This window comes from Bizionia psychrotolerans (assembly GCF_001039595.1).
In genome coordinates this window covers 1-41,037 of record NZ_JNGS01000015.1, presented here as the reverse complement: position 1 = coordinate 41,037, position 41,037 = coordinate 1, and the positions used below count along the sequence as shown (strand labels likewise).

The window sequence follows — 41,037 nt, the reverse complement described above, 5'->3', positions numbered from 1 at the left end:
AAGAAGGTGTTAGTCCAGATTTAAAAAATTGATTGGTGAAATTATTCACAAAAACAGCTGCTAAATGTAATGCACGACGTTGTTCACTATTTATTTTGTAGGTTTTACAACCCATATTTTCGCCTAATTGTTTTAGCAGTGGTGCATCTTTTTTCCCAATCGTTTCAATGCAAATAGGAACGCTTTCCATAGCAACCGGAACATTTTTAGAGAATGTTTGTAAGGGATAAAATACGCCACGACGGTTTTTTTTGTCTATATCATATAAACTCACACTTCCCGACGTATGAACCACAAATCTATTTTCAAATGGGAGTTGTTCTGAAAGACTGGAAATGGCATCATCGCTAATGGCTATTATGTAAATATCGGCAGGTTTTAATTGTGTTAAATCATCTATCGTTTCCACATCACTCTGAAACATAGCTAATTTTCTAATATCCCGATTATACCATTGTACAACTGAAATAGATTGAGACTGGCAAAATGCTTTATACAAATGAGTGGCAACATTTCCTGCGCCTAAAATACTGACTGAAATCATAGGGCTAAAATAGCGAAGTCTTGCATGAAATAAAAACAACATTCATATCTTTGTAAACATATGGATAAAAAAAATATAGAAACCCGAGACGATGTTTTACTTTTAGTCACTTCATTTTACGACAAAGTACGTGTTGACGATTTTTTAGGACCATTTTTTAATCGTGTTATAACCGATTGGGATGCTCACATTGAACGTTTGACCACCTTCTGGGAAACTAGCTTATTTATGACCAAAAAATTGGAGAAGAAATATTATGGAAACCCACTGGAAGTCCATGTTCAGGTTGATAAAGAAAACAATCATACCATAACAGAGCATCATTTTGGTGCTTGGTTAAACTTATGGTTTCAAACAATTGATGAAAATTTTGAAGGTGAAGTTGCCGATAATGCCAAACGTCGAGCCCGTAAAATGGGAAGTTTTATGTACTTAAACATCTTTCAGGCTAGACCATTAAAATCTTAAACAATAATTTTAATTTGTTGCATTAACATTTAAAACTTCATCGGTAAAAGTCTTGATTTATTTGGTATTATTTATAAAACAAAACCTTAAATTTGCACAATTCAATTTTTGAGTCTCAAGTTATGCTAAATAAACTCGCAAAAGTCCTATTTTCAACCCGATTAACATCTATATTATTTATTGCATTTGCCGCTGCTATGGCAATTGGTACTTTTATGGATGCCGGACAAGATACATCGCCAACGCCTTACACCCGAAATCTGATTTATAACACCTGGTGGTTTGAAGGCATCATGTTGGTTTTTGTTATTAACTTTTTGGGAAACATCAAGAAATATCGCTTGTGGCGCAAAGAGCAGTGGGCAACACTCACCTTGCATTTATCTTTTATATTAATCATATTAGGTGCTGGAATTACCAGATATATTGGTTTTGAAGGTATGATGGCCATTCGTGAAGGCGAAACTGAAAACTCATTCCTAACACAAAAAACATACATCACAGCTTATATTGATGGCGATTATATGGTGGATGGTATGGCACAACGGAAAATTATTGAAGAAGAGGTTGATTTTTCACCTCGTTTAGATAATGATTTCTCTTACAATACAGATTATAATGGACAAGACGTTTCATTTGAATTAGAAAAATATATTGGAGGTGCTGAACTAGATGTCGTCTCAAATGAAACTGGGGAAGGGTATTTAAAAATAGTTGAAGCTGGAAGTGGCGCACCACATAATCATTTTTTGAAAGTAGGTGAAGTTGAAAGTTTGCATAACGTAATTTTCACTTTAAATAAACCCGAGAAAGGCGCTGTAAATATTACATATAAAGATGGTCATTTATCTATTGAGTCGCCTTTTGAAGGTGAATATATGACCATGGCAACAGGGCAAACTGGAAAATTGGTAAAAGATAGTATTCAGCCACTTATTTTACGATCGCGATATGTTATAGGTAATATGCAATTGGTATTCCCAAAGCCTGTTGTAAAAGGTGATTTTGATATTGTTAAAAAATCGCAGTTACTACGTGGTGACGAAAATGGCGTTGTTCTAAAAGTAACTTCAGGAGATGAAACGAAGCGTGTTAAATTATTAGGTGGTCAAGGTTTTAGTAAACCTTTTGAGCAAGTAAAAATAGGCGGCTTAGATATAGCGGTTAAATATGGTTCTAAAGTTTTAGAACTTCCTTTTAGTGTGAAGTTAAACGATTTTATTGCTGATAAATACCCAGGAACAGATAAAAGCTATTCCGCTTTTGCCAGTGATGTAACGATTATTGATAAAGAGCAAGGTGATTTTGATTATCGCATTTTTATGAATAACATTTTAGATCATCGTGGCTATCGCTTTTTTCAAGCAGGATTTGATCCCGATGAATTGGGAACAAAATTATCAGTTAATCATGACATGCTTGGTACATGGGTGACTTACATTGGTTATATGTTATTATATTTAGGATTAATGGCTATTTTATTTGATAAAAATACGCGTTTTGGCGATTTAGAACGCAAACTAACAGCCATCAAGAATAAGAAGAAAAATAGATTAAAAACTAAAGTTGCCAGTATTTTAGTTTTGGCTTTTACTGTGAGCGGTTTTGCTCAAGGTCATTCACCAAATGATGGTCATGGTCATGACAATGGCAGACCGACAAAAGCGCAAATAGATTCTGTTTTAGCAGCAAATATAACACCTAAAGACCACGCTGATAAATTTGGTCATTTAGTAATTCAAGATATTGGTGGTCGTATGATGCCTGTTAATACGTTTGCTTCAGAAATGCTTCGGAAGTTAAGCAAACACGATACGTATGAAAATTTTGATGCGAACCAAGTGTTCTTATCCATTCAAGAAAGCCCATTACTTTGGTATAATGTGCCCATTATTTTTTTGAAAGCAAGAAAAGGGGATTCTATAAGAAGTTTAATTGGCGTTCCAAAAGATCAGGAATACATCGCGTTAGTTGATTTTTTCACTCCAGATGGGAACTATAAATTAGCACCATATTTAGAAGACGCCTACAAAGCACAAATTCCAAATGGCCATCAAAAGGAATTTAAAGAAACCGATCAACGTGTTAATTTATTATATAATACCATTGATGGTTATGCATTACGCATCTTTCCAATTCCTGATGATGAGAATAATAAATGGATTTCATCGGTTGAATTTAGACGAGATGGATACCGTGAACAAATCCAAGACTCACTTTACGGAAACTTTATAAATAATGGATTTAGTGCCTATTTAATGACGTTAAATATGGCTAAAAAATCAGGTGATTACACGAAAGTTAATGAGATTTTAGAATCGTTTACTAAAACTCAAAAAAAATATGGTAGTGATATAATGTTATCGGATCAAAAAGTAAAAACAGAAATCTTATATAATCATTACGATATTTTTAAGAATCTCTACAGGTTTTATATGTATGCTGCTGCTTTAATGTTTATTGTTTTAATTATTCAAATTTTCAATGAGAATATTAAAGCCATTAATACGTCTGTAAACGTTTTTAAAGTTATTGTATTACTGTTATTTATATTACATACGGCTGGTTTGGCAGTGCGATGGTATATTTCAGGTCACGCACCTTGGAGTGATGCCTATGAATCCATGATATATGTAGCATGGGCAACCATGTTTTTCGGATTGGCTTTTGGAAAACGTAGCGATTTAACCATTGCAGCAACTGCCTTTGTAACGTCCATGATTTTAATGATTGCACATTGGAACTGGATGGATCCAGCTATTGCTAATTTACAACCCGTTTTAGATAGCTATTGGCTAATGATTCACGTGGCTGTAATTGTAGCCAGTTATGGTCCGTTTACACTTGGCGCTATTTTAGGTGTGGTTGTATTATTACTCATGATTTTCACAACGAAAGAAAACAAAGATAAAATGCTAGTCAACATCAAAGAGTTGACTATTATTAATGAAATGGCTTTAACTGTTGGTTTGGTCATGCTAACTATTGGTAACTTTTTAGGTGGTATGTGGGCTAATGAAAGTTGGGGACGTTATTGGGGTTGGGATCCAAAAGAAACTTGGGCATTAATTAGTATTATGGTGTATGCCTTTGTAATTCACATGCGATTAGTGCCAGGTCTGCGTAGCCGCTTCGGATTTAATTTAGCGTCTATAATCGCTTTCTCAAGTATTATGATGACGTATTTTGGTGTGAATTTCTATTTGGCAGGTTTGCACTCTTATGCAAGTGGTGATCAAATTGTGAGTGTGAAATTTATCGCAATTGCCTTTGGTATCGTTGCTGTTTTAGGGTTTTTCGCCTATAGAAAATACGCAAAATTTTATAAGAAATAAAATTCTAAAATAATGAAGTTCTTAAAGGAATTCAAGGAGTTTGCGGTAAAAGGCAACATGATGGACATGGCCATCGGTATCATTATTGGAGCTGCTTTCAATAAGCTAGTAGATGTACTTGTTAAAGAAGTGCTTTTGCCTCCTTTATCATTATTAGTAGAAGGTGTTAATTTAGCTGATAAACGCATTATTCTCCGTCAGGAAGTTTTAGATAGTTCAGGCGGAATAAAAATAGACGAAGTTGCTATTGGCTATGGTGCTTTTGGTGAAGCTTTTTTAGATTTTTTAATTGTTGGAATCACGATATTTATAGTAGTAAAATTCCTAAATAAATTGCGTAACAAATCTCAAGATCCAGAAGACAAAACTGTTTCTACGCCAAAAGATATTGAGCTTCTCACTAAATTGACAGATTTAATGGAAGAACAAAATAAAATAATGAAATCTAAATAGGAGGTAAGACTTAAAGTTTAATAAGATCCTTATCCATATTTAAATCGTCCAACATGTCTTGTGTAAATTTGTAATGGCCACGACGTGTAATAATTCTAAAACGATGATCTTTCATTCGTGTTAAAACATCTAAAAAACGCCATTTTGATTTAAGTAGAATTTGCTCATCAGATTTTAAGCTAATTTCAAAATAGTGCTTTCTACCAGCCTTTTCAGCTACGATATTCGGCGTAATAGTAACATCAGAACCTTTTTTATGATATGATTTTGGCGATTCATAGCCTTCCATATCAGCTTTGATGTTGTCATAACCTAAATTTTCTAAATAGGTTAAAGATTCTTTTAAAAACGTGGTACTTTCTTGTAATTCTGTTGCAGTCATAATCGTAAAGGTAATTAAAATTTTACAATTATTTTTTAAAAATATGTTAAAAACCGGATAATCAATATTATATTTTAATTTATTAATTTTTATTAGTGAATATGTTCAAAGAAAATCCAAAATGTAGGTTTAATTTGCCTTGAATAGATGGAGATTATTTGTAATTTAGTTTTTCAAAAAAATAAGATGTATGAAGCATTCAAAATTCGGAATTAATACCATTTGTACACATGTTGGAGAGATTGAAGATAAACAGTTTAAAGGGGCTGTTTCACCTATTTATGTGTCAACTTCTTACGAATTTGATGCTGTAGATATAAAGCGCTACCCAAGATATTTTAATACACCGAATCAAGAACATTTAGCAAAAAAAATAGCAGCTTTAGAGCATACCGAAGCTGCGCTCATTTTTGGTTCTGGAATGGCAGCTTTAAGTGCTATGTTTCTAACCTTTTTGCGATCTGGTGACCACTTGGTTGTACAAAATACCTTGTATGGAGGAGCAAGCCACTTTATACGTGAGGAGTTTCCTAAATATGGTATTGAATTCACCTTTACAGATGGTTTTAGCGTTTCTGATTTTGAGGCTGCAATTAAACCAAATACTAAATTGATACATATAGAAACACCATCCAATCCATTATTAACCATTACCGATATTAAAGGTATTGCGAAATTAGGAAGGTCAAATGGCATTCTAACAACTATTGACAACACCTTTGCAAGTCCCATTAACCAAAACCCAATAGATTTTGGAATTGATATAATCATGCATTCTGCTACCAAATATTTAGGTGGTCATAGTGATATTTTAGCAGGCGCATTAGCGGCTTCAGAAGAATTGATTGGTCAAATTTGGCATGTTGCTAAAAATTTTGGGGGAAATTTGAGCGATTACACGGTTTGGATGTTGGAACGCAGTATGAAAACGTTGGCTTTACGTGTTAAAGCACAAACTAAGAATGCTTATAAATTGGCAAAATATTTAGAAAAGCACCCAGATGTTAAAGCGGTTTATTATCCTGGATTAAAGTCTCATCCTCAATACGAATTAGCAAAATCACAAATGCATGGTTTTGGAGCTATGATGTCTTTTGAACTGCAGGACGGTCTGGATGCCTTAAAATTTCAAAAACAATTAGAACTTATAAAATCGTCCATGAGTTTAGCAGGAGTGGAGAGTACAGTTTTATCACCCTATTTAACATCTCACGCACTGTTATCGCAAGAAGAACGTGATGCCATAGGAATTAGCGATCAATTGATTCGTTTTTCAGTTGGTATTGAATCTAAAAAAGATTTAATAGCGGATATTGAGCAAGCTATTAAAAAAACAAAATTATAGTAAGATGAAATTAGATATTTTGGCATTTGGCGCACATCCTGATGATGTAGAATTAGGTTGTGGCGGAACCATTGCAAAAGAAATAGCCAAAGGAAAAAAAGTGGGTATTATTGATTTAACACGTGGCGAATTAGGTACACGAGGTACTGCAGAAACTCGTGATGCAGAATCAACTGAAGCGGCAAGGATTTTAGGTGTTTCGGTTCGTGAGAATTTGGGTTTTGCCGATGGGTTTTTTATAAATGATAAAACGCATCAATTAGAGATTATAAAAATGATTCGGAAATACCAACCGGAAATCGTGTTGTGCAATGCTGTAACCGATAGACACATTGATCATGGGAAAGGGAGTGATGTAGTTAGTGATGCTTGTTTTTTAAGTGGATTAGTTAAAATTGAAACGAATTTAAAATATTCTAATGGATTACAAAAACCTTGGCGACCAAAGCACGTTTACCATTATATTCAATGGAAATATTTAGAACCCGATTTTGTTGTAGATATTTCTGATTATATGGAAAAAAAATTAGCAGCTGTTTATGCCTATAAAACCCAGTTTTTTGATGCGAATAGCACAGAACCTGAAACACCTATTTCAAGTAGGAACTTTACTGATAGTGTGGACTATAGGGCTCGAGATTTAGGACGAATAGTCGGTGTGAATTATGCTGAAGGTTTTACAGTGGAGCGCTTTCCAACAGTAGATAGTTTATTTGATTTAAAATAATTTTTCAAAAATACTTTGCAGGAAATAGGAATTAAATTATCTTTGCAGACCTATTAAAATGGTGGTTGTAGCTCAGTTGGTTAGAGCATTGGTTTGTGGTACCAAGGGTCGCGGGTTCGAATCCCGTCTTCCACCCAAAATTTTAAAGCCTTTCAGATTTCTGAAAGGCTTTTTTTGTATAAAAAAAGTTGCTAACGAGGCAGTCGGGATTTGTTCATACAACTCTTAAAATGAAAAAGTTAATAATCAGTAAAAAGCCTTTGAAAATAAATTTCAAAGGCTTTTTACATTTTATATGTGTAGGTTTTTTATTCTTCTACTTTATCAACAACAATTCTGTTTTCACGGTTGGCTAATTCCCAAGCTGTGTAAAACACTAATCGCGTTCTGCTTTCTAATAAATCATAACGGATTTTATCTGGTGTATCACTTGGTTGGTGATAATCATCATGTGTACCATTAAAGTAAAAAATTACAGGAATATTATTCTTTGCAAAGTTATAATGGTCTGAACGATAGTAAAAACGGTTTGGATCATTCACGTCATTAAACGTGTAGTCCAACTCCATATTCATATACGTTTTGTTCGCTTCTTCTGAAATATCATGCAACTCTGTACTTAATTTGTCACTACCAATTAAATAGATGTAGTTGTCCGTTCCTTCTGTGCGTTTTGGATCTGTACGTCCAATCATATCTATATTTAAATTGGCAACCGTATTTGCAAGAGGGAAAATAGGTTCTGTATCTGTATAGTATTTTGATCCTAGAAGACCTTTTTCTTCACCTGTAACGTGTAATAATAAAATAGAACGTTTTGGTCTGTGTCCATTTTTTACAGCAGTTTTAAATGCTTCTGCAATCTCAACAACAGCTACTGTACCAGAACCATCATCATCAGCTCCATTGTAAATTTTACCATCTTTAATACCTTCGTGATCTAAATGCGCAGAAATAACAATTATTTCATCTGGCTTTTCAGAACCTTTAATAAATGCGGCAACATTTTCCGACGTAAATTCATTACTAGCATTTACATACTCCACGTTCATAGGAACTGACAGAGTTTCAGCTTTATTAGCCGTTTCAATAGTTGGCATAATTGCTTTTGCTAAATCGGTATTAATTAAGAAGTAAAACATCGTATCTGCATCACCTTTTAAAGACATTCTACCACTTGAACCACCAAAACGTTGTGCAGCCATAGCGTATATTTCAGGATAGTAAAAAAGAACAGCAGCAGCACCACGATCCTTTGCAGCATCACGCTTAGCAGTATATTCTTGTCTGAAATTAGACCATTTTGAACTTTCATCTGTACCACTAATAACATAATTACCATCAGCCGATTTAGGTTCACCTGATTTAATAAGGACTACTTTTCCTTTTACATTTAAATTAGCATAACTGTCGTATTTTTCATCATCAATACCGTAATCAGCAAAAATAATATCGCTTGTGGAAACAGAACCATTATTTGAAGTCGAAGCTGAAACAAAATCATCAACCATTTTATACGATTTACCATTGACGGTCAAATTAACTTTGGGAGCTTCCATAACTTCTAAAGGAACCTCTTGAAAGTAATTACCATCTTTTTTAGCGGCAGGAACATCCATTGTTATGTACTGTTGTTTTAAATACTCAACAGCCATCTTCTGACCTTTATCACCTGTATTTCTTCCTTCAAACTCATCAGAAGCGTAGGTATATAGCATATCCTTCAATTCGGCAGAGGTAATGGTGTTTGCATATTCAACAGGATTTGCGATTTCAACAGGATTTGCTGGTTCTGGAGCTTTTGATGCTGTTTGCTTTTCTTGAGTAGATCCGCAACTAAATGCTAAAAGTGAAGCACTTAATATAAAGACTGATTTTTTCATAATTATTGATAAGTGATGTTAATAGTTAATTTAAACTTTAGTGTAATACGCTATATTACGAAAAAACGGCAGATGTCATTAATAAGATCATTTTAATTTAACAAACTTTAACAAGTTGTTAAATATCCTTATTATGAATTAAAGCACCATCTTTATTTGCTAAATACCACGCTGTTGAAAAGATTAATTTAGCACGTTTAGCCAATAAATCATATTCAATTTTATCTGGTGTGTCGGTTGCTTTGTGGTAATCATCATGTTCACCATTAAAATAAAAAATAACTGGAATATTTTTTAATGCGAACTTATAATGATCTGATCTAAAATAATAGCGATTATGATCATCTTCATCATTATAGGTATAATCTAAATCTAAATTGAAGTAGGCATTATTTATTTTTTCAGAAATAAAATGAAGTTCCTTGCTTATTCTATCTGCTCCAATAAGGTATAAATAGTTAGGATTTCCTTCATGTTTTTTATCAATGCGACCAATCATGTCAATATTTAAATCGACCATAGTTTTATTTACATCAAAAATAGGATTTTCTATATAATATCTAGATCCGTAAAGTCCTAACTCTTCTCCTGTTAAGTGCAAAAACAAAACACTTCGTTTGGGCAAAAACCCATCATTTGCAGCTAGTTTAAAGGCTTGAGCCATTTCCATTAATGCGGATGTTCCAGAGCCATTATCATCAGCACCATTAAATACCTCATTATTTTCGATACCTAAATGATCTAAATGTGCCGATATGATAACTACTTCTTCCGGATTTTCGGAACCTTTTATATAAGCAAGAACGTTTTCAGTAGATTGAATTTCTTTGGGTAAGAAGTCCTTTGAAATATTTTGAAAGTAAACAGAATCCGCAATGGGTGAAAGGATATCTTGCGATTGATAGTATGATTTTAAGAATTCAGCAGCTTTTTTTTGACCAGGCTCACCCGTTTTTCGTCCCTCAAACTCATCTGAAGCATAGGCGTAAAGCTGCGTTTTTAATTCGGAAGCCGTTATAGTATTGGCATAGTGCATAACCGTTGCACTATCCGTTAATTGAATATTGTTTTTTAAATTTTCAATTTTTGTTGAATAACGCGTTGTGGCACAAGAACCAACTAATGTAAGTGCCGAAACAATAACAAGTCCTTTCATTAATAGCAATTTAGCCTATAAATAAAGCAAAAAAAAAGATAATACCGAAGTATTATCTTTCAAATTTGTAGGAAAATATAAACTTTACATATCAATGTCTATATCATCGACATCTATATCCTCTAAATCTACGTCAATATCTTCAAAATCCAAATCTTCTAATTCTTCAATGGCCTCTTCTTCAGATCTTTGTTCTGTTTGCTCCAATTGCTCTGTATCTCCAACTTCTGAAACAATAAAAATTGCTTTGTAAGTGGATAGTGTCAACGCAATTATAGTTAGTAAAAACGCTAATTTTATTGTGTGTTTAGGCTTTTCTTGCTTGTTGGAAAGGTAAAAGCCAACCAATCCAAATATTAAAGCCAAAATAGCAGGAATAAACGCTAAATTAGAAAGTGGTAAAACGGCTAGTATAACAGCTATAACGGCTGATATTAAACTTAAAATTATAAATAGTTTTCTCATGATATATTTAGTTTTTTAAGCCTGAAGCTGATTTGATTTTTAATTCACCATTACCAACTGCTATTTTAAATTTGGCATAAACAGGTACTTTATTAGCATCGGCAGTTAACCATAATAAATTATCATTGGAACCTTTTAAAACCGAGCTATTGTTAACTGAAATCCCTAACTTATAACAAGATTTTTTACCAATTGCAGTGTTTATAGTTTCAGTTCCTAAATAAACTACAGAAATTTTATATTCGGTATTATCAAAAAGTACGGTTAGTGGAAAGCTTTTACCTTTAGTTGCTTGCTCTAAATTTAGATTTCGCATTTTATAAAGCGTGGTTACAATGTCATTTGTTGATCCACTTATGTTCAGATTTTTTTTCTCTTCCCAAATAGTACCGTCACCACGACGTTTTTTCTTAACGCTTTCAACAGAATTTGTTTTGTTTTTAAACTTATACTGCATAAACTTATAATAACCACCTTCATTAATATCCCGTTTATGCAAGTAGGGAGTAAGCGTAGTCGGACTTACGTAACTTTCGTACAAATCCCGAATTTTAAAAAAATTATCCCATTTACTATAGGTTGTAGCCGTACATTTTAAACGTAATAAAGTAGCTTTGGATGTTTTAACAGGACTTGTTTCCATTGTAACTTCAGCTAAATCGGTCATAATACCAGACATATTATAAGCTGCTGTAAATTTCAAGGTTTCATTCATTGAAACCGCTGTATTTTGCGAAAATCCCCAGGTAGAAACAAAAAGGCTTAAAATGAAAATATATTTAAACATATAATTTTTAGTTTTTAGTATAACGAAGGTAGTAACATTTATTGTGCCGAAAAATATAAAATCAGAAAATATTAGTTCTAAAGATGTATTAATTTTTAAATGGAAAATGTAAAAGCAAAGCTTGAGAGAAACTTGGTATTTTAAAAGTTGAAATATATAGATTAACTCTTGAAAATAATCAATAACTATAGTTTCATAATTAATTTATTTTCTGAATGTTACAGACACTTTTTTATTTTCTTAACAAAATATTAATATAAAAACATGAAATAATCGACAAAACGCTTGTTTTTTTCGTTTAATTACATAAATTTGTCAATATGAATCCCAAAATCTACAATATGAAATCTAAAATTACTCTATTTTGTCTAACATTTTTATTAATGGTAGGCGTTGGTACTGCTCAAAATAAAGATGCACCTAAAAGTATTATCAGTCAAAATGTTGGTATTTCTAAATACCATGACAGAAAAGAACTTGAGCAAATGCAGAAAGGCGTTTTATTAGGACTATATAATGAGCGTATTGAAATTATTATAAAAATTCTACCTTATATTGCTTTTGCAACGAAACCAGGAGTGACGATGTCTACATTTGGAATTCCTGACACCAAGGATAATAGAAGTGCTTTGGATACTCAAATTGATGCTACAAAAGAATACTTTTTAAGCACTATGGATTTTCAGAATAAAATATTACCCTATTCTGATAGAACGAATCTAATTGCTGCTATTTTGTTTTATGAGGAAACATTAAAAGCATTACATATTTATAGCGAAAACAATAGGTTTTAAATAATTCTATTATCTGTTTAAGATAGGTTTTAGCGCTTTAAGTTGGTTTATCTTAACGTAAAATGAAACAGGCATGTTTAAATTTTCATGACATATTCCATTTATGATATCTAATTTCTTTTACAAATTTATCAACAGATAATGTAGTAGTTCACTTTTTTTAAATCTTACTTTTTTTAGGAAAACTCCAACTAATTACTATTTGGAATTATAATTTTAACATGATTTGTAGGAAAAGGAATACGAATATTGATATTTTGCGCACTTTGTCGTTATTATTTGTATTTAGTGGAATTAATCCATATGTTTGATTTATAAAAATAAAAATTATCTATGATTAATAATTAACTATTTTAACTATGAAAAATTTGCCCCAACTCTTATGCATTTTTCTATTAGTGTTTTCCAGTACATACTCTCAACAAGAGAAGGGTATTATTGGCACTGATAATTGGTTAAATTCTTGGACGGAATTTAAACCAGAATTAAATGAATATGCCCAAGCAACCGAAATTTTAACAGGAACTATTTCTACAGACACCAAATTAGATAAGAAAAATACCTATTTGTTATTAGGAAATGTATTTGTAACCAATAATGCTACATTATTAATAGAGCCTGGAACTGTTATTATTGGAGATTTTAAAACTCATGGTTCTTTAATCATTACAAAAGGAGCTACAATAATTGCAGATGGACTAGTTACAGATCCAATTGTTTTTACCTCTAATAGAAGTGTCAAAAAAGCAGGTGATTGGGGAGGATTAATAATTTTAGGAGATGCACCAATAAATAAATTTGGAAATGGTTCTTCAGTAAATCATAATTTTAAAGTGGCTTCTTATGACCACATTAGTTATGGGGGAGAAAATGTTCAAAGCAATTCTGGCATTCTGCGATATGTGCGTATTGAGTATGCCGGCAAGAAATTGCAAGATGGCGAAAACTTCAATGCATTATTATTAGCAGGCGTTGGGAGTGAAACCATTTTAGAAAATATTATGGTTAGTTTTTCAGCCGGAAATTCTATTGATGTTTTTGGAGGCCAAGTTAACTTAAGTAAGGCTGTTTCATTTAAATCCAGCAAAATTGATTTCAACTTCAATTATGGAGCTCAATGTAACTTATATAACACGTTAGCCGTTCGGTCTTCCTATGTGTCAAGTTCAGACGGTTCCAGATGTTTGCATGTGGCTTCTTATAATAATGACAAAGAAGAGATTGACTTTTCAAAAAAACAAACGTCAGTTTTGGCTACCAACTTAACATTCATTAATGCTAGTGATAATTTGGAATCTGAAATTAAGTTAGGTCTGGTTAGGGAAGCTATTTTTGTTGCGGAATATGCAAAATTAGATATGAGTAAGAGTGTTATTTCAGGGTTTAATCCAGCCGTTTTATTTGAAAACCAAATTAAAATTAATAACGAAACTCTGAATAATGTGAAATTTACAGAAATGTATTTCAATAACTGCAATGGTAATATTTTTACAGAATATAACGCTAATAACGAAGATCTAGAGAGTTGGTATGGAAATAGTAGTTTCTTTAATGTGTATTCAAAAGGTATAGATGCTGAAACTTTTATTGATTTGAAAAATTCTCGAAAACCAGATTTTAGATTGCGTATTAATAAAATTATAGCATCAAACGATGACTAAAAATCCTAACCTTTAAACAGCCCAAATGTATGCTCTAAATTTACTTTAGAAATTTCATTTTAATTAATCCCAAATTGTAAATCCCTTTAGTTTGTATTAGCACTAGTTTAGTAATAAGCGCGTGTTTGTATAAAAACGACCAATTTAATAGCGTATGAATAAAACTACTTTTGTAAAAAAATCCTTTTTTGTAATGTGTTTTTTTGTTCTCATGTTAAGTCAGAACGTTAAAGCACAAATAGCTATTGGTGTTCCAAATATTGGTTTTACCCAAGCTTGTGCGAATGACACATTTAATACGTTTAATGCAACTTTCAGTTTTTCGCCAATTGCAAATGTAAGTCCTACAAACCAATTTTCAATAGAATTGTCGGATGCCACTGGTAGTTTTGCTAGTCCATCGGTTGTGGCAACTTCTGCTGCCGGAGCAATTACGACATCTCCAGCAACCTTAAGTTTTGGTTTACCTAACAATACAGCAGGAGAATCATATAGAATACGGATTAAAAGTACAGCTCCAGCAGCTACCAGTTCAGGTTCTTCAAGCTTTGCTGCGTATTATAAAATTCAAGACACACCTTTTTCTATTAATAATTTAATTCCAGTCGCATCTTTTTGTGCTGGTGGAAGTTATATATTAAGTATTGATAATCCGGGAACAGGATTAAACGATTCTCCTTTAAATTACCCATCACTGACGTATAAATGGTACAGAGCAACTGGTCCTTCCACGTCTGTTTTTGTAGCTGATGGTGAGACTTTAACCGTCAATACACCAGGCACATATTTTGTTGAAACTGATTATGGTACCTGTACTTCAGACTCCTATTCTAATCGCGTAACCGTTTCTGAATCTACCTCTGGATCCACTACAGCCATAGTTTCTAGTCTAGGAAATCCATTTTGCCCAAGTGGAGGACCAACAACTTTAACAACCACAGAAGGAAATAGTTACCAATGGTTTTTAAATGGTGAAGAAATTTCTGGAGCAACCAACCAAATGTATGAAACCACATTATCTGGAACGTTTTCGGTAAGTATTGATTTAGGAAGTTGTACAACAACTGCTTCCATAGATTTAGATAGCGAAGGCTTTACGAGTACTATTAATGTAGATGAAATAAACACCATGGAACTTGGTGATACCTTATATGCAGAAGTTACTACGACTGCAAGTAATCCAGAATTTCAATGGTATTTAAATAATGCGATAATATCAGGAGCTACAGGAAATACCTATGATGCTTCTGAATTTGGAAATTATAAAGTAGTTATCAATCAAACTACTGGTTGTATTGTTTCAAGTGAATTACTATTTGAAATAGTAGAACCTATAGATCCATTCCCAGATGTAGCCGATATTCCAAATGTTATCAGTCCGAATGGCGATGGCATTAATGATACATGGATTATACCAAATGCTTATGTAAGTGGTACAAATACAGAAGTTATCATCATGGATTCCTATGGAAAAGTATTGCTTAAGTCAACCGATTATCAAAATAACTGGCCAGAAAACGACATTAATTTTAATAGTGTAAATCCCGTTTATTACTACGTGATTACCACGTCAACCAATAAAACTAAAAAAGGTTCTATAACCATCATCAAATAAAATGAGAGCATTTTTACTCATTATAGCTATCACATTGTGCACTACACAATTGTCATTCTCTCAAGAAGAGGATGGAGTTGTGTCGTTGGCTATTCCAGTAAGAAGTTCTTTAAAATTTAATAGATATGTAACCAATCCAACCTTTAGTTTTGTTAGAGAGCAAAATACGTACATCAACATAACGAACAAAAGACAGTGGATGCAATTTGATGATTCGCCAGTAACCTATTTAGCGAATTACACAGGAAGATATAGTGAAGATATAGGTGTAGGTGTAGGATTGTTTCAACAAAATAATGGGGTTTTAACCACATTTGGTGGTATTTTAAACTTTGCATACAATGCCCAACTTCAACGAGATAGTAATTTAACCTTCGGATTAAATGTTGGTTTTTATACCAGTAGTATAAATGAAGGACGTGTAGTTATAAATGAGCCAGATCCATCTTTAGATAATATTTCTAAAAATTCAATTCTTACAGTTAGTCCAGGTATTAACTACGGATTGGTTTTTTTCGATTTTGGTGTATCCATAAATAATTTAGTACAGTATAATTTAAATACATCTGAAATGCTGAAAGAAGATCCACAACAAAGTATTCAGGCACATATTATGTACACAGGTTACATGCGTAGTCGTGGTTTTTTTGATGAAAGTAAATTTTCAGCTTTAGTTAAATCCGAATTCAAAACAGATCAAACAATTTTCTCTGGAATTGCTATGGTGATGGTTCCAAAAGGTATTTGGGCACAATTAGGTTATAACACCGTTTATGGTGTTACGGGTGGTATTGGAATGAACGTTACGAAACAAATCGCAGTAGAATATAATTACGAAAAAGCAATGGGAGATTTGGCAACATTCGGATCATCTCATGAATTAACGGTTGCTTATAAGTTTAACACCCGAAATCGCTTCCAATATAGTGGAGACGATAGAGAAGAAGCCTTTTTGATTAAAGAACAAAAACGGAAATCAAAACCAGCAACAGCTGGCACACCTCCTCGTGATGCTGAAGCCAGAGCGCAGGCAGCAGAACAAAAAGCTTTAGAGTTAGAAGAAACAAGAATAGCTATTGAAGAAAGAGCAATAGAAAGAGAAGAAGCAAAAGAAGAGGCTAGAATAGAACGTGAAGCCAAGGCAACTGCTTTAGCTGAAGCCAAGGAAGCAACTGTAAATCAAGATGAAATTGCAGAAGAAACGAGATTAGCTGAAAAAGCACAAGCAGATGAAGAAGCCAGGCTAGCACTAGAAGCAGCACAAATTCAAGAAGTTGAAGCCGCCAGAGTTCAAGCAGAAGAGGAAGCTAGATTAGCAGCAGAGGCGGCAACACAAGCAGAAGAAGCCGAAGCAACAAGATTAGCACAAGCGGAAATAGCTGAACAAGAAAGATTAGCAGCCGCCAGAGTTCAAGTAGAAGAGGAAGCTAGATTAGCAGCAGAAGCGGCAACACAAGCAGCAGAAGCCGAAGCGGCAAGATTAGCACAAGCGAAAATGGCTGAACAAGAAAGATTAGCAGCCGCCAGAGTTCAAGCAGAAGAGGAAGCTAGATTAGCAGCAGAGGCGGCAACACAAGCAGAAGAAGCTGAAGCTACAAGATTAGCACAAGCGGAAATAGCTGAACAAGAAAGATTAGCGGCCGAAGCTCAAGAACAAGCGAATGAAGAAGCAAGATTAGAAGCAGAAGCTTTAGCTAGCGTTCAAGCGGATCTTAAAATTACGCATAAAGATGAATTGGCGAAGTCTATGTTTACGCTAACAGAATCCACGAAAGAGGCAGAAAAAGAACAAGAAATATTGTTAGTTAGATTAAACGAAGTAGTTATTACAAAAAATAAAGATTTGAAAGACCTTAAGGAAGAGAATGACTTAAGTGAACAAGGTATTTTCATGGAGCCAAAACCATTCAAGAGTATTTCAGCTGAAAATCGAGCAATTGAAGCCTTAAAATCGGATTTGGATATTGTTATTAGCAAACGTCAAGAAACCATCAAGCAATTAGAAAGTTTATACATTCAAAGAATTCAAAAAGGTTCGAATAAAAATGATGAAACGAGTCAGTATTATTTAGATGCCATAAGAAATTTAAAAAATGAACAAGCAGAATCTGAGCGTATTAGAGCTAGCTTGGTTTCAACGCTAGAGTCCATTAAAATAGCTACTGAAATAGAACGTAAACGCCGAATTAAACGTGCGCTTTATGATAATGAAAAAGACAGGTACAATAAAGATATGACCAGTCTAGAACGCATTAAAACCAACACACCTTTAAGTGAAGTTCCATTAACTTCAGATGATTTCGATTTCGGTGAGCCACAAAGTAGCAATGTGCAAATTTTAAAAGGTGTTCAGAATGTTGAGAACGGTTATTATATGATTATTGCCGTTCATGAAAATGTTAATAAAAGAGATTCATTTTTAGAAAAAGCCGTATCTGCTGGACAATCGAATATTAATTTCTTTTATGATGTTAATACCAGTAAGTACTACATCTATTACCAGAAATTTGACGATGTTGGAGATGCCATGAACGCTTTAGGCTCAAAAGAAAGCAAACCTTATAATAAAAATATGTCTGTAGTGAAAATTGAAGATTAAAATAGAAAACCCCATTTAATCAATTTAATGCCCCTTAAAAAGATTAAATGTTTACATATAAATTGATATATCATGAAAAAACCTACTTTTTTTAAGATTAGCATTGTTGTAACTATACTTCTTGTTAGTATGCAAACAATTGCTCAAAACTTTGTGCCCTTTACACCGAGATTCAATCAAGATTTAAAAGGCGATATTCGCTTAATTGGGAATAATATTCTCGGACCTAGCAACGCCCCATTTAATGATAATACGGTATACAATCATAATGTGGATATGCAGTATATTGATATTGATGGTGATGGCTCAACTTTTAATTCTACAAGTGCAGATTTAGAAATTCCTAATCCTGGTTGTTATCAAATTGTTCATGCAGGTTTATATTGGGGAGCCGTTACAAACGGTGATGAACCCATTACGAACGTGAAATTTAAAGGACCGACAGGTGGCTATAATGATGTAGTAGGTACAATCATTTATGAAGCTAATGGAGTTTCAACAGGTAATAGTTATCCTTATTCTTGTTATGCAGATGTAACTTCTATAGTAACTGGTTTGGCAGCTAATTTAGGAACGTACACTGTAGGAAATGTGTCAACAGCTGTTGGAGAAACGGGTTCTTTTAATCCTTACAATGGAACAGGGTATTCTGCTGGTTGGTCATTATTTATTGTTTTTGAGGATCCAACTTTACCAGGGAAATCTATTACCAGTTTTGATGGTTTTAGTTCCATCAATAGTGCTGTTGATGTTGATATCCCAGTTTCAGGTTTTCGTACAGTGCCAGCGCCAATTCCGGTACGAGCAAACTTTGCTTTTGCAGCTTTGGAAGGCGATAGTCCTATTCAGAATGATAGATTACAATTAAATGGCGTGACTCTTTCAGCAGTAGATCGTCCTGCTAATAACTTTTTTAATTCTTCTGTTACGCAATTAAGTGCTACGCCAGTGAATAATAGAGTGCCAAATAGTACAAACACGCTTGGTTTTGACACAGGTGTCATGGTAGTGCCAAATCCTGGGAATACCGTTATTGGTAATAATGATACCAATGCTACCATTAGAATGGAAAGTAATCAGGATCAATATTTTGCTTATTTCTGTGCGTTCGCCGTAGATATTATTGAACCGCGAATTGTGCTTACAAAAATTGTAGAAGATGATTTTGGAACCAACATTGGTGGTCAAACCGTTGGTTTGGGAACATCTTTAAATTATGTGATTGGATTTAATAATTCTGGAAATGATGACGCTAATAATTTAACTATCAGAGATGTTCTACCTATTAATATTATTTTTAATTATCCAGCCGATTTAGGAATTTTACCTCCAGGTGTCACAGTTCAAAGTTACAATCCTGGTACAAGAGAAATTATTTTCAATGTTGATAATTCTATTGTAGAACAAGGAGATCCTGTCACTGAAATTCGAATTCATGTACAGGTTGTAGAAAGCTGTGATAGTTTAGCTGATTCTTGTTCAAACATTATAAATAATCAAGCTTTCGCTACTTATGGAGGTATAGAAAACCCAAATTTTATTATTACGGACGATCCAAGTTTAAATAGTAATACAGGGTGTTTAATTACACCTCAAACGACAAATTTTTTAGCAGATTTAGATTGTGAATTTATTGAAAATGTCATTCTTTGTGGAGACACCGTTCAATTAACAGCTGGTAACGGTTATGATTCTTATTCATGGTCCACCAGTCCAACAGGAACGCCTGTCATTGGAACCACTCAAACCATAACGGTTGCTGCAACCGGAACTTATTATGTTTATAATACAGCCATAGCGCCTTGTCAATCCATTACTCAAACTTTTGTGGTAACAAATTATGGAGGAACAACTGTTGCGAATCCTGTTATTCCGTTTGCTGATGAGGTGGTAACCTGTCCAAATGATGGAAAATTATTACCAAATATCTTTTTGTGTGGTGGGAACGATTTCACATTAATTGAAACACAAATTACAGATGCCTCATCCATAATATGGGAACAATTGGACGAAAGTAGTTGTACTCCAGTAACCAATTCAGATTGTGCTAATGAAAATGGTGCTTGTACTTGGAACCAAGTAGGTACGGGTTCAAATTTCAATGCAAATACAGCTGGACAATTTAGATTAACCATCAATTACGAAGGTGGTTGTTTTAATCAGTTTTATTTTAATGTATTTCAAAATGTTTTAAACCCAACCGTTACAAGTAATGATATTATTTGTACCACACCAGGACAAATTACGGTTGGAGGCGTTCCAACAGGCTACGAATATAGTATTGATGGCGTAACGTATCAAGCCAGTAATGTATTTGCGGTAACTGTTGCGGGAACCTATACAATTTACATCAGACAAGTAGGAGCATCAACAAATCCATGTGTTTTTACGGTTCCAGATGTCCAAATTAGAGCGCGAGATTTCACAGTTTCACTAGATGTTGAACAACCACTTTGTTATGGGGATAAGGGTAGTATTACGTTGGCTGCAAATGATGTACTTCCTCAATATTTCTTCTCAATATATAATGGAGCAACACTTGTAAATAGTGTTGGGCCTATTACTGAAAATAATTATACGTTTTCAAATTTAAATCCTGGAACTTACACCACTTTAGTTGAAACTGAAGATGGGTGTACCCATACAGAAGATGTTGAAATTATAGAGCCACCTTTATTAACTGCCACATCAGCACTCACAGTTCCTTTAACCTGTGCGGATGGAGAAATTACTGTTTATGCAAATGGTGGAACACCGCCTTATTTTTACTTTGTTAACAGTACAACCGTATTTCAAACTGTTCCCGAAATAGTTGTAACGACTCCAGGTGTCTATAATATTACGGTGATTGATTCTAATAACTGTGAAGCAACAACGTCTATTTCTGTCGATGCTATTTTAGCACCAGATTTTACAGTCGTTCAAACTAATATATTATGTTCAGGTTCTGATTCAGGATCTATTACTGTTAATGTTACTAATACTAATGGAAACAGTTTAATGTATAGTATTGATGGAGGCGTTACTTTCGTAAATTCAAATGTATTTACAGGATTGGCTGCAGGAAATTATGACGTGGTTGTTCAATATACAACTGGAACGAGTGTTTGTATTACAGATCCACAAACCATTACGATTACGGAAAACGATCCATTAACTGGAACAGTAACGTTAACGACTCCATATTCATGTATAAGTAATGGAGAAATTACTGTTTCTGGCGTAACAGGAGGAACGCCACCTTATACCTATAGTATTGATGGAACCACGTTTCAAAATGGAACTGTTTTTACTGGATTAACGAACGGGACGTATACGGTTTCTGTTCAAGACGACAGTGGATGTGTTTTCATTGCTGCTCCAATTACAATCGAAGATTTAAATCCACCAACAGATTTAATGTTTGATAATTCGCCTTTAAGTTGTCCGTTGAATACCACAACAATAACTATTACAGGAACGACTGGTGGTTTTGGAGTTTTAGAGTATCAAATTATTGCACCTGCTTCAGAAGCTACACCTAATCAAACCTCTAATGTATTTGCTGGTTTAGCACCTGGAACCTATACGTTTCAAGTTACGGATGAAAATGACTGTACTTATTCAGAATCGTATACGGTAAATCCACTACCTGCCGTGTCCGTTGTTGGCCAAACCATCAGTAATGTAACATGTTTTGGAGATTCAGACGGATCCATTCAATTTACCGTATCTGGTTCAACAAATTTCACTTATACTATTAATGGCGGATCCGGAATTACAGGAACGTCTCCTATAATTTTAAATGGTTTATCAGCAAATACATATACTATTGTAGTAACTGATACAATCACAAATTGTGAAGCTACGGCAACATTAGCTGTTGATGGCCCAACTTCAGCTTTAAGTATTTCAACAACTCCGAGTCCAATTACCTGTAATGGAAGTGGACAAGTTGTTATTACTGCAGTAGGAGGTTGGGGAGGAAATTCCTATAGTATTACATTACCAGATGGCACGATTATTCCTGCTCAATCTAGTAATACGTTTGTGAATTTGTCACAAACCGGAACCTACACGGCTACTGTAACAGATACCCAAGGATGTTCAGTTTCAACAACTTTCGATTTAGTAGTTCCAACAAATCCAACAGCAACTATTGCTTTAACTTCTGATTATTGTTATGACACTACAAATGCAGCAACACTGGAAGTGACAGCGTCTGGAGGTTTACCACCTTATCAATATAGTATTAATGGTGCTCCTTTTACTTCAAATTACATCTTCAATAATTTAGTTCCTGGTACCTACACTATTATTGTAAGAGATGCGAATGGATGTACATTTACATTACCGGCAGAAACGATTTTACCTCAATTAACAATAAGTACAGTTGTTACAAAAGATTTAGACTGTACTACATCTCCTGATGCAATCATTACAGGAACTATTTCTGGAGGATATGCGCCATATACCTATGAAGTATCTATAAATGGAGCAGCTTTTACAACTTTAGGAGCTACAGGTTCTCCATTTACGTATACAACCGCTGTGGATGGAACGTATCAATTTCAAATAACAGACTCACAAGGTTGTTCTGCACTTTCAGCTGTAAATACCATTGATGTTATTACGTTACCTGAAATACTTTCGGTTACACAAACGCAACCAATTTTATGTTCTGGTGATTCTAACGCAGCTATAGATGTTGTTATCAATACAACTGTTGGTGAACCCGTTTATGTTATTAATGTCTATAATACAACTACTGCTGTTGATTATGGTACTCAAACTTCTGGTTTATCAGCTGGTTCTTATACCATCACATTAACAGATAACAATTCTTGTACAGATACTGAAACCATAATTATTGCAGAGCCAACACCAATTAATGTAACCTACCATGCAGTAGATATTACTTGTGGACCAATGGGAGTATCACAAGGGTCAGTAATTGTTGATGGTGCATCTGGAGGAACACCTCCTTATAACTATTTTGTAACGGGTACCAATGGATATTCAAACTCTGAATTAAATACAACAGGTTCAACATCAATAAGTTTTGATGTCGTTGATTTTGGTTTATATCAAATTAATGTGGTAGATGCTAATGGTTGTTCAATATTAGTTCAAGATGTTTTAGTTGCATCACCACCAGACGATTTAGATATTAATATTACGGCAACTGCCGACTGTCTTTTAGGAGGTGAAGCTATTGTAACTATTGGAACGACTTTAATTAGTCCTGGACCTTTCTTTTTTAGTATTTATCCAGCAACGGGAACAGCTCCTGGAGGATCATGGATCCCTGAAGGACCTCCAGGCAGTGCTACTTTTAGTAATTTAATACCAGGCGTTACGTATACGTTTATTGTTTTCGATTCGTCAACAGGTTGTAGTTATTATGAAGTGGCTACAAGTCCAATACCAACCAATTCAACATTAACCGCTACAGCAGTTACAGCTAATAATATTACCTGTACAGGAAGTGCAGATGGAAGTGTATCCTTTACTATTAATAGTACATACGCCTCCGCAACAAATGTGACTTATGAAATATTTGACTCCTTTACATTAGTAACAACAGGAATAAGTGGAACTGGATCAGTTCCAGCAAATGGTTCTTTACCAATCACTAATTTAGGGCCATTACCTTTTGGGAACTTTTTTGTTTTAATAAGCGAAACCTCTGGAGCTAATACTGGATGTAGTGTGGTTACGGTACCATTTAATATTACTGAATCGGCTATAGAATTAAGCATAACAGCTACTGTAGACCAAAATGCAAATTGTACTCCGAATTCTGGTGTTATTAGCGCAATAGCTTCCAATGGAACACCGCCTTACATGTACCAAATTACGACTACGGCAGGTGCACCACTTGCTACCGATCCTTCTTGGGCTTCCGCAAGTACTTTTAATATGGACGCGAATAGTTATTACGTGCATGTAATGGATGCTTATGGTTGCATTAGAACAACACCAGTTTTAGTATTACCAATGGATCCTACACCAGTTGTGAACGCTGTTGTAAATAACCAATGTGATACAGCTGAAGGTGCTTTTGAAATTGATGTAACTATACCAACAGCAGGTATGCCACCATATACATTTAGTATTGATGGAGGCGCATTTCAAACGCAAACAGTACCATTTACGATTCAGAATTTGAACTCTGGAAGTCATACTATTGAAGTGAGAGATGTAAATGGTTGCGGAAACTTGGTGACTGTAGATATAGAAACGCCTTTAGGAATTACACCAGCCGTTACAGGAATAACAACTTGTTCCGATGATGATGGTGAAATTACAGTAACAGCACAAGGAGGAACCGGAACGTATACGTATAGTATTAGTCCAAATCCTACTTCGATAACTTTATCTGGAAATGTGTTTTCTGGAGTTCCTTCGGGAACTTATACAGTAACTATTACAGATTCTTCAACACTTTGTACTGAAGACGCAACCATCACGTTAGATGCAGCAACTCCTGTAAGTTTTACAACATCAGTAACAGATGTTAGTTGTAACGGAAGTAACGAAGGTGTGATTACCATAAATTTAGATGCTGGAAATGACAACCCAGTTTATACCTACGAAATTACGGCTCCAATAGTTGTGGCACCTCAAAACTCGAATGTATTTACAGGATTGCCTGCTGGAACATATACGGTTCAAGTAAATTCAGGAAGAGGTTGTTCAAATACTATGGATGTAATTGTTGGAGAACCAACTTTATTGAACGTATCTGGAATTGCTACTGATTTTGCCTGTGCGGCAGATGGCTCTGTCACTACGTCAATCTTAACCATTACTGAAGTAGGAGGAACCGCTTCTTATACGTATAGTATAGATGGTACCAATTATTTCACATCTAATATATTCAACATTGTTGATACAGGAGCTAACCAAACCATTACTATTTATGTAAAAGATGCTAATGGATGTATAGCCTCAAATACGGTTAATGTATTACCATTACCAACTATAACTTTAGCAACGGTTATTGAAACAACTCCAATTGATTGTAACAATACTGGTTCTATTGAAATAACTGTTACTGGAGGTTCAGGAAATTTTGAATATCAAATGTTGCCAAGTGGGACACCTCAAGCTTCAAATGTATTTACTATTTCTATGCCAGGCGAATATTATTTCTTGGTAACCGATTTAGATACAGGATGTAGTATTGCAACTGCTGCTTACACAGTTTCACCATTTAATTTGATCACAGCCACAGCTACAGCTACTTCAGCCGTTACCTGTTTTGGCGATACGAATGGTGCCATAGAAATTAATGTGACGGATTACACAGGATCTTACACCTACGAAGTTTTTGATAATTCAGGAACATCCGTTTTAGGACCAATTACAGCTAATACAACTACAAATCCACAAGCTATATCAGGTTTATCAGCTGGAAATTATACGGTAGAAGTTGCTGAAACAGCCAGTCCTTTCTGTACAACGACTACGAATGTTGTTACAGTTACGTCACCTACAGATCCTTTAGCAGTTGTTGCTTTAGAAACGTCCAATGTAACGTGTACTAACGATTTAGGAACTATCACGGCTACTGCAACAGGTGGTTGGGGATCCTATCAATATGAATTAACAGGTGCTGCAACCGTAGCCTATTCTTCTAATAATACGTTCGACAATTTATCAGCTGGAACCTATACGGTAAACGTTATGGATGCTGGTGGTTGTATAGCTTCAGACACAGTTACTTTAGATATTCCTACACCAATTGATGCAACCGTTACGCCTAGTGCTACTTTGCTTTCTTGTTTTAATGATGCGAACGCAACCATAACGGTATCCGCAATTACTGGTGGATCAGGAAGCAATTATTTATATACCTTGAATATGTTATCACCAACAGCAACGTCTTCAGGGCCTCAATCTTCTCCTGTTTTTGGAGGTTTAGGAGTAGGAACGTATCAAGTGGTTGTAACAGATGCTTTCAGTTGTGACTTTACTTCAGCGGATATTGTTATAACGCAACCAACTCCAATTCAAGCGAGTTTGGTGAAAGAAACATCGCAGACATGTTTAACGGAAGCTACATTAACGTTGAGTGCTTCCGGTGGAACAGGAGCTTATTCGTATAGTAATAATATATCAATGTCACCAATTTTAGGTTCGTTTGCAACATCCACAACGTTTGCAGTTCCAGTTGGAACTCATGAATACTATGTGCAGGATGCAAATGGTTGTGTGGCTATTGTTTCTAATGAAATCACAATTGATCCGTTGCCAGATTTAACCCTTAATTTAGCATTGGAAAATGCGGTAATTAATTGTGCTGGAGATGCAACAGGTGTTATTGTCGCAACAGCCCAAGGTGGTCTTGGAAACTACATTTATACATTACTAGACACACTTGGAAATCCTATTCCAGCTACGCAAAATAGTCCAGGTGTATTTACCGAACTTTATGCAGGTATCTATGTAGTTCAAGTTGCAAGTGGCGATTGTTTAACAACAAACGCTCCAATTACTATAACAGAACCTACCGAACAATTAATAGCACCTTATACAGTTACAGATGTAACCTGTTTTGGAGCTAATGATGGTATTATTGTCATCAACGCTTCAGGAGGAACTGGAAACATTCAATATGCTATTTCACCACAATTAAATCAGTTTTTCAATACCAATGTTTTTGAAGACTTGGCACCAGGGAATTATGAAGTTATTGTGCAAGATGAGCTAGGATGTTACCTAACATTGAATATCACTGTGGACGAACCAAATCCAGTATTCATAACTTTTGATTCTTCTACCGTCATGGAAGAAATTTGTGAAGGTGATTTGAATGGCGAGTTCAGTATTGAAATTTCTGGTGGTACACCTCCTTATTCGGTAAGCCTTGATAATTACAATGGACCTTATACTACAGGAACTGCAGGTCAAACAGAATTTGATTTCACAGGATTAGCTGGTGGAGAACACACGGTATATGTACGTGACAGTTCAGGCTGCGATTCGGAAATGATGATTCCTTTCCCTGAATCAGTAAGACTAAATCCTATCGTTGAAATTGAATATGCCTGTGTGAATAATGCGTCTAGTAATACTGTTACGGTTATAGTTGATGAAAGTGTTACGAATCTAGATGATGTTGATTTCTCATTAAATGGTGGACCTTATCAAGCTAGTAATGTGTTTATTGATGTACCACCGGGAATTGGACATTATATTGATGTGCAGCATACAAATAGTTGTGTTAAGAGAACGGATCTTTTCGACATTACCACATTCGATCCTTTAACACTTGTTTTGACCGACGGTGTAATCAATGAAATTATTGCAACCACAACGGGAGGTTCAGGAGATTATAATTACACATTTAATGGTCAAGATTATGGCAGTACCAATGTGTTCTATATTTCGGAATCTGGAACTTATACGGTAACAGTTACAGATACGTTTGGCTGTGAAGCAACAGCAACGCGATATTTTGAATTTGTTGATGTGTGTATTCCTAATTACTTCACACCAAATGGCGATGGTGTACAAGATGGTTGGGGACCAGGATGCTCTATTCATTATCCGAATCTTGATTTTGATATTTTTGATCGTTATGGTCGTAAAATAGCAACCTTAAGAATAGGTGAAAAGTGGGACGGAAAATATAAAGGAAAAGAACTTCCAACAGGAGATTACTGGTATGTTGTTAGGCTTAATGATGCCAATGATGATAGAGATTTTGTTGGTCATTTCACACTTTACAGATAAACTAAAAGGGATTATAAATTTTAATACGATTCAAAATGAAAAAACTAATTATATATTCTCTTTTCTTAATCATAGCTCAAAGTTATAGTCAAGAATTAAATTTACCCGTTTTTACGCAGTATTTGGCTGATAATCCATTTGTGATTTCTCCAACCTACGCAGGAATTGGAGATAATCTTAAAATTAGAGCCAATGGATTAACACAATGGGTTGGAATAAAAGGTGCACCAGATAATCAATCGGTATATGCCGATTTTAGAATAGCAAGTCGTTCAGGTGTTGGAATATCGTTGTACAATGATAAGAATGGATTAACGGAACAGAAAGGACTGAAAGCGTCATTTGCGCATCATCTTATTTTAGATTATTACTCCAAGCAATATCTATCCTTCGGACTTACCTATAACTTAAATAGTTTTAGAATTGCTATTGAAAATTTTGAAACCAATTCAGAATCACAAGTTATTGATTCTCGTGTTACGGATGATAGAGCTATTTCAAATAACAACTTCGATTTAGGTGTTTTATATAGAAACAAAGGCTTCTATTTCAGTTTTAATGCGAATAATATTCTACCCAAAGACATTGATAATTATTTAGGAATAGAGCCAGACTTACTTCTGAATTATCAGATTTATTCAGGTATAATACTTCAAAATCCGAGAAATAAAAAGGTAGATATTGAACCTTCTGTCATGTTTCAATATTTTGCTAGTGATAAGCGTTCAAGCACTGATGTTAATATAAAAGTTAGAAAATTTGATAGAAACGAAGATTATTTTTGGGGAGGCATCTCGTATCGTTTTCTGAACGATCAGTTTTTTTAATCCCTTAAATTTAGGACCTATGGCAGGACTTAAAAAATCTAATTTTTATTTTGCCTATGCTTATCAAATAACTATAAATGATTTAGCTGGCTATAATTCAGGAACCCATATGATAACCATTGGTTTCGACTTCTTACAAGGAATAAGTGATTGTCCATGTACAAAATCGCCTTTACATTAGAGAAACAGATGTGATTTAAAATAATCGAAAACTGATAATTGTCATTTCAAATATGCGTTTCAAATACTATCTTGTAGGTTTAAAATAGAAACGTAACATGAGACGAATATTATTAACAACCGATTTTTCAGAAAACTCTATTCATGCTATTCAGTATGCTCTGGAATTATTTAAATACACGGAATGTAAATTTCATGTGCTTCATGTGGTAAAATCATCGACATTTATTTCTGATGATTTAATGCAGAGTGAACCTTCGGAATCCCTATATAGTGAGCTAATTGCAGATGCTAAAGTGGAATTAGAAACACTTTTAGAAACCTTGCAAAACAAGCATAACAACCTCTTACATACTTTTGAACCTGTTGTAGATTATGATAATTTAATTGGAGCAGTCAACCAGATTGTCGAATTAAATCATATAGAATTGATAATCATGGGAACCAAAGGTGCTACCAATTTAGGTAAAATCATTTTTGGAAGTAACACCTTACGTGTTTTTCAGCGTTGCCATATTTCAGTTTTAGCTATTCCAGCGGCTAGTCCTATTAAACCGATTAAAAATGTGTTATTTACGACTAAATATCAAACTAAATACAAACTTAAAGATTTGAGTATTTTGATTGATTTAGCCGAACATTATGACTATAAACTAGACGTGCTTCATATTACCGAACAAAAAAATATTGATAGCAAACAAAACCTTGTACAACAAGAATTGGCTGGATTTTTCCAAAATATTAATCACCAGTTTGTTTTAAAATCGGAAACAACCTATTTAAAAACAATTCAAGATTATATCAAAAATCATAATATTGAATTATTCGCCATGATGCGGAAGCAACATAGCTTTTTAGAACATGTATTTCTTACCCATAAAACAGAGCAAATTGCAAATAATTTGGAATTGCCATTTTTAATGTTAGCGTATCATGATTAAATTTTTAGGTATTTAAAACAAATTATATTTGGTGTTTTCTTTTAGGTATGATTTCGTATTTTAAATCATAAATAATTATTAAAAAGATAGTATTATTTTAATCTAAAAAATCAAACTATTATATTTGAATTATTCCAGAATAATAATTAAATAGACTTTTATGATAAAACAAGTACTACTGACACCATTTCAAAAATTTGTTAAAATAGAAAGTTTCAGTGGTATTTTGTTGTTGCTAGCTACAGTAGTCGCATTGGTTTGGGCCAATTCAGGATATAGCGCAAGTTATCAAGAATTATGGCAGTATGATTTAGGAATTGTGACCGAAACGTTTGAGTTTAAAAAACCATTAATTCTTTGGATTAATGATGGTTTGATGGCTATTTTTTTCTTTTTAATTGGATTAGAAATTAAGCGTGAATTATTAATCGGTGAACTAAATTCCATGAAAAAAATAGCCTTTCCGCTATTTGGAGCGTTAGGAGGTATGATTGTTCCCGTTTTATTTTTTATACTGCTAAATCAAAATCCAGAAACGTTAAAAGGTTGGGGAGTTCCTATGGCAACTGACATTGCCTTTTCATTAGCTGTATTAAATGTGCTTGGCAAACGTGTTCCTTTAAGTTTAAAAATATTTTTAACAGCTTTTGCCATAGTTGATGATATTGGAGCCGTTTTAGTTATAGCCATTTTTTATAGTGGCGCAATAAATACAACCTTATTATTAATAGCAGCAGCGCTGTTAGGAGTTTTATACTTTGCATCTTTTAAAGGTTATTATTCTAAATTTTTCTTATTTCTAATTGGTACTGTTGTTTGGTTTTTATTTTTGAAATCAGGAGTACATCCAACTGTAGCAGGTATTTTACTGGCATTTTCTGTGCCAGTAAGACAACGGATTTATACCGAAACATTCTTGAACAATTTGGAAGATATTTATTACAAAATTAAGAGTTCAGCCATATCTCAAAAACCAATACTGTCCAAAGAACAAATAGAACATATTGATTCATTAGATGATTGGACTAGTAAATTTCAATCTCCATTGCAACATTTGGAGCATAGCTTACACGGTTGGGTAGCCTATTTTATTATTCCTATTTTCGCCCTAGCAAATGCAGGTGTTATGATTAGTAGTAATGTGGAAATAAATATGGCATTAACTACCAATATTATTATTTGTTTAGTGCTAGGTAAAGGAATTGGTATACCACTAGTGGTATTTTTAGCTAAAAAAATGAAACTAATTACCATACCAAAAAACATTTCGAGTTTTCAAATTGTAGGTGTATCGTTTTTAGCAGGTATTGGATTTACCATGGCAATTTTTATTACTAGTCTAGCTTTTATATCAACACCAGAATATATAGATTCTGCTAAAATAGGTATCTTACTTGCTTCCTTAATTTCTGCAATTGTTGGCTATTTAATTTTGCGTTTTAGTCCAATTAAGAGGTGATTCTAGTTTTATTTTTAGACACAAAGATAAACCGTAATAAATTGAAATACATTTTATTACGGTTTTTATTTAATGTGTGAGTTTAATTTATTTTCTCTCTGTATTTGGAATAGAGCATCCTGCAGATTCTCCTTTTTTAAGCCCTAGTTTTAATAAGATAGTTTCTAAAAGGCACCATTTTGTAAAGGCAGATTGAATTAAATTAGCACCAATAAATACCGTAAACCACATCCAATTTGGGTTTACATAAATGGTTAATACGACACTTAATATAACCATAGTGCCAACAATGACTCTGAAATATGTGTTTAACATGTTGTTTGTTTTTTAAAGTTTATATAAATTTTTCAATAGGTACAACAACCGCTTTTATTGGGTTGAAGGTTTCTAATTGTGCATTAAATTCTTTGATGAGTTTAAAGAGTACTTCTATATGTTCATCGTCCGTAAATGAAAAGAACAAAGCCGATTCATTTCCACCACTAACAGCAGGAAACCAATTAGAGGTTGATAGTAAACTTGGTGCACTTTTGTGACCATCAATATCAGAACTACTAAAATTTTCTATTTCTGCTTTTTTGAAGAGTTCTAAAACATCCTTTTGAAACGCTTCTACTGCTGTAGCTATAACTAATTTCATTTTGTTTATGTTTTTTTATTATTGTCGGTTCGAGTAATTCTGAATACTTTCGGAATTGTATCGAGAACCTGTAAAACTTTTCGATACAATTTTTTCGTTCCTCAAAAACTACTCGAAGAGACGGAATATTATTTATAATTCTTCTTTTCTATCATATAATATACCAATGGCACAACTAACAAAGTCAAAACTGTAGAGACAATAGTTCCACCCATTAATGAAATGGCTAAACCTTGGAAAATTGGATCAAATAATATGACAAATGCTCCAATTACAACCGTTCCTGCTGTTAATAATATTGGTGTGGTTCTTACTGCTCCAGCTTCTATTGCTGCTTGTTTAAGCGGTACACCTTCTGCTGTTCGTAGGTTAATAAAGTCAATCAGTAAAACCGAATTTCTTACCATAATTCCTGCTAAAGCTATCATACCAATAAATGATGTGGCTGTAAAAAATGCACCCATAATCCAGTGTCCTAAAATAATACCAATTAGGGATAATGGAATAGCAACCATCATAACAATTGGTGCTTCAAAGTTTTGAAACCAGCCTACAATTAAAATGTAAATCAAGATGATAGCGCCTAAAAAGGCAATTCCTAAATCTCTAAAAACTTCTAGAGTAATTTGCCATTCACCATCCCATTTTACGGTATAATTATCTTCGAAATCTGGCTGACCTAAATACATTTCATTAAGTTCATAACCCTTTGGTAATGGTATTTCTTTTAGTTTGTCTTCCATACCTAAAATGGCATAGGCAGGACTTTCTAACTCGCCAGCCATATCAGCTAAAACATAAACCACACGCTTTTGGTTTTTTCTGTATATGCTTTTTGCTGCAGTTGTTTCACTTATAGTTACCAAATCAGCAATAGGAATTATATTTCCTTGTTTAGATTTGACTTTCAATTGTGAAATATCTGTAATTGTTGATTTTTCTTGCTCGTCTAAACTTAAAACCAAACCTACTTGATTACTCGCATCCTCATCATATAAGGTTGTAATGGCTCTATTTGATAATGCCATATTCATCGTGTAAGCAATTTGTTGAGGTGCTACACCATACAACATGGCTTTCTCTTTATTGATTTCAAATTGATATTCTGTTTGATCATTTTCAACCATCCAATCCACATCAACCACATCGTCCGTGTTATTTAAAATGTTCTGAATATTACCAGCAATTCTCATTTGCTCTTCGTAATCTGGTCCGTAAACTTCAGCAACAATTGTTGATAATACTGGAGGTCCTGGTGGAACTTCAACTAATTTCACATTCGCATTATATTTTGCTGCGATTTTTTGAATATCTGGACGTAACAATTTAGCGATATCATGACTTTGCGCAGAACGCTCACCTTTATCAATTAAATTGACTTGAATATCGGCCATATTACTACCTCCACGTAAATCATAATGACGCACTAAACCGTTAAACGTAATAGGAGCAGAGGTACCAACATAATTTTGGTAGTTTACCACTTCTGGACGTGTAGATAAGTATTGCGAAATTTCTTGTGAAACAACCGCAGTACGCTCCAACGTGGTGCCTTCTGGCATATCAATAACTACCTGAAACTCATTTTTGTTATCAAATGGTAACATTTTTACAGCAACCGAATTGGTAAAAAACAAGACCATCGTTCCCATTAAAACAGCGAATGTTCCTAATAGAAATAACCAGCGCTTTGTTTTGTTTTCCATTAACGGACGTTCAAACTTGTTGTAGACTCTGTATATAAGCGTTTCTTCTAACGGTTTTTCTACTTTTTCAACTTTACCTTTCTTATCTTTTTCTCTTAAGAAAATTAAACCTAAATAGGGTGTAATCGTTAAAGCTACAAACAGAGATAAAATCATGGCAATGGATGCACCAATTGGCATAGGAGCCATATATGGACCCATTAATCCTGAAACAAAAGCCATTGGTAAAACTGAAGCAATTACTGTAAATGTTGCCAAAATGGTAGGGTTTCCAACTTCGTTAATCGCATATAATGCGGCTTGTTTAAAAGGAAGCCGTTTCATTTTAAAGTGCCTGTGCATGTTTTCGGCAATAATAATAGAATCATCCACGACAATACCTGTTACAAATACCAATGCAAATAAGGTAATGCGGTTAAGCGTATAATCCATCAAATAATAACTCAACAACGTTAATGCAAACGTAATGGGAACCGATAAAAACACCACCAATCCACCACGCCAACCCATAGCGAGCATCACAACAAATGTTACTGCTATGATAGACCCAATAAGATGCCATAACAATTCAGATACTTTATGTGAAGCTGTTTCACCATAGTTTCTAGTGATTTCAACCTTTACATCATCAGGAATTAATGTAGTACGTAAATGTTCAACTTTATCAATAATAATTTCCGACAGTTTCATGGCATCAGCACCTTTGCGTTTAGCAACAGAAATGGTAATCGCTGGATATTCCGATTTATAATCCGCAGATTTTACACTGCCTTTTCCAAATCCAAGACTCACATAATTTTGAGGTACTTCTGGACCATCAATAATTTTAGCAATTTGCTTTAAATATATTGGTTGGTTTTGTTGTACACCAACTACCAAGTTTTCAACATCTGTAACCGTTTCTAAAAATTTACCTGTATTAATTAAGAATTCGGTATCATTTTTATCAAAACTACCAGCACTTAATTGGCTGTTATTTGCTTTTATCATTTCTGAAACCGACAAGAAATCCAATCCGCTTGCAGCCAATTTATCTTTATCTAAAACCACACGTAATTGACGGTTTCTACCACCAATTTTATGGGTAATAGCAACATCATTTACCTTTTTAATTTCAGCCTCTAATTCTTGGGCCATTTGACCTAATTGGTAGTCATCATAATTTTCGCTCCATAAGGTTAAACCTAGCATAGGCACATCATCAATAGCACGTGTTTTTACTAATGGAAACTTAACACCAGCTGGCATTTGATCCATGTGCTTGTTAATTTCATTGTATAATTTCACAAACGAACGCTCAATATCTTCGCCAACATAAAATTGCACGATAACCATTCCTTGTTCTTTCATAGACGTAGAATACACATATTCCACACCTTTAATATTCGAAATTAATTGTTCCAATGGTTTAATCACACGCGACTCCACTTCTGTAGGACTTGCGCCAGGATAACCTACAAAAATGTCTGCCATTGGTACATCAATTTGCGGCTCCTCTTCACGTGGAATTAAAAACGAACTATATACACCAACTACCATAAATACAATCATTAACAATACTGTTAACTTGGATTGCATAAAGACTTTGGCAATTTTACCTGCGATTCCTTCTTTCATTTGAATTTAATATTTTAATAAGTTGACAAATGGAACTTGCAAATATGATTTCAGTTGAAAACCTGAAATAGATAAGGCGCGTTTCATTATTTTATATTTTTTGGGCGTTTTAACAGGCTATCCATTACAATCTTTTTTTGCCATATATGGCAGCAAAAAAAGGATTTCCACTTCTATCCTTAACGCAGCTTTTTTAGTTATTGAATTGAAATTTTAGCGCCATTAAATAGTTTTCCTTCAGCAGAAACTATATAAGCTTCATCAGCATTCAGGCCAGAAAGCACTTCAACTTGATCGCCAAACGTTCTACCCAATCGTAACCAACGTAATAAGGCTGTATTCGTTTGACTTACCGTGTAAACACCAGAAAGTTGTCCGTTTGTTATGATAGCTTCTGTTGGGACTAAAACCATTTGGGTGTTAGATTGTCTTTCTACAGGAAATTGAACCGTAACAAACATTCCCGAAAGTATGGATGCTTCCGTTTTATTTAAGGCAATCTTGACTAAATATTGTCCACCTGTGTTTTTTGCAGATGTGCTAACCTCAGCCACTTTTCCAGTTAATGTTTGATTAATAGACTTTACTAAAACCGCAACTTCTGAATCTTTTTTAATTTGTGAAATTTCTGTTTCTGGAACCATAGCCATAACTTCAAAATTACCAGGTGATTCTAGGCTTATTAAAGGTATTCCAGGATTAGCCATATCGCCAGATTCAATGTTTTTACTCGTAATAACACCACTAAAAGGTGCTGTAATATTACTATAGGCAAACTGGGCATTAATTTCGTTTTTCATTTGATTGGCAGCTTCTAAACGTGCTTTTGCCATTTCAAAATTAGCCGTCATATCATCCATTTCTTTTTGCGATGCACTATTGTCAGCTAGTAAGTTTTGAAAACGATTATAATCTTTTTTTGCATTATTAAAAGCTGCTGTGGCTTCCGTAATACCAGCATTAACTTGTGCTTTTTTTGCTTGTAAGTCTGCGTTATTGATAGAAACTAATAGCTGACCTTTAGTTACTTTATCACCAACATTAACGTGAATTTTATTTACATAACCCATCATTCTCGTGCTTAAATCAGCACTATTGGAGGCTTGAATTTTCCCGCTAACAGATAAGAAAGGATTATTTCCATTAGCTTCAACCTGACTGGTTTTTACTGAAATTGCAGGCGCATTATCCACAATAGCTTTTTTTGTCTTCACTACCACAACTAGTTAGGAATAATGATGCTATGGTTAACGTTAATAAATATAAGTGTTTTTTCATTTTATTTGTTTTATGTTTTTTCTAAAGTCATGAATAAACATCTTGACTCTTGGTACTTTTCTATTTTTATTCTTTGGTTAAAAATTGTAAATAAGCTTGTGCGTAATTGTATTCAAAAATTGTTTGATAATACTCTAATTGTTTTTGAGAATATTGTGTTTCAGCTGTTAGTAAATCTGATGTTTTTTCAAGTCCTTCTTTAAACCTATTTGTTCTAATTCGTAAAGATTCTTCAGACTGATCTAAAGCCAAGGTCGTTAATGTTAATTTTTTTTTCAGCATCTACTAATGCGCGATTTGCCTTGTTTAATTCTAAATTACTTTGCGATACATATTGCTTATATTCTAGTTTAGATTTTTCTAATTCAGCTTTACTCTTTTGGGCTTTTCCAAAGCGTCTAGAACCTTGAAAAACATCCCAGCTTAATTGTGCTCCAAACAAATAACCGTTGGCATCACCCTGAAACACCTGATCATCATAAAGTTCATAACTTCCAAAGGCATTCAATCTTGGTAAAAACGCCATTTTATCTGCTTTATTCATGGCTTCATATGCATTTGATGCCAATTGCATGGCTTTAATATCTGAACGGTTTTCTGAAACAGTTTTATCGCTAATGATACTTGTTGCGATGGTTAAACTATCAGTTGGTGTATACACCACATAGTTATCATCAGCCATTAAAAAGGACAAATAGTTAGATGCATTTTGCACATTACTTTTAGCCATCTGCAATTGGTTCTGTACTTCCGTTACCCGAACTTCTACGTTCAACACATCTGCTCGCTGCAAGTACCCTTGTTTAAAACTATTATCAGCTAATTTTTTATTCGCATTAGCTGCTTGCAAGGCTTGTTCTAAAACGTCTACACCCTTATAAGCTAATTGCAATTGCATATATGCTTTTTCAACTTCAAAAGTGAGGTAATCGTTTGTACGTTCTGTTTTTAAAGCCATAGCTTCCATTTTGGATTTAGCCGCTTTACGCTGATACATACCATCCACATTGATTAATGGTTGCTGAATTTCAAATTTGGTGGCAAAGTTTTCAATTTGCGATGGATCATTAAGCATGGCAGGATTAAAATCATTTTGTGTTAAAATCTCTTGATTCAATTTAGAGCCAAATGCCATTAACGGGTTTGTAGTTGCAATACCTGTATGACTTGCTGTAATATTTGGTAAAAAAACAGCGTTGGTCTGATTAAAATCTGCTTTGGCTGCATTAAATTCTTTTTCAGAAATTTTAATGGCTGTATTATTTTCTGAAACTTTAAGCAATACGTCTGATTTCGTTATTGGAACCAGCTCTTGAGCTTGTATAGATAACGTGCATACCGCGAGCAGTAGAGATGTAAAAATATAGTTCTTCATTTAAATTTGTAATTTTCTAGTACAAAAGTACAGTTAGAATATATGTTGGTCAGTAACCTTTGTTACAGCAAAAAAAGTAGGCTTTAGAAGTTGAGTGTTTTTTGAAAAGAATTGAATTAATTACACTGTTCATTACCACTAGCTATAATAATATCGTAAGCTGCTTGTGTCAAAAATTGAGGCGTGTAGGTGTCACCCGTATTTTGAATACCAGAAGCAAAACTGCGTAAATGATTACGTGAACCGCATTGCAGTCTGCCAAAAATTGTAATTAAATTGGTGTTTGATGTACTATCGATATAATTTTGTAAGTCAACAATATCTAAATCTTCTATAGTTGCACCTATTTGGAATGCATTTTCGGGACTTACAGCACCATCAATGAAAAATTGATTATAGAAATCTTGCAACTCTTGATTGGCAAATTCGCCAGGAGGTAAAATGGAATAATTAATGTTATTTTGAACTAATTGATTTTCTATAGCATCCATATGCGATTGCTCACTATTTTTAATATTATCAAATTGATTAATGGACCACAGGTCATTTAAATACGTGTAGGTGTCTCTCGCTAACTTTTCTTCCTCTAACATAAATAGTAATGCTTCAATATCTGCTTCGGTCAGTATTTGATTTGAATCTTGATTTTTTCCTTTTTGGATATCATCATCTGCATCACTACAAGAAATTAAAAAAGCAAAGGATAATAGTAATACAAAGAAAGTTTGGATTTGAATGAATTTCAACTTTTTCATGGTGTCTGGTTTTAAGTTTTTGTAAAAGTCAATAATATATTGGAGTATGGCAGCAACTTATGTTACACAAAAAAAGCACCCATTTAAAAATAGGTGCTCTTTACTAATCAACCAATAAAAACTGACCATCACATCAGTTTATCTTTCGAGTTCCTCCATGTCCACCAGCAACAATTATCATTATTTTAATGCTTAAATAAATGTATTTGAAAAACTGGATGATGGGATTCATCATTTTAAATCTTTGATATTTGGAAATTCTGACTGTCATGATCTTATGTTTTTTTTTTTTTTTTTGTAATTAATGAACACTGAATTTACTCTGGAATCAACGTGTTATAAGTTTGATTCCTACTCTGGAATCACTTTAATTAAGTTTGATTCCTACTCCGGAATCAACCTGTTAAGTTTGATTCCTACTCCGGAATCAACCACCAAAATGGTTTCATTTTTGCTTTGTAAATAAAAGTATAATGCAAGGTTAGTTTTAGCCAGTGACCAGCTAAACCAATTTCGCCAAATGTTTTACCTAATTTTCTACCTTGTGTTTTTGGATACTTTTTATAATCTGGAACAATAGGGAAGGTGGTAATACTTACGCCACTTCCTGTGGTTAATCCGTAACCAGCAGAAGCGATACATGCAGCTCCCATATTTCCCATAGAACCTTTATGATGTAAAGATTCTTTACCGTTTTTAATAGTGTCTATAATATTATCAGCCACAATTCTAGCTGTAATACCTGAAGGCATGCCTGTTCTTGGAGGTGCAGGCGTTATATCTGTGCCATTTTTACTCTTTCTAGGTTTAGAAATAGCGTGTGGTGGAGCAAAAGCAATTCCTGGAGCAAAAATGTTTTTATAACTGGGATTTTGATACGTTTCTGGCCAATCTTGAACAGACCAATCTTCATAAGGTTTTGGCGTGTAATCAGCATCAACAATCATAAAACCCTTAAACAATTTCTCGGTTATGTCTTTGTCATTTTTGTCATATGCTTTAAAATCATGACCCGAAAATGAAGGAATTAACATAGCAAAATCATAAGATTCAGTTTTGAACTCTCCTTCTAGGTTTTCGTAGTGTGCTAACCCATCTTCAATTTTATTAACACCAGCACCCAAGATCCATTTAATATCACGATCTTCAAAAATCATTTCAATCATTTCATGGGATTTCATAGTCATGCTTCCGTAGCTTAACAACATGCCGTCCATTCCAAAATCACCTAATTGGTATTCATTGGATATCCAAGTTACTTCAGCCATATCACGCACTTTATGTTTACGCAATTCTTTTTCAACATTTAATATGTATTCAAAGGCAGCGCTTGGCATGTGGATTTGGCATGACCAGTTCCAATTAAAATTTTAGCTTTTTTGCCTTGTTTCATTTCTTGAATTAAGGCGTTTAATCCTTCCCAAGCATGATCAGCGTGCGTATATGTGCACACAGAGTAGATTTTGTTTTTTCCGGGAATTAAGCCTTCAGTAGCTTCAAAATTTAATTTTGGACCTGTTCCGTTTATTAAATAGTCATAGGTTACTTTTTCATGCTGACCTTTTTTGTCGCCAACAACGTATTCAACCATGACATAGGGTTTATTTTCGCTTGAATCACCTTCAGGGTGAAAAGTGATTGCTTTGGCTTGCTTGTAACCAATATTTTTCTTTTTGTATAAAGGTTCTAATGGAAAAAGAATTTTTTCCGATTTCATTCTGCCAATACCAACCCAAATGTTTGATGGAATCCATTGGTAATTGCTGTTAGGTGAAACCACCATAACCTCATGTTCTTTAGGTAATTTTCTGCGTAAATGTGCTGCGGCAACATGTCCAGAAATACCTGCTCCGAGAATAACAATTTTAGCCATGACTTTAATTTTTATTAAAGATAGTTAGCGGATTAAGTTTCTACAGTAACTTTAGTTACTTAAGGATTTTTTTGTGGAGAGATTGAGAATAACTTACGAGTGAAGCTTATTATGATGCGGAGAGCAAGGATTACTTTATGTGGATCCCCAAGAGTGGAATCCTTAACAATCATAGAAACCCAAAAACACTCCGTGTTTATTATGGCTTTTTGTTTTCCATCACTTATGAAAACAAGTTCCCAACGTGCGGGAAAACAAAAAACCCATAACTTTCGTTATGGGTTTCCTTTTGCGGAGAGCAAGGGATTCGAACCCCTGGAGGTGTGACCCTCAACAGTTTTCAAGACTGCCGCATTCGACCACTCTGCCAGCTCTCCAAAGTGTCTCTTCAGGTTTCCCTGAATGCGGCTGCAAATATAGAACCCTTTTTTCATTCTTTCAAATAAAAA

The 41,037-nt window shown here is 34.1% G+C and carries 24 protein-coding genes, 2 tRNA genes and 3 pseudogenes; 14 read left to right on the top strand and 15 right to left on the bottom strand.

Translation table 11 applies throughout. The features are described 5' to 3' along the window. Positions 1–586 (bottom strand): Rossmann-like and DUF2520 domain-containing protein (locus GK51_RS01625; protein ID WP_231575830.1); only part of this gene is annotated, 586 nt, incomplete at its 3' end. A gap of 18 nt (positions 587–604) precedes the next feature. Between GK51_RS01625 and GK51_RS01620 the strand changes: the two genes are divergently transcribed. The 3 genes from GK51_RS01620 (at position 605) to mscL (ending at position 4,800) form a co-directional block, all read left to right on the top strand. Continuing rightward, positions 605–1,012, top strand: coding sequence for a group III truncated hemoglobin (locus tag GK51_RS01620; RefSeq protein WP_048331301.1), 408 nt, complete (start codon positions 605–607; stop codon positions 1,010–1,012). Positions 1,013–1,134: 122 nt separating this feature from the next. Continuing rightward, complete coding sequence (ccsA, locus tag GK51_RS01615; RefSeq protein ID WP_048331300.1) at positions 1,135–4,347, top strand: cytochrome c biogenesis protein; 3,213 nt, start codon at positions 1,135–1,137, stop codon at positions 4,345–4,347. Between the two features lie 12 nt (positions 4,348–4,359). Next, the gene (mscL, locus tag GK51_RS01610; RefSeq protein ID WP_048331299.1) at positions 4,360–4,800 is read left to right on the top strand and encodes a large conductance mechanosensitive channel protein MscL; all 441 of its coding nucleotides are present in this window, start codon (positions 4,360–4,362) and stop codon (positions 4,798–4,800) included. A 10-nt stretch (positions 4,801–4,810) separates the two neighbouring features. Here the strand turns inward: mscL and GK51_RS01605 are convergent, their stop codons facing one another. Beyond that, entirely contained in the window at positions 4,811–5,182 is a 372-nt protein-coding gene (locus GK51_RS01605) for a hypothetical protein (RefSeq protein WP_048331298.1), read from the bottom strand. A 190-nt stretch (positions 5,183–5,372) separates the two neighbouring features. Between GK51_RS01605 and GK51_RS01600 the strand changes: the two genes are divergently transcribed. The 3 genes from GK51_RS01600 to GK51_RS01590 all read left to right on the top strand — a co-directional run bounded on the left by GK51_RS01600 (position 5,373) and on the right by GK51_RS01590 (position 7,390). Beyond that, positions 5,373–6,527: a trans-sulfuration enzyme family protein gene (locus tag GK51_RS01600; RefSeq protein ID WP_048331296.1), complete on the top strand. Its 1,155-nt coding sequence runs from the start codon at positions 5,373–5,375 to the stop codon at positions 6,525–6,527. A gap of 4 nt (positions 6,528–6,531) precedes the next feature. Next, complete coding sequence (gene bshB1 / locus GK51_RS01595; RefSeq protein ID WP_048331294.1) at positions 6,532–7,254, top strand: bacillithiol biosynthesis deacetylase BshB1; 723 nt, start codon at positions 6,532–6,534, stop codon at positions 7,252–7,254. Between the two features lie 60 nt (positions 7,255–7,314). Further along, positions 7,315–7,390: transfer RNA gene (locus tag GK51_RS01590), tRNA-His, on the top strand. Positions 7,391–7,562: 172 nt separating this feature from the next. Here GK51_RS01590 and GK51_RS01585 read toward each other — a convergent pair. The 4 genes from GK51_RS01585 to GK51_RS01570 all read right to left on the bottom strand — a co-directional run bounded on the left by GK51_RS01585 (position 7,563) and on the right by GK51_RS01570 (position 11,545). Next, on the bottom strand, positions 7,563–9,137 hold the full coding sequence (locus tag GK51_RS01585) for a M28 family peptidase (protein WP_048331293.1): 1,575 nt from the start codon (positions 9,135–9,137) through the stop codon (positions 7,563–7,565). A gap of 118 nt (positions 9,138–9,255) precedes the next feature. Next, positions 9,256–10,293 (bottom strand): M28 family peptidase, encoded by a 1,038-nt coding sequence (locus GK51_RS01580; RefSeq protein WP_048331291.1) that lies wholly within the window; start codon positions 10,291–10,293, stop codon positions 9,256–9,258. An 84-nt stretch (positions 10,294–10,377) separates the two neighbouring features. Next, on the bottom strand, positions 10,378–10,758 hold the full coding sequence (locus GK51_RS01575; RefSeq protein ID WP_048331289.1) for a hypothetical protein: 381 nt from the start codon (positions 10,756–10,758) through the stop codon (positions 10,378–10,380). A gap of 7 nt (positions 10,759–10,765) precedes the next feature. Beyond that, positions 10,766–11,545 carry a DUF3108 domain-containing protein gene (locus GK51_RS01570; RefSeq protein ID WP_048331287.1) on the bottom strand — a complete coding sequence of 260 codons (780 nt, stop codon included), beginning with the start codon at positions 11,543–11,545 and terminating at the stop codon, positions 10,766–10,768. Between the two features lie 341 nt (positions 11,546–11,886). Here GK51_RS01570 and GK51_RS01565 point away from each other — a divergent pair, with 341 nt between their 5' ends. The 8 genes and pseudogenes from GK51_RS01565 to nhaA all read left to right on the top strand — a co-directional run bounded on the left by GK51_RS01565 (position 11,887) and on the right by nhaA (position 31,344). After that, the gene (locus tag GK51_RS01565; RefSeq protein ID WP_048331309.1) at positions 11,887–12,339 is read left to right on the top strand and encodes a hypothetical protein; all 453 of its coding nucleotides are present in this window, start codon (positions 11,887–11,889) and stop codon (positions 12,337–12,339) included. 359 nt (positions 12,340–12,698) lie between these two features. Continuing rightward, the gene (locus GK51_RS01560) at positions 12,699–14,000 is read left to right on the top strand and encodes a hypothetical protein (protein WP_048331285.1); all 1,302 of its coding nucleotides are present in this window, start codon (positions 12,699–12,701) and stop codon (positions 13,998–14,000) included. Positions 14,001–14,193: 193 nt separating this feature from the next. Further along, complete coding sequence (locus GK51_RS01555; protein ID WP_231575829.1) at positions 14,194–15,615, top strand: T9SS type B sorting domain-containing protein; 1,422 nt, start codon at positions 14,194–14,196, stop codon at positions 15,613–15,615. 1 nt (position 15,616) lies between these two features. Then, positions 15,617–18,214, top strand: a complete 2,598-nt coding sequence (locus GK51_RS02455) for a PorP/SprF family type IX secretion system membrane protein (RefSeq protein WP_048331281.1) — start codon at positions 15,617–15,619, stop codon at positions 18,212–18,214. A gap of 72 nt (positions 18,215–18,286) precedes the next feature. Then, entirely contained in the window at positions 18,287–27,937 is a 9,651-nt protein-coding gene (locus tag GK51_RS01545) for a T9SS type B sorting domain-containing protein (RefSeq protein ID WP_082132695.1), read from the top strand. Between the two features lie 35 nt (positions 27,938–27,972). Continuing rightward, a pseudogene (locus tag GK51_RS01540) lies at positions 27,973–28,945 on the top strand (PorP/SprF family type IX secretion system membrane protein). A gap of 97 nt (positions 28,946–29,042) precedes the next feature. Continuing rightward, positions 29,043–29,885 carry a universal stress protein gene (locus tag GK51_RS01535; protein ID WP_048331280.1) on the top strand — a complete coding sequence of 281 codons (843 nt, stop codon included), beginning with the start codon at positions 29,043–29,045 and terminating at the stop codon, positions 29,883–29,885. Between the two features lie 160 nt (positions 29,886–30,045). Beyond that, positions 30,046–31,344 (top strand): Na+/H+ antiporter NhaA, encoded by a 1,299-nt coding sequence (gene nhaA / locus GK51_RS01530; RefSeq protein ID WP_048331278.1) that lies wholly within the window; start codon positions 30,046–30,048, stop codon positions 31,342–31,344. Positions 31,345–31,431: 87 nt separating this feature from the next. Here nhaA and GK51_RS01525 read toward each other — a convergent pair whose 3' ends face one another. The 9 genes and pseudogenes from GK51_RS01525 to GK51_RS01490 all read right to left on the bottom strand — a co-directional run bounded on the left by GK51_RS01525 (position 31,432) and on the right by GK51_RS01490 (position 40,965). Next, positions 31,432–31,659 (bottom strand): YgaP family membrane protein, encoded by a 228-nt coding sequence (locus tag GK51_RS01525; protein ID WP_048331276.1) that lies wholly within the window; start codon positions 31,657–31,659, stop codon positions 31,432–31,434. 19 nt (positions 31,660–31,678) lie between these two features. Continuing rightward, entirely contained in the window at positions 31,679–31,984 is a 306-nt protein-coding gene (locus GK51_RS01520) for a hypothetical protein (protein WP_048331275.1), read from the bottom strand. Between the two features lie 128 nt (positions 31,985–32,112). Then, positions 32,113–35,307, bottom strand: coding sequence for an efflux RND transporter permease subunit (locus tag GK51_RS01515; protein ID WP_048331273.1), 3,195 nt, complete (start codon positions 35,305–35,307; stop codon positions 32,113–32,115). 197 nt (positions 35,308–35,504) lie between these two features. Next, a pseudogene (locus tag GK51_RS01510) lies at positions 35,505–36,585 on the bottom strand (efflux RND transporter periplasmic adaptor subunit). 66 nt (positions 36,586–36,651) lie between these two features. After that, positions 36,652–37,960, bottom strand: a pseudogene (locus tag GK51_RS01505) (TolC family protein). A gap of 116 nt (positions 37,961–38,076) precedes the next feature. Continuing rightward, positions 38,077–38,715: a DUF2202 domain-containing protein gene (locus GK51_RS01500; RefSeq protein WP_082132694.1), complete on the bottom strand. Its 639-nt coding sequence runs from the start codon at positions 38,713–38,715 to the stop codon at positions 38,077–38,079. Positions 38,716–39,131: 416 nt separating this feature from the next. After that, positions 39,132–40,052, bottom strand: coding sequence for an NAD(P)/FAD-dependent oxidoreductase (locus GK51_RS02600; protein ID WP_316932011.1), 921 nt, complete (start codon positions 40,050–40,052; stop codon positions 39,132–39,134). Next, positions 40,022–40,588, bottom strand: a complete 567-nt coding sequence (locus tag GK51_RS02595) for an FAD/NAD(P)-binding oxidoreductase (RefSeq protein WP_316932010.1) — start codon at positions 40,586–40,588, stop codon at positions 40,022–40,024. Before GK51_RS02595 ends, GK51_RS02600 begins: the two co-directional genes overlap by 31 nt. A gap of 292 nt (positions 40,589–40,880) precedes the next feature. Continuing rightward, positions 40,881–40,965 (bottom strand) — tRNA-Ser (locus GK51_RS01490). Positions 40,966–41,037: the final 72 nt, after the last annotated feature.

Coding starts and splice junctions, on each gene's coding strand:
- GK51_RS02600 (WP_316932011.1), bottom strand. CDS start 40,052: ATGCCAAGCGCTGCCTTTGAATACATATTAAATGTTGAAAAAGAATTG.
- GK51_RS01535 (WP_048331280.1), top strand. CDS start 29,043: ATGAGACGAATATTATTAACAACCGATTTTTCAGAAAACTCTATTCAT.
- GK51_RS01585 (WP_048331293.1), bottom strand. CDS start 9,137: ATGAAAAAATCAGTCTTTATATTAAGTGCTTCACTTTTAGCATTTAGT.
- bshB1 (WP_048331294.1), top strand. CDS start 6,532: ATGAAATTAGATATTTTGGCATTTGGCGCACATCCTGATGATGTAGAA.
- GK51_RS01555 (WP_231575829.1), top strand. CDS start 14,194: ATGTGTTTTTTTGTTCTCATGTTAAGTCAGAACGTTAAAGCACAAATA.
- GK51_RS01620 (WP_048331301.1), top strand. CDS start 605: ATGGATAAAAAAAATATAGAAACCCGAGACGATGTTTTACTTTTAGTC.
- GK51_RS01570 (WP_048331287.1), bottom strand. CDS start 11,545: ATGTTTAAATATATTTTCATTTTAAGCCTTTTTGTTTCTACCTGGGGA.
- nhaA (WP_048331278.1), top strand. CDS start 30,046: ATGATAAAACAAGTACTACTGACACCATTTCAAAAATTTGTTAAAATA.
- GK51_RS01545 (WP_082132695.1), top strand. CDS start 18,287: ATGAAAAAACCTACTTTTTTTAAGATTAGCATTGTTGTAACTATACTT.
- GK51_RS01525 (WP_048331276.1), bottom strand. CDS start 31,659: ATGTTAAACACATATTTCAGAGTCATTGTTGGCACTATGGTTATATTA.
- GK51_RS01560 (WP_048331285.1), top strand. CDS start 12,699: ATGAAAAATTTGCCCCAACTCTTATGCATTTTTCTATTAGTGTTTTCC.
- GK51_RS01565 (WP_048331309.1), top strand. CDS start 11,887: ATGAAATCTAAAATTACTCTATTTTGTCTAACATTTTTATTAATGGTA.
- GK51_RS01605 (WP_048331298.1), bottom strand. CDS start 5,182: ATGACTGCAACAGAATTACAAGAAAGTACCACGTTTTTAAAAGAATCT.
- mscL (WP_048331299.1), top strand. CDS start 4,360: ATGAAGTTCTTAAAGGAATTCAAGGAGTTTGCGGTAAAAGGCAACATG.
- GK51_RS01500 (WP_082132694.1), bottom strand. CDS start 38,715: ATGAAAAAGTTGAAATTCATTCAAATCCAAACTTTCTTTGTATTACTA.
- GK51_RS02455 (WP_048331281.1), top strand. CDS start 15,617: ATGAGAGCATTTTTACTCATTATAGCTATCACATTGTGCACTACACAA.
- GK51_RS01600 (WP_048331296.1), top strand. CDS start 5,373: ATGAAGCATTCAAAATTCGGAATTAATACCATTTGTACACATGTTGGA.
- GK51_RS01520 (WP_048331275.1), bottom strand. CDS start 31,984: ATGAAATTAGTTATAGCTACAGCAGTAGAAGCGTTTCAAAAGGATGTT.
- GK51_RS01515 (WP_048331273.1), bottom strand. CDS start 35,307: ATGAAAGAAGGAATCGCAGGTAAAATTGCCAAAGTCTTTATGCAATCC.
- ccsA (WP_048331300.1), top strand. CDS start 1,135: ATGCTAAATAAACTCGCAAAAGTCCTATTTTCAACCCGATTAACATCT.
- GK51_RS02595 (WP_316932010.1), bottom strand. CDS start 40,588: ATGGCTAAAATTGTTATTCTCGGAGCAGGTATTTCTGGACATGTTGCC.
- GK51_RS01580 (WP_048331291.1), bottom strand. CDS start 10,293: ATGAAAGGACTTGTTATTGTTTCGGCACTTACATTAGTTGGTTCTTGT.
- GK51_RS01575 (WP_048331289.1), bottom strand. CDS start 10,758: ATGAGAAAACTATTTATAATTTTAAGTTTAATATCAGCCGTTATAGCT.